Origin of the sequence: Micromonospora zhanjiangensis (assembly GCF_042650605.1) — a bacterium.
GTDB classification, from domain to species: domain Bacteria; phylum Actinomycetota; class Actinomycetes; order Mycobacteriales; family Micromonosporaceae; genus Micromonospora_J; species Micromonospora_J zhanjiangensis.
This window is the reverse complement of sequence record NZ_JBHSBN010000010.1, coordinates 169,715-219,026: the sequence shown is the minus strand read 5'-3', so window position 1 is coordinate 219,026 and position 49,312 is coordinate 169,715. Positions and strand designations below refer to the sequence as shown.

Genomic DNA, 49,312 nt, shown 5'->3' with positions numbered 1-49,312 from the left:
CCGCGTTCTTCGGCGCCCCACCGTTGTTCGGGTAGGAAACCAGACCGGTCCACATGTAGTCGAGGATGTTGCCACCACCGGTCTCAGTGGTGTTCGACGGAACCAGACCAACCTCGGGCTGCGTGCCATCGATGGTGATCGCGCCGTCCTTGGTGCTACCGGAGTCGCTGCTACCACCGCCGCTACAGCCGGACGCGACGCACACCAGCGCCACCGCGGAGAAAAACACAACCGCACGCTTCGACACCTTCATTCGAGAGGGTCCTCCCCTTCGCTGTCGGGTTGTCGCGTACACCACGCGACCCGGCCGAACTTCGTGCGCACACGGAAGGAACGCCCGAGCCGGCCGGGTCGGTTGTCACCGCTCGATCGATCGTGATCAGGCCGTTACCGAAACCTGGCAGGTGGTCGCGCCGGCCGGCGGTTCCACCAGCTCGCCCAGGTCCGTCGCGGTGACCGTGCCGTCCGCCGGGTCGGTGCCGGTGGCGCCGACCAGCAGCACCCGCCACGGTGCCGGTGCGCCGCGCCGCTCGATCCGGATGCCGGCACCGGACCGTTCGACCTCGAAGGTGGCCGCGGCCGTACCGTCCGGGGCCGGCACGGTGACGGTCCGGGTGCCGTCGGGGCCGGGATACACGCGCAGGGTGACGCCGTCGGCGTAGTCGTAGTCCGGGCGGTCCTCGCGGGCGCCCACGGCAAGCACGGCGCCCGGCCGCACCAGCAGCGGCACGCTGTCGAAGCCGTGCGTCTCGCGCACCCAGGCCGGCCCCTCGACGGTGCCGCCGTCGACGAACCGGGTCCACCGGCCGGCCGGCACGTAGTACGACGTGTCCCCGTCGGCGCTGAACACCGGCGCCACCAGCAGGTCGTCGCCGAGCAGGTACTGCCGGTCCAGGTGTACGCAGGCCGGGTCGTCCGGGAAGTCCACCGCCATCGGCCGCAGCACCGGGATTCCCTCCCGGTGGGCCCGCACCGCCGCGCCGAACAGGTACGGCATCAGCCGGCACTTGAGCCGGGTGAACGTCCGCAGCACCTCGACGGACTCCTCGTCGAACAGCCACGGCACCCGGTAGCTCTGGTTGCCGTGCAGCCGGCTGTGCGAGGAGAGCAGACCGAAGGCGATCCAACGTTTGAACACCGCCGGGTCCGGTCGGCCCTCGAAGCCGCCGATGTCGTGGCTCCAGAACCCGAAGCCGCAGGCGGCCAGGGACAACCCGCCGCGCAGGGTCTCGGCCATCGACTCGAAGGTGGCAGAGTTGTCACCGGCCCAGTGCACCGGGAACTTCTGCCCGCCGGTCGTCGCGGAGCGGGCGAAGACCACCGCGTCGTGCTCGCCGCGGTGCTCGCGCAGCACCTCGAAGACGACCTCGTTGTACAGGTACGTGTAGTAGTTGTGCATCCGCTCCGGGTCGGAGCCGTCGAAGTAGACCACGTCGTCGGCCGGTACGCGTTCCCCGAAGTCCGACTTGAAGCAGTCCACGCCCATCTCCAGCAGCCCGCGCAGCTTCCCCGCGTACCAGGCGCGGGCGTCCGGATTGGTGAAGTCGACCAGGGCCATGCCGGCCTGCCAGTGGTCCCACTGCCAGACGTCGCCGTTCGGCCGGCGCAGCAGGTAGCCGGCGGCTGCCCCCTCGGCGAACATGGCCGACCGCTGCGCGATGTACGGGTTGATCCAGACACAGGTTCGCAGTCCCCGGGCGGCCAGCCGGGCGAGCATCCCCGGCGGATCGGGGAAGGTCCGGCTGTCCCACTCGAAGTCGCACCAGTGGTACTCCCGCATCCAGAACGTGTCGAAGTGGAACACGCTCAGCGGCAGGTCCCGCTCGGCCATGCCGTCCACGAACCGGGTGACCGTCGCCTCGTCGTACGGGGTGGTGAAGGACGTGGTGAGCCACAGGCCGAACGACCACGGCGGCGGCAGCGCCGGCCGGCCGGTCAGCGCGGTGTAGCGGCGCAGCACGTCCCGCGGCGTCGGGCCGTACACCACCAGATAGGACAGGCTCTGCCCGGCGACGCTGAACTGGCTGCGGGAGACCACCTCGGAGCCGACCTCGAAGGACACCCGGCCCGGGTGGTCGACCAGCACCCCGTAGCCGCGGTTGGTCAGGTAGAATGGCACGTTCTTGTAGGCCAGTTCGCTGCTGGTGCCACCGTCGTCGTTCCAGGTGTCCACCGTCTGACCGTTCTTGACCAGTGGACCGAACCGCTCGCCCAGTCCGTAGACGGCCTCGCCGACGCCCAGGTCGAGTTGCTCGTGCACGTAGTGCCGCAGGATGTCCCGGCCGGTGGCCGGGTCGAGCCCCTCCCGGGCCTCGACCACGCCGATCCCCTTGCGTCCGCTGCCGGTGAGCACCCGCCCGTCGGCCAGGAAGTCCAGCCGCCATGCGTCGCCGCCGGTGAACCGGGCGGTGAGCGTGCCGGAGCTGAACGTCGCACCGGTGTCGTCCACCGCGGCCTTGACCGGGGTGTCCGGATCGGCCGCCAGGTCGAAGGCCGGCAGCCGGGGCCGTTCACCCTGGAAGTGGCTGATGGTGACCCGGATGACGTCCGGCATCGGTGCGGTGCAGGTGACCGTGATGAGCGGGGCGTTCAGGGTGTCCCCCCGGTCCCGGACCGGCCGGGTGGCGGCGTACACGCGCAGCGATCGGTCGTCCGCGGTGGCGTCCACGAGCTGCACCGGATGCAGCACCGTGAGACCGTCGCGCTTGCGCCAGTAGCCGTCGGTGAACTTCATCATCCGTCCCTTCGCGGTGCGACGAGCCGGCCGGTCGGCCGCGCCGCCGCCGGTACCGCTCGCCGGGGTGGGCTATTTCAGCGCGCCCGCGGCGATGCCGCGGGTCAGCGTGCGCTGGAAGATCAGGAAGAAGATCACCGCCGGCAGGATGCCGATCAGCGCGGACGCGCTGGTCGTGGTGGCGTCCATCATCCGGTCGCCCTGCAGTACGCCGAGGGCCACCGGGACGGTCTGGTTGTCCTTGGAGACCAGGAAGATCAGCGGCAGGAAGAACTCGTTCCAGGTCCAGACGAAGAAGAAGGTGAACAGCACCGCCAGGGTGGGCCGGCTGACCGGCACCACCACCCGCCACAGCGTGCGCCACCGGCCGGCGCCGTCCACCTCGGCGGCGTCGAGCAACTCGGTCGGGAACTCCAGGTAGACCGAGGAGAGCAGGTAGGTGCCGAAGGCGCTCTGGACGACGATGAAGATGATGATGACCGAGAGCGGGCTGTCGTAGAGGTAGAGGCTCTTGGCCAGGTAGTAGAGCGGGTAGACCAGCGCCTCCTGCGGCAGCAGGTTGGCCACCAGGAAGAAGACCAGGAACCACATCCGGCCGCGGACCCGCCCGATGCCCAGGGCGTACGCGTTGAGCACCGACAGCACGACCCCGCCGACCGCCACGGTCAGGCTGATCACCAGGCTGTTGAGCAGCTTGCGGGTGAAATCGACCCGGTGCCAGAAGTCGACGATGCCGTCGAAGTACAGCGACCGGGGCGCGGCGAGCGGCCCGTTGCCGGCGTAGTCGGCCGGGTTCTTGACCGCGTTCATCGCCACCACCAGCAGCGGGGCGACGGTCAGCAGCACGGCCACCAGCAGCACGGCCAGCACCACGAACCGGGTCGGCCGGCGGCGCTTGCGCCGGTCCGTCGGCGCGCCGGCGCGGGACGGCCGCGGGGCGGTGCCCACCGCCGGCGCGACGGGCTGGACGGGCGGGGCGGTCATCGACCCACCGCCCGGACCCGTTGGTCGGCGTCCTGCAGCCGCAGGAACAGGATCGCCAGCCCGACGATGAGCACCAGCAGCACTGTCGAGATCGCGGAGCCGTAGCCGACGTTGAACGTCTGGAAGAAGTTCTTGTACGCGAAGTACGACGGCACCAGGGTCGCGTTGTCGGGACCGCCCCGGGTGAGCACGAAGATCTGCCCGAAGATCTTCAACGCGGCGATGGTGGTGGTCACCAGGACCACGTACAACTCGGGCCGGATCAGCTGCACGGTGATCCGGCGGAAGCGTTGCCACCAGCCGGCGCCGTCCAGCGAGGCGGCCTCGTAGATCTCCGGGTCGATGCGCTGCAGGCCGGACATGAACATCACCACCGGGTAGCCGAGCTGGAACCACACCAGCACGCCCATCACCGACAGCAGCGCCCAGTCCGGGTCGCCGAGCCAGTTGCGGCCCAGCGACCCCAGTCCGGCGGAGTCCAGGATGCGGTTGAGCGCGCCGTACTCCGGGTGCAGGATCCAGCCCCAGACGATGCCGGTGACCGCGACCGGCAGCACCTGCGGCAGGTAGAACCCGGACCGGAAGACATTCGCCCAGCGGTTGCCGAACGCCGGCGCGACGTAGTCGAACAGCACCGCCGCGAGCACCATGCCGAACAGCGTCGGCAGCACTGCCATCGCCACGATCAGCCCGAGGATGTGCCCGAACGAGGCCCAGAACAACTCGTCGGCGAAGAGCCGGGTGTAGTTGTCCAGGCCGACCCAGCGCGGCGCGCCGATGCCGGTCCACCGGGTGAAGCTGGCCCCCACCGTCATGACCACCGGCACCACGATCACCGCGACGGCGGCCACCACCCCCGGGATCAGGAACACCGCGTAGCCGCGCTGCCGTGCGCCGCGGCGTCGCCGTCCGTGCCCGCCTGCCATCCGCTCGCCTCTCGCCGTGCCGAACCGCCTCGTGGCGGGCCGGTCCGGCCCGCCACGAGGACTCACTTACCGATGTTGCTCAGGTTCTCCTGGTACGGCTTGGCCAGCTGGTCGAGCGCCGCGGCGGGCGTCTTGGAGCCGTTGATCAGGCCCTGTACCGCGCTGACGTTGACGTCGTAGTAGCCCGGCGCCGGCCAGTCCGAGTAGAAGGCGAGCCCGTCGTTGGAGGCGATCCGGGCGAAGTTGTCGTTGAGTTCCTTGTTCCGCGGGTCGGTGATCTTCGACAGGTCGGCCGCCACCGGGATGCCGCCGTTGTTGGCCAGCAGGTTCTGGATCTCCGGCTTCATGGTGATGTCGATGAAGTCGTACGCCAGCTTCTTGGCCTTGGACTTGGTCGGCACCACCCACAGGTTGCCGCTGGAACCGGGGTGCAGCTTGTTGCCGGGGAACAGGAAGGTGCCCCACTGGAACTTGTTGATCTCCTTGGCCAGCCGGCCGAACCACCAGCTACCGGAGATCATGATCGGGTACTTGCCCTGCTCGAAGGCGACGCCCATGTCCTCGGCCTTGAGGCTGGCCGAGGTCTTCGGGATGTAGCCCTTCTTCACCCAGTCGGCGAAGGTCTGCGCGCCGAAGGTCAGCTCCGGTCCGTGGAAGTCGACCTTGCCCTTGTAGAGCTCGAACTTGTCGACGAAGCTGCGGTCGGCCTTGGCGAGCGCCAGCTCGTAGAAGATCTGGTGGGCGGGGTACTCCGCGCCGGCCGTCGCGATCGGGGTGACGCCGGCCTTGACGAAGGTGTCCATCGCCGTCTCGAACTCGGCCAGCGAGGTCGGTACGGCCACCTTGTGCTTCGCGAACAGGTCCTTGTTGTAGTAGACCATCACGTACTCGCCGTAGTTCGGCACGCCGTAGAACTTGTCGCCGCCCATGATGCCGTCCTGGCTGTACTTGGCGGTGGTCTGCAGGCTCGGGCTGAGCGCCTTCTCCCACCCGCGCGACCTGGCCTGCTCGGTGAGGTCGGTGAGCAGTCCCTGCTTCGACAGCAGGCCGGCGGTGGCGTTGCCCTTGTTGTACTCCATGATGTCCGGGGCGCTGTCCGAGTTGAGGATCATCCCGGCGTTCTGCTGGATCTGCTCGAAGCCTCTCTCCTCGAACTTGACCTCCACCCCGGGGTGGCTGGCCTTGAACTGGTTGATCGCCTCGTTCCAGGCGATGCCCATGGCGCTGTTCGCGCCCTCGTAGTGCCAGAGCGTCAGGCTCTTCGCGTCGGCACCGTCGTCGCCTTCGCCGTTACTGCCGCACGCGGTGAGCCCGAGGGATGCCGCCAGCAGCAACGCGCCGGCGGCGAGGGTCGCCCGTGATCTGACCATGCCGTCCTCCCAGCCGGTCGTGCCCGGGACGCGGAGGCCGGGCCGAGGTGGTCGTCGAAGCGCTTCGACGTTCGCTGGGCCAGACGCTAGAGAACGAGCCCCCTAGATGTCAACGGTCACATTCCCGCAACATCACCAGCGCGAACGTCGACCCGGCCCGGGCCGACCGCGCGGCGTCCGGCTCAGCGCGGAGCCGCGCAGCTGTCCCGTTCGACCAGGGTGGGCGCCAGCAGCCGGGTGGTCGGAGCGGCCCGGCCGGCCAGCAGGCCCATGGCCATCTCGACGGCCAGCGTGCCGACCTCGTGCGCCGGGATGTCCGCCGACGTCAACCGCACCGGCTGGGCGACGGCCACGTCGCGCGGGCAGACCGCCACCACCGAGACGTCCGTCGGCACCCGGCGGCCCCGGATCCGCAGCTCGTCCAGGAGTGGCAGCAGGGCCTCCTCGTTGTGCACCACCAGCGCGGTGACGTCGGGCAGCTCGGCGTCGATGCCGGCCAGGCAGGCCCGTACGCCGTCGCCACCGGGCTCGCACGACCGGGCCACCGCCCGTACGCCGAACTCCGCAGCCGCCTCAATGAAGCCGCCCAGGAACCGGTCGGCGTAGCTGGTCCCCCGCTGGTAGACCGCCGGGGTGGGGCCGACCAGGGCGACCCGCCGGTGCCCGTGCCCGGCCAGGTGGCGCAGGCACTCCCGGGCGGTGGCCGCGAAGTCCAGGTCGATGCAGGCGATCCCGTCCGGATCGTCGGGTACGCCGATCAGCACCGACGGCTGCTTCAGCCGGCGCAGCGCCGGGAGCCGGACGTCCTGCCGTTCGACGTCCATCAGGATCAGCGCGTCCACCATGGTCGAGCCCGCGACCCGTTCCAGACCGGCGGTGCCCTCGTCCATGGTCAGCAGCAGCACGTCGTGGTTGTGGGTCCGGGCCGCGGTCACCACGGCGGTCACGAACTGCATGATCACCGGGACGTTGACGTCCGCCCGCAACGGCACCACCAGGGCCAGCACGCTGGTCCGGCTGCTGGCCAGCGCCCGCGCCCCGGCGTGCGGGTGGTAACGCAGCTCGGCGATGGCGGCCTGGACCCGGGCCCGGGTCTCCGCCGAGATCGGCCGGCGCCCGCTGAGCACGTACGACACGGTGCTGGCCGAGACGCCGGCGGCCCGGGCGACATCGCTGATCGTCGCCATGGATCTCTCCCGTCCTGGTTCGTCCGGTGCGGACCGGCCGCCGGTCAGCCGATCCTACCGACGGGGCGGGACGTAGCCGGGCGACGGGACGTCCCGCACCGGTACGCCGCCGCGCTGCGTCCCGAGGGTCACCAGGCTCACCGGGGGCAGCTTCCCGCCCGGCCGGTCGGCGACGACGGCGAGCGCCAGGGTGTTGTCGCCGTGCCCGCGCAGCAGCCCGGCCGGCAGGACGAAGTCGGTCTGCGGCCCGATGTCCGCGCCGTACTGCCCGAGGTTCCAGCCGTTGAGGTAGAGCAGCACCCGGTAGCCGGCCGGCGGGGCGGCGCCGAACCGCAGCCCGACCGAGGTGTCCTGACCGGCCGGCAGGTCCAGCCGGAACGAGGTCCGCAACCAGCTCACGCCGGCGTCCAGCGGCCGGGCGCTCGGCGTGGCCACGCCGAGCCAGGCGCGGTCCGGGAAGCCGGGCAGGGTCCAGCCGGTCCGCTCGCCGTACAGGCCGCCGAGGTTGAGCGGCCCGCGTACCGGATCGGGCAGGTCCTCGCCCCCGGCGGCGCCCTGGATGCGCCAGCCGATCGGCGCGGTGGAGCCGGCGATCCGGGCGCCGACCAGGCCGCGCGGCTGCCGGAACCGGATCTCCTCGGCGGTCCAGTCGTCGTTCTGGCCCATGTTCTGCACCAGCACCGCGAGGGTGGCCGGGGCACCCGGCCGCAGCAGCCCGGCCGGGACCGCGAAGGTGCCCGGGCCGGGGTCCGGGTTGGCCGGCGGGCCGGCGTCGGCCTGGGTGCCGCCGGCCGCCGAACCGAGGTAGCGGCCGTTCAGCCAGACCAGGTAGTTGCCCCGCTTCCCGGTGACGGCGTTCAGCTTGACCTGGGTCTCGGTGCCGGTGGCGGTGAACCGGCCGCGGTACCAGACGCTGCCGCTGTGGTAGCCGTAGTCGTCGGAGTAGAGCACCGGGAGGGTCACCGGCGGGATCGGGCTGAGGGTGCTGGTGTGGTCGGCCACCGTCCAGGCCGAGTCGTCGAAGCCGGGCGCCGCCTCGGGCGCCTCGGCCCGGACGCGCCAGCCGGTCAGCGCGGGCAGCCGCACCGCGGCCGGGCCGGGCAGCCGGCCGGCCACCGAGCCGCCGGCCGTGGGCCGCACCGGCACCGTCCGGCCGTTCACGGTGAGCCGCCGGACCGGTCCGAAGACCTCGACGTCGGCCGCGGACGCGCTGTCCGCCCGCAGGTCCAGGGTGTCCCCGCGTACGGTGGCCGAGCGCACCAGCGACGTGCCGCGTACCAGGACCGGGCCGGCGGTGGTGTCCACCCGCCAGAACCCGGCGGCGGCCTCGGGGGTGCCGACCAGCAGCAGCAACGGCCGGCGACCGCCCCCGGTGACCAGCACCCGGGCCAGCCCGGCGTGCGGGTACGTCAACCGCAGGTCCCCGGTGACCGGGTCGTACGCCGAGGTCACGTCGCCGGCCAGCACGCTCACCCGGGGGCGCTGCCGGTAACGCAGCACGGTGGTGCCGGTCGAGCCCTGGTCGCCGTAGAGCAGGGCGACGTCCCGACCGTCGACGGCGGCGTGCGTCATGATCTCGGAGCTGGACAGCACCAGCCGCTGGTCGCCCAGGTCGTAGCCGGCCACCAGGATCTTCGCGTCCCGGCCGGCCAGCCGCACCGGCACCTGGTAGCGGCCGTCCGGGGTGAACCAGTCGAGCACGCCGGTGTCGGTCGTGGTGGCCGCCCGGTCGGTGTGCCGCAGCAGCACGAACTGGGTACGGGTGTCCGGGTTGGCCCGCGCGTCGGTGCGCAGCGTCGGATTCCCGGTCGCCGGTCCGGTGGCCGGGTCGGTCCTGGTCAGCGGGGTCAGCGCCCGCAGGAAGTATCCCTGCCGCTTGAACTCGTCGTACTTGTCGGTGAGTTGGCGACCCTCGGTGATCGCGGCGCCGTAGTCGTACGAGGTGTAGACGTCGTTGGGCTGGGCCAGCCAGCCCCAGTTGGTGCCGCCGAAGCCCATGTAGTAGTTGAACCCGGTGGCGCCGCTGACGATGGTGTTGTTCTTGTGGAAGTACCGCATGTACGCCGGTCCGGTCAGCTTCCGGCACGCCTCGTAGCCGACGTTCTGGGCGTCGATGGAGCCGGCCTGGTACTCGGCCGCGAAGACCGGCGCGTCGGGCCGGATCCGTTCGGTCACGCCCTCGCCCCACGGGCCCCACGTCGTGTCGAAGTTCTCGCAGTCGAACGACTGCGGGTAGTCGTCCACGCCGGGGATCTGCACCGCGCCGAGGCCGGAGCCCCACTTCGACACCCAGTCGGCGGCGTCGCAGCAGACGTTCGTCATGATCGGCACGTCGACGCCGTGCGACCGGGCGGTGTCCTGGATGTCCTGCATGTAGGCCGCGTCGGTGTTCGTCGCGTACTCGTTCTCGGCGTTGTAGAGCAGCACCGCACCGCCCCGGGTCACCTGGTGCCGGGCGATGATCGGGTCGAGGTGGCCGAGCCAGTCCCGGTAGGCGGCCGTGTAGCCCGGGTCGCTGCTGCGGGCCCGGCCGGGCACCTGCTTCAGCCAGGACGGGAACCCACCGCCGGAGGTCTCCGCGTTGATGTACGGCCCGGGTCGGGCGACCACCCAGAGCCCGACCTCCTCGGCCGTGCGCAGCAGCCGGTCGACGTCCCGGACGCCGGTGAAGTCGTACACCCCCGCCTTCGGCGAGTGGTACGCCCAGTCGAAGTAGAGCGAGACGGAGTTGAAGCCCGCCGCCTTGAGCTTCTCCAGGACGTCCCGCCACAGGTCCGGGCTGGGCAGCCGGAAGTAGTGGAACTCGGCGGACTGCAGCAGCAGCCGCCGCCCGTCCAGCATCAGCGAGTACCTGTCGTACGTGACCTGGTGCCGCCGCCCGAGGATCGGCCCCGCGGCGGGGTCGGCGGCCGGCGCCGCGAGGTTTCCGGCCTGGGCCGTGCCCGGGTCGACGGCCGCCGGGACGACGGCCGCCGGGACGGTCGGGGTCGCCTCGGCCGCCGTCGGTGGTCCGGCGAGCCCGACGGCGGTCAGCAGCGCGACGGCGACGGCCAGGGTGCGGCGGACGGTCATGGCGGAGGCTCCTCGCGGACGAGCTGACCGGGGCACCCGCCGGATCCGCCACCGAGGGGGGCGACGGACCCGGCGGGCACCGGTCAACGGATCGAGAACTCGGACAACCGGATGGCGGAGTCGAACACCAGGTACACGTCCTGGACGCCGGCCGCCCGGCTCAGCGACGCACCGGTGGTGACGTACCGGTACTGGTCGCCGGTGCTGGGCACGGCCGCCGTGCCGAGCAGCCGGCCGGTCGGCGAACCGAGCCGGATCTCGATCTTCCCGGCGCCGGCGCTGCCCTTGGCCACCTTCGCGGTGAACGTGCCGGACCCGCGGCGCAGGTCCGCCTCGCCGAAGGAGATCCACTGGCCGGCCGCGCCGGCACCGACGGCGGTGCCCCGGGCCTTGCTCTCGTCGACCAGTTTCACCCCCGGGGCGTACGCGTCGAAGTTCTCCGCCCGGGTGGTCCGGGACAGATCGCGCGGCGGGATGGTCTCGCCGTGCACCCGCACCGCGGCCCGCTGCCGGATGTCCGCCGACGAGGAGCCGACCAGCAGGTCGTACGTGGAGTCCTCGACCACCCACCGGCTGCGGGTGACGTCCCAGTGGGCCAGGTCCCGGGCCGGCAGCCGCAGCGTCACGGTCCGGGTCTGACCCGGGGCGAGCTGGACCTTCTCGAAGGCGCGCAGCTGCTGGATCGGCGTGGCGTCCCGCGAGGTCCGCTGGTGGGTGTAGAGCTGCACCACCTCGGCGCCGGCCCGCCGGCCGGTGTTGGTGACGTCCACCCGCGCGGTCACCGTGCCGTCCGCCCGCACGTCCCGGTCGGCGCGCAGGTTGGCGTACCGGAACGAGGTGTACGACAACCCGTGGCCGAACGCGTAGAGCGGGTTGGCCCGGCTGTACAGGTAGGTCTGCTTCGACGCGATGATGTCGTACTCCAGCAGGTCCGGCGGGACCTGGTCGTCGGAGCGGTACCAGGTCTGGGTGAGCCGGCCGGCCGGGTTGACGTCGCCGAACAGCACGTCGGCGACCGCGTGTCCGGTCTCCGCGCCGGCGTGCGTGGTCCACACGATGGCCGGCACGTTCTGCTGTTCCCAGGTGATGGTGTCCGGGTAGCTGGTCTGCAGCACCAGCACGGTGTGCGGGTTGGCCGCGGTCACCGCCTTGACCAGCGCCGCCTGGCTCGCGCCGAGCGCCATGGTGCTGCGGTCGTGCGCCTCCCGGCCGTTGATGGACGGGTTGCTGCCGACCACCAGGACGGCGGTGTCCGCCGCCTTGGCCGCCGCGACCGCCCGTTCGACGCCGTTGCTGAGCAGCTCGCGGCTGAAGTGCGCGGCGTCGGCCGCGGTGCTGGCGCCCAGGGTGAGCGCGCCGTCCGCGCCGACCGTGACGTACGTGTTGGGACCGAACCAGCTCTCGGTGGTCTCATAGCCGGCGTAGTGCAGCACCACGCTGCCGTCCGGCTGGTTCTCCAGCTTGAACTGCTGCTGCACGAACCAGCCGCCCGGCTGCTCGTCGCGGGTCAGGAACGGTCCCCAGTTGTAGCCGAGGTAGCGGCCGTTGGCCGCGTTGCGCAGGGTCAGCACGCCCTGCCCCCAGTCGACCACGTCGAACTGGGCGGCGGCCGTGGCCGACTCGCCGGTCGCGGTGACCTTGTCGGCGTCGGTGGTGCCGGTGGCGGTCACGTACCGGCCGGTGGCGACGTCCTTGAGCGCGATCCGGTCGGCGCCGTCGCCGCTGGTGACGGTGGCCGAGGAGCCCAGCCGCTCGCGGATGCCGTCCAGCGCGGTCACCTGGTACGGCAGCTTGCCGGCGTACCAGTCGGAGTAGAGCGTGTCGGCCAGCGGGCCGAGCACGGCGACGTTGCGGGTCTTGGCGGCGGACAGCGGCAGCGTGTCCCGCGAGTTCTTCAGCAGCACCATCGCCTCGTCGGCGGTCTGCCGGGCGAGCTTGCGGTGTGCCGGGCTGTCGATCACGTCGGGCGTGATCTTCCCGTACCGGCCGCCGCCCGGGTCGAACTCGCCGAGCCGGAACCGGACGGTGAAGGTCTGCTTGATCCGTACGTCGATGTCCCGCTCGGTGAGCAGGCCGGCGGCGAGGGCCTGGTTGACCGCGGTGACGGTCGGCACCGCGTTGGTGTCGTCGACCGTGAAGCTGTTGATGCCGGCCTTGATGACCGCCGCGTCGGCCTCCGCCTGGGTGGCGTAGTAGGCCTCCGACCCGGTCAGGTTGTTCGGCCCCCAGGCGTCGGTGACGTTCATCAGGGCCTGGTCGGTCCAGCCCCGGACCACCGTGTCGAGGCTCGGGTCCACCGTCTGGGGCCGCCCGTTGACCAGGTTGTACGACGACATCACGCCGGTCGCCGCGTCGGCCGCGATGGCCGGTTTGAAGGCGGCCCGGTCGTACTCGTTCAGCACCCGGGGCGGCAGGTTCGAGGAGGTCACGTCCCGCCGGACCTCGTTGTTGTTGGCCAGGTAGTGCTTCACTGTGGGCGCGGTCTTCAGGTGGCGCGGGTCGCCGCCGGTCATCCCCGACCCGTACGCCGTGGAGATCGCGCCGGTGAGCAGCGGGTCCTCGGAGTAGCCCTCCTCGTTGCGACCCCAGCGCGGGTCCCGGAGCAGGTTGACCACCGGTGCCCAGAGGTTGAGCCCCCAGACGCGCGGGTTCTGCGCGTGGAAGCCGCGCGCCTCGTCGCCGACCGCCGACCCGACCCGGTTGATCAGGTCCGGGTTCCAGGTGCTGGCCAGGCCGACCGCCTGCGGGAAGGAGGTGCCGTCCGCGGTGACCACGGCGCCGTTGTTGTCGATGTCCGTCGACCAGGCCACCCCGTGCAACGCCTCGGTGCCGGTCTTGAACAGGTCGATGCCCAGCCGCGGGATGGCCGGCTGGTACTGGTGCAGCAGGGAGATCTTCTCGTCCAAAGTGAGCCGCCCGACCAGGTCGTCGACCCGGACGGCCAGGGGAAGTTTCGGGTTCCGGAACGGGTAGGCCGGTTGTTCGGCCAACGCCTGACCCGGTATCGCCGGCAGGGTCAGCAACGCGAGCGCGAACGCCACCACCCCGCGCCGGAGGCGCCGGTTTCGCATGCGGGTCTCCTCAGGTTGTCCAACGGACGTCCCCGGGCGTCGAAGCGCTTCGACGAATCGACCACGAGGTCACCGTCAAGATATTCAGGGTCGGGCGCCAACTATAGACGTATCGAGATTCGTCAAGCAACATCTCGCCCGGCGCCGCCGTCGGCGGGGTGGATCGTGGTGGCGGGTTCCCCCTGGCGGGCCTGTTCCAGCAGGCGGTTGCGGGCGGCCGCGCGTTCCTCGGCGTCGTCCTCGCGGGCGGCCCGCAGGATCTCCGCCGCCTGCTCCGGCGTGAAGGTGTACGGCTCTTTCCGCTTGAACAGCCTCATCCCGGCGCTCCTTCGTCGGCGGACCGGAACGCCCGGCCCCGACGGTTTCACGATGCCGCCGGGACGTCGCCGTGCGCGACGACGCAGGATGCGGCAAAACGGCCACACGACCGGCGACATTGCAGCGACAGATATCTATCGTCGGTTCATGTCCACACCCAACACCGCGCTCCGAGCGGTCCGCACCGGGATGCGGATGAGCCAGGACGACTTCGCCCGCGCCCTGCAGTCCGCCGGTTACCGGACGGGCGAACCCAACGACGCCAACAAGCGGCTCGTCCAACGGTGGGAGTCCGGCGCCATCGCGGCTCCCAGACCGCTGTACGTCCGCGCCCTGGAGGTGGTCACCGGCCTGCCGATCGAACTGCTCGGCTTCGCCTCCGTCACCGGCGAGAGCGTGGCCGGCAACGACCGGGACGGCCACGACCTGTCCTCCAGCCTGTCCGACCTGTCCGAACTGGTCGCCCCGACCACGACGCCCCGACCGGCCGGGGCACACGGGTCGTACGGGGGCGTGTGGCGCAGCCGTTACCAGTACCACTCCAGTGGCCGGAACCAGTCGTACGCCGGTCAGCATTTCGTGGTGGTCATCCAGCACGGCGACCGGCTGACCGCCCGCAGCCTGCCCGGCTCGGCGCCGTCGGCGCTGTCCCTGGACGTGACCGTGGACGGCAGCGTCATCACCGGCACCTGGGTGGAGCAGACCGACCCGGCCGGCTACTACCGAGGGGCCCGCTACCACGGCGCGATCCAGTTGCTGGTCGAGCCGACCGGCCGGCGGATGGCCGGCAAGTGGGTCGGCTTCGGCAAGGACCTGACGGTCAACACCGGCCCGTGGGAGCTGGTGTTCCAGGAGGCCTCGACCAGCAAGGCCACACTGGACCGCTACAACGTCGTACCGGACGACGTCTGACCGGCCGGACTCAGACCGGGATCTCGGCGCTCAGCACGATGGTGTTCGCCTCGGGCAGGCGGAGGAACTCGGCCTGACTGGCGGCGTTGTGGGCCAGGCCGATGAACAGCCGCTTGCGCCAGGCGGCCAGGCCCGGCCGGTCGGCACGGCGCAGCGTGATCCGGGAGACGAAGTAGGAGACCTGCTCCGGGGTTATCCCCTCACCCAGCGGGTGGGCCGCGATCCGGCGGACGACCTCGGGGAAGTCGGTGGCGTCCTGGAAGCCGAAGACGGCGGTGACGTGGATGATGCCGTCCGCCGGGTCGCCGAGGTGGTCGACGGTGAGCCGCCGTTCCCAGTCGATGTGCGGCACGTTCGCGGTCCGGCTGGTGATGATCACGATCTGCTCGTGCCGGACGTGGTTGTGCGCGACGTTCGCGCGCAGGGCCAACGGCGTGGTGTCCCGGTTCGCGTGCGGGAACACCGCCGTCCCCGGCACCCGGGGGACGTTCTCGGCGTGCAGCCGGTCGATGAAATCGGCCAGCGGGCCCTCCAGCTCGGTCCGCCGCGGGGTGACCAGCTCGGCTCCCCGCCGCCAGGTCATCAGGCTGGTGAAGACGACGGCCGCGATGAACAGCGTCAACCAGCCGCCGTGGCTGACCTTGGCCAGGTTCGCGACAAAGAAGACCAGCTCGACGCTACCGATGACGGACCCGAACAGCGCGGCCCGGCGGACCGACCAGCCCCACAGCGCCCGCGCCACGACCAGGAACAGGGTCGTGGTGATCAGGAACGTGCCGGTCACCGCGACGCCGTACGCGGCGGCGAGTTTCGTGGACGAGCGGAACGCGAACACCACCAGCAGGATCGCGGCGAACAGGCTCCAGTTCACCCCGGGTACGTAGATCTGCCCGTACTCCTTGCTAGAGGTCTGCCGGACCCGCAGGTGCGGCAGGAAGCCCAGCCGCATGGCCTCCCGGGACACCGAGAACGCCCCGGAGATCACCGCCTGGGACGCGATCACCGTGGCCACCGTGGCCAGCACGACCATCGGCAGCCGCGCCCAGCCCGGGAGCAGCAGGAAGAACGGGTTGGCCCGGCCGTCCGGCATCCGGACGATCAGGGCGCCCTGGCCGAGGTAGTTCAGGGTCAGCGCGGGGAACACGATCGCGAACCAGGCCCGGCGGATCGGCGTACGACCGAAGTGCCCCATGTCGGCGTAGAGCGCCTCGGCGCCGGTGATCGCCAGCACCACGGCGCCCATCGCGACGAACGCGACCATCGGGTGGTGCACCACGAACAGCACCGCGTACGTCGGCGACAGCCCGGCCAGGACGTCGGGATGCCGGATCACCTCGGCGGCCCCGGCCGCGCCCAGGCAGCCGAACCAGAACAGCATGATCGGCCCGAAGACCCTGCCGACCCGCCCGGTGCCCCAGCGCTGGCCGGCGAAGAGCAGGATCAGGATGATCACGGCGATCGGCAGCACGACCACGGCCAGTTCGGGATAGCTGACCTCCAGCCCCTCCACCGCGGACAGCACCGAGATGGCCGGGGTGATCACGCTGTCGCCGTAGAAGAGGGCCGCGCCCAGCGCCCCGAGCGTCAGTACGGTGCCGGCCCGGCGGCCGGCGGCGTCCCCCAGTGCCCGCCGGGCCAGGGCCGCCAGGGCCATCATGCTGCCCTCGCCGTCGTTGTCGGCGCGCAGGATGAAGAGGACGTACTTGATCGAGACGATCAGGGTGATCGACCAGAAGACGAGGGAGATCACGCCGTACACGTCGGGGACGGCGGGGGTGAGGCCGCGGTCGAGGGTGAAGACGGTCTTCAGGGCGTACAGCGGGCTGGTGCCGATGTCGCCGTACACCACGCCGAGCGCGGCCACGAGCAGCACCATGCCGGCCGCCCGGGCCGGCGGCCGGCGCCCGGCGCGGATTTCCGGGGCCCCCAGGGCGTCCTCCACCGGCCCGGCACCACCCGGCTGGTCGTTCCCCCGTGCGGACACCTCTCAGGCATACCAACCGGCGTGCCGCCCGTTGACCGGAACCCGGAAACGAACCCGCCGGCGGCGGCGTACCCGGGGACCGGGTCAGGCGGCGGACGCCAGCTCGGCCCGGAGCGCGCGCACCACGTCGTCGACCGGGACGGGCACCAGGGGCCGACCGTCCGGTCCCTGCACAGCACCGCCACCCTCGCGTAACAGGACCATCGGCAACTCCTCCGGCCCGCACCGCAGGTAGCCACGCTTGTTGTCGTTCAGCAGGGTCCGGCGGAGCGACTCGTCGGACGGCAGCACGGCACGCGCACGCTCGGCCGAGAGCATGAGCCCCGCCAGCAGCCGCCGGTGTCGTTCGCGTTCCCGGTCGCCGCAGTAACCGAGGTCGCGGCTGATCCGGGCGGCCACGAGCATGCCCCAGGCCACCGCCTCGCCATGGCTGAGGCGTCCCCCGGAGAGGAACTCGACGGCGTGGCCCGCGGTGTGTCCGTACTCGAAGACCAGCGCCGTGCCGCGCTCTCGCGGATCTTGCGCCAGAAAGGGCAGCTTGGCGTTGATGCCGATGGCGCACAGGCCCTCGAAGGCAGCCGTCGGGTCCTCGGGCAGGATCCGCATGGCCGCCAGGAACGCGGCTTCCGCGTGCGGCGACACCGTCAGCACGTTCTTGGCCATCTCGGCCAGGCCGGTAGCCAGTTCGTGCCGGGGGATGGTGGTCAGCCACCGAAGGTCGACGGCTATCAGCGTGGGAGTGTGGAAGGCGCCGCACAGGTTCTTGCCACCGGCGAGGTTCACCGCCTGCTTGAGCGACAGCACGGAGTCGAACGCGGCGACCGGGGTGGTCGGCAGGTGGATCAGCCGGGTACCGCGGAAGAGCAGGGCGGAGGCGAGCCCGGCCACGTTGCCGACCAGACCACCGCCCATCGCGACGACGGGAGTTCGCCGGTCGGCGCCACGGGCGACGGCGAAGTCGAGCACCGACTGGACGACTGCCAGCGTCTTGCGGTCCTCGGACGAATCGAGGACGAACGGTTCGACGCGGATCCGGGTCGACAGCCGGTCGCGTACCGGCGTGAAATGGTCCGTCACCCGGCGGTCGACGACGCAGATCGCCGATTCGGCGTCGGGGCACGCCCGCAGCATCTCCGCGGCCACCGCCTCGGCACAGTCGATGCCGTACCGGTAGGGAACATCGGTGTCGGCGAACCGGATCGTTCTCTGCCGCAGGGGCGCGGCCGAGAGTCGTCTCATCGGCGCGTCATCCGACGTGGGCCCGTCTCGGGTTGTCGGGCACGATGTCGGCCGGGGCGAAGCCGGCCAGCAGCAGGTCCGGCCGGCGGAGGCGGACGGCGCCGGAGACCGCGCCGGCGTCGAAGGCCCATTCCACGAGAGTCCTCGCCACCAGCGGTGGCGTGAGGCCGCCGCGGCGGTGCGCGTCGCGCACGAGCAGCGCGGCGGCGGTCGCGGGCCCCAGCCACAGCGCCCGCCGCGACGAGTGGGCGCCGAGCAGCGCGACCAGCGAGGCCACCACGGTCGCCGTGACCGGGTTCAGCCGGGTCCGCCGCCCCAGCGGATGGCGCGTGACGAGCCACTGCTCGGAGCGTCCGTACGTCCAGAGCCGGCGCAGCACCGTCGGCAGGGAGCCCGTGCTCCCGCTGGCGTGGGTGACGACGGCCTGCGGATCGCAGGCGATGACGAATCCCCGGCCGGTGAGCCGCAGGCCGAAGTCGACGTCCTCGCCGCCGACCAGATCGAGCGTATCGGTGCGGAACCCGCCGACCTCTTCGAAGGCGCTTCGGCGTACCGCCAGGTTGCAGGTCGTCGCCCAGGGGACCCGGTGCAGTCGGGCCGGCCGCTCCAGATCGTCGTTGAGCAGGGCGGAGCCGCGCATGAGCCGGAAAACCGGTCCGGTGCCGGGCTCGGGGAACGTCGGCCCGGCGATCGCGGCCACGTCGGCGTCCGCCCGGTCGATCCCGGCGGCGTAACGACCGAGCAGGTCGGCCGTCGCCCGACAGTCGGAGTCGAGGAAGACGACCACGTCGTACCTGCTGTCCCGGACCCCGATGTTGCGCTTGGCGCCGACGTTCCGAGGGCCGCGCAGGTAGCGCGCGCCGTACCGTCGGCACGAGTCACGATGTTGCCGGGCCTGGTGTGGTTCGGAATCGTCCACGACGATGACCTCGACCGGCACCGGGCACCGGGCCGCGGCCACCCGCACGCTCGCCAGCATCGCACGCAGTTCGGGCACCCGTCCCCGGACCGGCGTCACCACGGAAATGCCGTGAGCGGACGTCAACACGTTCCCCCCGTGCCGTCGGAATCGACCCTGCCCCGTCGGTCACCGACGGGGCAGCGCATCGACGAGCATCGTGTCTCGCGGGTCGCCGTCGCGTCAAGGGCGCCATGGTCCACATCGACCTTGACGGGCATTTTGCCGTCGGCAATGATTGCTGTCGGTCGATGCAATCGCGCTGCGGGGGAGCCTGTGCATGAGACGCCCGGTGGCGGCTTTCCAGCCACCTATCCATCAATGCCCGCCGACGTTCTCGGGTGGATCGAGGCATCGGATCCGAACCACGTGACGGGCCCGGGCTTCGTCGGGCTCGGGGCGTACCGGTCGTCCGCCCCGACCGAACCGACGATCCTGCGCCGGGCGTTGCGAGAACTGGTCGAACACCACGAGATCCTACGGACGGTTCTGCTGCCCACGTCGGACGGTTTCCGGCACCGGCCCGGTCCCCCGGGCGAGGTGCCGCTGCACGTCCTGGACGTGTCGGCACCGGCAGGCCGGGATCTCGAGCCCGAACTCCTCGCCGGGGTGGCGCGGGCACCGGACGCGCCGCTGCGGGCCGTGCTCGGGCGGCACCCGGCGGGGTGCACGCTTGTCCTGGTGGCGAACCACGCGTGCGCCGACCACTGGTCCATGGAACTGCTGGTACGCGATCTCGCGGCGATCGTGGACGGGCTGACCCACGACCGGCCGGTACGGCTGGAGGTGCATCCCTTCGCGGCCGCGGCAGGTGATGCCTACCACCGGCCGGCCACCCGCGTCGAACTCGCCGTACGCCATTGGCGGGACCTGCTGCGCGAGCTGCCGCCGCTGGTGCCACCGGTCGCCGCTCCCGGCCCGATGGACGCCGAGAGTCGATTCGTCCTGCCGGTGGACCGTACGGCGCTGGCGGCCGCGGCCAGGACGGCGCGCACGACGCCCTTCGTCTGCCTGCTGACGGCCTACGCGATGGCGTTGTCGGCCACCGCCGGCGTGGACGAGGTCGCCGTCCCGTTGTTCACCAGCGGACGCGAACGGCCCGACTGGGAATCGGTGGGCCCGTTCATGAACCTCGTCGCGATTCGCGTCCGGATCGGCGGACTGGCGGCGCCCGAGGCACTCTCGCGGGTGCACGACGCGTTCGTCCGGGCGCTCGCCTGTGAACAAACGTTGGCCCGCGTGCTGCCGCACGTGCCGGAGATCGGCGCGCTGTGCCGACCCGACGGCGTCCCGGCCGCCGGGTTCGAGCTGGTGCAGTTTCCGCCACCTGTCCCGTACCCGGCGTCGATGCCGCTCGACCGGCTGCCGATCGGCCCCCGGTACGGGGCCACCGTGCTGCCGCTGAGCGCGTTGCTCTGCTGGTTGCAGGCCGACGGTGTGGACGACTACGTCGGCACGATCCGTTACCGCTCGGGACTGGTGGACGCGGGATGGGTCGCCGACCTGGTCCGGTCCTTCGCCCGCAGCGTCAGCGACGTCACAAGCCCGAGGAGGCATCTTGTCGGTCCTGCCTGAGAGCCGCACGGAACTGGAAGCCGAGCTGATCGCGCTGTGGAGCGCCAAACTCGGCAACGTCCCGGTGACCCGCGACGACAACTTCTTCGAGCTGGGCGGCGACTCGCTGACCGCCGCGGACCTGCTCATGGACCTGTACGTGAAACTTCGGGTGGAGGTCAGCTCCTGGGTGCTCTTCATGCGCCCGACCGTTGCCGAACTGGCCGACGCGATCCTGCGGCCGGAACGTCTCGCGCAACCGGACTGACCGTGCGGCTGTCGTATGCCGCCGCCGCGGTGCCCGATGACCTGTCGACCGTGGATCTCGCCGATCCGCGGCTCTACGAGCAGGGTGAGCCGCATGCGGTGTGGCGCGCCCTCCGCGAACGCGACCCGGTCCACCGGCAACCGGTGCCGGGCCGGGGCAGCTTCTGGGCGATCACCCGGTACGCCGACGCCCAGCAGGTGATGCTCGACCACGACACGTTCAGCTCCACCAGCGGCGTTTTCCTCAACCTCCTCGGCCGCGCCGAACCGGCCCGCGGCCAGCAGTTCGCCTCCTCCGACCCGCCCCGGCACACGCAACTGCGCGCACCGATGCAGCACCGGGTCAGCGCCGCCGGGGCGGCCCGTCACCTGGCGGACATGCGCGGCGAGATCCGGGCCATGCTCGACGTCGGCCTGGGCGGCGGAACGTTCGACCTGATCGAGGCCTTCGCACCGCTGCCGATGGTGGCGCTGGGGCCCCTGCTCGGCATCCCACCCGCCGACTGGCCCGCGCTGCTGCGGCTGGCCATGATGTCGGTCGCCGAGGAGGATCCCGACTACATGCTGCCCGCCGGACCCGAAGCCACCCTCGAACGGGCGCACCGCGAGCTCTTCGGTTACCTGACCGACCTGGTCGTGCGCCGTCTTCGCCAGCCACGCGACGACCTCATCGGCATCATGTCGGGCCTGCGCACCGACGACGGTCCGCTGCGGCCCGGTGCGATCGTGGCCAACGCGTACAGCATCGTGCTGGGCGCCGCGGCGGCGATCCCGCACGTCCCGGCGGCCGCCATGCGGGAACTGGCCCGGGCGGACCTCTACGGTCGGCTAGCGGACCGGCCGGACGCGCTGGAGACCCTGGTCGAGGAGGCCCTGCGGTGGGCCACTCCGGCTCAGCACTTCATGCGCGTCGCGACCCGCGCCGTCCGCGTCGGTGGGGTGCTCGTCGAACCGGGCGATGCGGTGGTCGTCTGGCTGGGCTCGGCCAACCGCGACGTCGCCGCCTTCGAGTCCCCGGACGAGTTCGACCCGTGGCGCTCACCCAACAGACACCTGGCGTTCGGCGCCGGCCGACACTACTGTTTCGGCAACCACTTCGCCCGGCTCGCGCTCCGGATCCTGTTCGCGGAGATGTTCGCCCGCTACGCGGCGATCGAGCCGTCCGGGGCGCCGACGCACGTGCGATCGACGTGGCTGGCGGGTTTCAAGCGGTTCCCCGTGACGGTAACGCCGCGGTGAGTTCGTCGATGCGCCGGCGATCCAGCTTGCCGTTCGGCAGGCACGGTAACCGCTCGACGACCACGACGACGGACGGCACGGCAGCCAGCGGCAGGTAGCGCCGGGCGTGTCGGCGCAGAGCCTCGGGGTCGGGATCCACCTCCCCGTGGGCGACGACGTAGGCGGCCAGCTGCGGCCGCTGACCGTGCCGCCCCGCCACACCGACCGCCGCCGCGCCGACGTGCTCGTGCCGGGCCAACACGTGCTCGATCTCGCCGAGCTCGACGCGTGCGCCACCGAGCTTCAACTGGCCGTCGGCCCGGCCCCGGAACTCCAGCGCCCCGTCGGCCCGTACCCGGGCGCGGTCGCCGGTGCGGTATGCGGTGCCGTGGTTGGGCGCGGCGACGTGCGGTCCCTCGATCCACATCTCACCCACCGCGCCGGGCTCCACCGGTCGTCCGGCGTCGTCGCGTACCTGAACCGAGGTGTTCGCGAGGGGCCGGCCGATCGGCACCGAATCGCCCGCGGCGTCCGTCGGGACACACCGGTGGACGGTGCTCCACACCGTGCATTCCGTCGGCCCGTACTCGTTGTGCAGTTCGGTCCCGGGAAGCTTGTCGAAATGGGCCGCGACCAGCCGCGGCGGGCACGGCTCCCCGGCCACGACGACGACGCGCAGGCTGGCCAGCAGGTCGGACAGGCCGCCGGAGACGAGCAGCTGGTACAGCGAGGGAATCATCAGCAGGTGGCTGGCCCGGTGGTACGCCGCCGATCTGGCGACGGCGACCAGGTCCGCCGGCCGGTCGCTGGGCACGATCAGCGTGCCTCCGCTCACCAGGGTCCAGTAGATGCCCGCCACGGAGCTGTCGAAGGAGATCGACGAGCAGAGCAGGAACCCGGACACCGGCTCACGGTAGTAACCCAGCCGGGTGAAGGTGGAGAAGGCCAGGCACGACAGCGGTACGTCGACGCGCCCGGGAGTCCCGGTCGACCCGCTGGTGAAGCAGGTGTACGCCATCCCCGACCCGGTCGGCGTCTCGCCCTCGCCGATGGACAGGGGAACCGGGTCCGGCTCCCGCAGGGCCAGCCGCGCGCCCGAGAGTTCGGTCATGAGTCGCTGACGGTCGGCCGGGAAGCCGCTGTCCACGGGCACGTACCGGCCGCCCGCGCGGAGGGTGCCGAGCATCGCCACCACGGCCCACGGCGACAGCCGCGAGTGAAGCACGACGCCGTCTCCGGCCCGCAGCCCCGCGGCGCGCAGCCGCTCGGCGACGGCCGCCGACTCCCGGTCCAGCTCCCGGTACGTCAGCGTGCCCTGCGGCCCGACGAGCGCCGGCCGGTCCGGTACGCGCGAAAACTGTCCGTCGATAGTGGACAGCAGATCGTCGCTGGAGAATGCCCCGCCGGTCACCTCAGTCTCCCGTCATTCCTAGCCAGCCGCGTCCCGTTGCCGTACTATTCGATGCTAATCGATGCAGAGCGTGGGTGCGGTTTCGTCTTCTCGCCACGGGGGTTCAGTTCGTGACGTCATCCGCTTCTCCCGTCCGACCGTTGGCTCCCGGCCAGGAGATGCTGTGGGAATTCGCCCGGTCACTGTTTCCCGACCGGCCGGGCGCGCTGGGCATCAACGCGGCCGAGGCGGTCAGTCTGCGCGGCCCCCTCGACGTGCCGCGCCTGCGAGCGGCCATGGCGGACCTCATCGCTCGTCACGACGCGCTCCGCCTGGTCTTCGTCTCCGGCGGCGACGACCCGTCGATCCGCTTCCTGGACGACGTTCCCGTTCCCCTGTCCGTCACGGACCTCTCCGGCCTGCCGGCCGAGCTGCGGACCGTACGCCTCGACGAACTGCTGCGCGGGGCCGAGGACCGTCCCTTCGACGTGTACACGGCCCCGCTGTGGCAGGTGCGGCTCATCCGGCTCGGCGACTCGCACCACGTGCTGGCCGTGACGCTGTGCCATCTCATCGCCGACGGCCGGTCGGCGCAGTTGGTGCTGCGTGACCTCGGGGTGGCGTACGGCTGCCGCGGCGGCGCCGTCGCACCACCGGCACCGGTCTCCGGCTACTCGACGACGATGGACACCGGCCGCCTCGACGGCGAACGGGCCCGGGCGGCCGCGGAGTACTGGCGTGACCGGTTACGGCCGCTGCCCCGCGAGGAGGTCTTTCCGTCCGTGGACCGCTCGGCCAGCGTGGACACCGGCATCGAGCTTCGGGTCCGGGTCGACTTTCCGGACCGGGTCACCGCCGGCCTGCGGCACGCCGCCGCGGCGCACCGGACCACACCCTTCCTCGTCATGCTGGGCGCCTACCGGGCCCTCCTCGCGGCGTCAACCGGCCGGCCGCGGACCGTCATCGGCACCACGACGTCGGGCCGGGGGCCGCGCACCGCCGAGGTCGTCGGTCAGTTCACCACCAACACCTACGTCGCCACGACGGTACCGGCCGATGCGACACTGGCCGACGTCGTTCGTCTCGTTCATGGCGAGTCGGCACTGGCCATCCGCCACGCGGCACCGTACAAACTGGTCGCCTCGGCCGCCAATGACGACTTCTCCCGGCAGCGCCCCTGGCCGCAGATGAACCTGTACGACGTGTGGTTCCAGTCCGACCTACCGCCCCGCCCACCGGTCTTCGCCGGCCTGACGGTGTCCCCGGCGCCGGTCGGGCCACCCGCCGACGCGCCGTCCGCGGAGGCGGTCCCCGTACCGTTGCGGCCGGACCAACCCGGATGGCTCGCGATGACCCGCAAGAGGGTGACCCCGTGGGTGCTCGCCGACACCGGCGGGACGGGAATCACCGTGGCCTACGGTCCGGCCTTCTTCGACCGGCGGCAGGTGACCGACTGGACCCGCGACTACGTGGCCGTGCTGACCGCGTTGTTCGAGGAGCCCGACCGGAGGCTGACGGACATCCGGCTGAGCGCCGAACGGCGCCCGGTGGGTACGTCCGGCGCGACGGCTCCGGCATGACGGACACGTCGAACGCGCCTGGTCGGTCACCGGCCCGGGCGGTGGGCGCGCTGCTCGCCATGGCCGTCGGCGCGTTCTGCTTCGTCGCGATGGAGACCCTGCCCGTCGGCCTGTTGCCGCTGATCGCCGGGGAGTTCCAGGTTTCCCTGCCGAACGCGGGTCTCCTGGTGACCGGGTACGGCCTGACCGTGGCGATCATGTCGGTACCGCTCGCCTACGCCACCGGGCGGGTTCCGCGCCGGCTGCTGCTGTCCGTACTGCTCGGGGTGTTCGTCGTCGCCACCCTCGCCTCGGCGGCGGCGGCCAGCTTCACCGTCCTGCTGGCGGCTCGGGTGGCGGTGGCCCTGAGCCAGTCCGTCTTCTGGGCGATCGTCGGTCCGGCCGCGGCGAGCCTGTTCTCGGTCGAGGTCCGGGGACGCGCCGCGGCCACCGTGTTCTCCGGCTCGGCCCTCGCCCCGATGCTCGGCGTCCCCGCCGGCACCTGGCTGGGACAGCAGGCCGGCTGGCGGGCGGCCTTCTTCGGGCTCGCCGCGGTGGGGTTACTGGCCTTCGTGCTGGTGGCCACGCTGATGCCGACCTCCCCGGTCGGGCAGGGACACGCGGCCTCCGGCACCGCACCGAGCACGCGGCGCTATTTGCTGCTGGTCGCGCTGACCATCCTCGTGATCGCGGGCATGTTCGCCTGCTTCACGTACACGACTCCGTTCATCACCGACGTCGCCGGGATTCCCGCCGCCGGGGTGAGCCTCGTGCTGCTGCTGCGCGGCGTGGTGGACCTGGTCGGGGTGATCCTGGGCGGAATGCTCGTCGATCGACGGCCGCACCTCGTCATGATCGGTTCTGTCGCCCTGACCCTGGTGTCCCTGCTGGGCCTGTGGGCGTTCGGGCCGTCGCCGGCCGCCACGATCGCCATGCTGGCGGTGTCCGGCTTCGCGCTCGGAGCGATGAGCCCGGCGTTGACCAGCCGGGTGTTGGAGGTGGCGCCCGGCAACTCCGACCTGGCCTCCGCCGGCAATTCCGCCGCCTTCAATCTCGGTATCGCGGGCGGCTCAGCGGTCGGCGGCCTTGCGCTCGGCCTCAGCGGGCTGCGTGCCACGGCGTTGGTGGGGGGCCTGCTCGTGGTCGCGTCGCTGGTGCTGGCGGTCGTCGATCCGGCGCTGGCCCGGGCCGACCGGAGGCGGGAGTCGGACCCGGCTCCGGCTCCGGCGGCTGCCCTGACCGCCGACACCCGCTAGGAGAGCGATGGACTTCAGCCTGTTCTACTTCGCCGACGACGCGGACGCGAAGGAGGATCGCTACCGGCTGCTGCTCGAGGGAGCGCGCTTCGCCGACGACCGCGGCTTCGCCGCCGTCTGGACCCCGGAACGGCATTTCCACCGCTTCGGGGGTCTGTTCCCGAACCCGGCGGTGACCGCGGCCGCGGTCGCCGCGGTGACCACCCGGATCGGGGTACGCGCCGGCAGTGTCGTGGCACCGCTGCACCATCCGGTGCGCATCGCCGAGGAGTGGGCGATGGTGGACAACCTGTCCGGCGGCCGGTCCGGCATCTCCCTGGCCTCCGGTTGGAATCCGCAGGACTTCCTGTTCGCTCCGGAAGCCTACGAACGGCGCCGGGAACTCACCGTCGAGGCCATCGAGACGCTGCGCGCGCTGTGGCGCGGCGAGCCGTGCGACGCGGGTCCTCCGGGCGGGATCTACCCCCGTCCGGTACAGCGGGAACCGCGGATCTGGCTGACCAGCGGCGGCAGCGTGACGACCTTCGCGGCCGCCGGCCGGGCGGGGGTGGGCGTGCTGACCAACCTGCTGACCTACGGATTGGACGATCTTCCCGAACGGGTCCGCGCGTACCGGCAGGCCTACGCCGAGTCCGGCCATGACGGTTCCGGGCACGTCGTGCTCATGCTGCACACGTACCTCGGCGAGCGGCGTACCGCGACGTTGGAGACGGCGTCCGCTCCGCTGCACCGCTACCTGATGACGGCCCTGGACCTGAACCTGCGCGCCGCCGGGTTGCCCGTGGGTGACGGCCCGGCGCCGTCGGATGACACCTTCGTGCCGGTCGTCGTGGTCCGGGCCGCGGACCGGTACTTCCACCGGGACGGGCTCTTCGGCACGGTTGCCGACGCCCGCGTCGTGGTGGAGCGGGCCCGTGCGGCGGGGGTCGACGAGATCGCCTGCCTGATCGACTTCGGGGTGCCGGTGGAGGCCGCACTGGCCGGCCTGCAGTACATCGACGAACTCCGCCGGGTCTGCGCGCCCGGTTAGCCGCGCGGGGAACGCCCCGCGGCGATGACCCCGGCCACCTTCCCCACGGCCGCCGTGATGTCGGCCATGTCCTGCTCGGTGCCGAGGAAAGCACTGTGGTGGAACAACACCGAGTGTGCCGCGAGGTACTCGGCACCCGGAAAGGCGCGGTCGCGGTGCAGGGCGACGAAGCGGTCGCTGAGCGCGGCCAGTGCCGGCCTGGTCCACGGCCGCAGCAATGCGCTGCGGTGCAACGGCGTACGCGGGGTATAGACCCGCAGGCCGAGCTCGGCGCTCAGCGCGTCGGCGACCCACGCGTTGCCGGTTTCACGCGGCAACGGGTCGAAGACGATCGGGACCTCGTAGAGCGACAGCCGGTCCTGTTCCGGCGCCGGTCGCAGCAGCCGGACCCCGGGCACGTCCGCCAACAGCCGGGACAGCACCTGGTAGTTGCGATTGCGCACGTCGTGCTGCGCCTCAAGGAGGTCGAGCTGGGCACAGAGCAGCGCCGCGCCGAACTCGTCCAGGCAGTGATTGGCGCCCATGACCGTGGCGGTCTCCGCCAGGTCCAGCTCGCCGTCGCGAGCGGCACCGTGATAGCGGCGGGAGTCGGCGCGCAGTTCCTCCAGCCGCGGCGCCAGCGCGTCGTCGTTCGTGACGACGGCCCCACCCTCGCCGCAGGTGAGCACCTTCGAGTGCTGCATGCTGAAGCACCCGAGCAGGGCGAGCGATCCGGCCGCACGACCCTGCCACCTCGCACCGTGTGCCTGTGCGGCGTCCTCGATGACCACCGCGCCGTGCGACGACGCGGCCCGGCTGATCGTCGGCACGTCCGCCATGCGGCAGGCCCAGTGCACCACCAGCACCGCCGCCGGCGTGGACGAGAAGTCGAGCGCCTCGGCGTCCATGGTGCCGGTGGCCGGATCCGCGTCGACCAGCAGCGGCACCAGGCCGGCCCGGAACACCGCCGTCGCGGACGCGGTCCAGGTCAAGGCCGGTACGAGGACGATGCCTCCGTATTCGAGGCCGAGCGACTCCAGAGCGATGAGCAACGCGCTGGAGCCGTGATCGGTCGGCACACAGTGCCGGGTGCCGACGTAGCCGGCGAACCGGCGCGCGAATCGTTGCTCGGCCAGCTCCCGCCGGTGCGGGCTGCTGATCGCCCAGCGGCCGCTGTACAACACCGATCGAAGCTCCTCCTCGGCCCCGGCCGCCACCTGCGGCCAGTCCGGCCAGGGCCGTCCCGACCGCACCGGCGTCCCGCCGTCGACGGCAAGCGTGTCCCGACGATCCCGGCTGCCCCGCATGACGCTCCTCCCGACGGCGTCCCGCCTATTAGGAATAGACCGGCTTGATCTTATTAAGCCAGCCCACCTAGCGCTTCGACTGTCCAAGTGGCGATCGTCGCATGGACATTCTATTGACTTTCCGCACGTCAATGTGCGTCATATCGGAATCACGCCTGCACCTCCAACCCGTGACCACCATCCGGGCGGTTGGCCTGCCCCGCTGGACAAGTCCAGCTATGACTGTTATCAATAGGTGGAACGCTGGATGCCAATTCGTTACTCTCGTCAAGGTTGCGGCGGAAAGCTCCTGGTCAAGCCTTCAAAAAAGGGGTTGCACCGGTTGACGGGATGTCGCAGTCCATGCACACCGGATCGAAGCGAAAGGTCGATGTAACGGCCGCGTGGTAACCGATGCGCTTCGCATAAACGGACCCGGCCGGCGAATCTCTGGTACGGGGGGACAAGGACGATGAGATATCAGATCCTCGGCTCGTTGCAGATCAGAAGCGGTGGCCACTGGGTGTCGCCCGGTCCACGCAAGCAGAGCGTGGTCCTCGCCGTGCTCCTGTGCCACCGGGGTGAAGCGGTATCCATCGACCGGCTCATCGATGTCGTCTGGGACGGCCGGCCGCCGCGCACCGCCCGGGACAACCTGCAGGTGTACGTCTATCACCTGCGCCGGGCGCTGGGCGGCCGAGACCGGATCCAGCGTCGTGACGACGGTTACCTGCTGCGGGTGGCATCGGGCGAGGTCGACGAGGACGAGTTCGAGCGGCTGATCGCGGAAGCCCGGCAGGCCGTCGCGGCGAATGACATGCGGGCCGCGGCGAGCGTCTACCAGGAGGCCCTGGCGATGTGGCGCGGTCCCGCCTTCGGCGCGATCGCCGACGTCGCGGCGCTGCGCGTGGAGGTCGCCCGCCTTCAGGAACGGCGGCTCACCGCGATCGAGGAATGCGTCGAGGCGAACCTCGCGCTTGACCGGCACGGCCAGTGGACTGCCGAACTCACCCGCCTGGTCGCGGAGCACCCGCTCCGGGAATCGTTCCGGGCCCAGCTGATGACCGCGCTGTACCGCAGCGGTCGCCAGGCGGAGGCGCTCGGCTATTTCCACGAGGGCCGACGCATCTCGATCGAGGAGCTGGGCCTGGACCCGGGTCCGCGGCTGCGGGCGCTACACCAGTCCATCCTGGACGGCACGCTGGACGACGAGCATCAGCCCGTCGTGGCGCGGCGGCAGGCGACGCCACCACCCGCGCAACTGGCCGCCGACATCGCCGACTTCACCGGCCGCGACGACGTGCTGCGTCGCATCCGCGAGTGGATCGACTCCAGGCGGGCCCAGGCCGCCGCGGTACCGGTGGTCTCCCTGTCCGGAATGGCGGGCATCGGCAAGTCGGCACTGGCCGTACGCGCCGCCAACCTGCTGCGTCCGACCTTTCCCGACGGCCAGCTCCATCTCTGTATGCGGGCCGGGGACGGAACCGCGATAACTCCCGCGGGCGCCCTCGGCTACTTCCTGCGCGCGCTCGGAGTTCCGGATTCCCGGATTCCCGACGACGTCCCGGGGCTGGTCGCGCTCTACCGCAGCACGCTCGCCGAGTCGCGTGTCCTGATCGTGCTCGACGACGCGGTCGGCGAGTGGCAGGTTCGTCCGTTGCTACCCGGGCGGGCCAGTTGCGCGGTGCTGGTCACGAGCCGCGGTCGGCTCGCCGGCCTCGAGGGTGCGCTGCACCTCGGACTCGACGTGCTGACCGGAACCGAGGGCCTGGACCTGCTGCGACACGCCGTAGGCCACGCGCGGGTGGTCGCCGAACCGGACATGGCGGAGGACATCGTCCGGCTCTGCGCCGGCCTGCCGTTGGCCCTGCGGGTGACCGCCGCCCGCCTGTCCGCGCGTCCGCAGTGGAGTCTACGCCGGATCCGCGACCTGCTGGCGAAGGACCACCGGCGCCTGGACCTGCTGACCGCGGGCGACCTCTCGGTGCGCGCCAGCCTGACCCGTAGCTACGAGCACGTCGGCGAGGCCGAACGCCGGTTGTTGCGGCTGCTGGGGCTGATCGAGTCCGAGGAGTTCCCGGCCGCTCTCGCCGCCGCGGTCGCCGACCTGCCGGTCGACGTGGTCCTGCCGCAGTTGGAGACGTTGGTGGACGGTCAGCTGCTGACCGCGGTGACGACCGAAGAGGCCGCCTCCCCGCAGTACCGCATGCACGGTCTCGTCCGGCTCTTCGTGCGGGAACGGTGCCGTCTGGAGGAGAGCGAGGCCGTCCGGCACGCCGCGGTGGCCCGGGCCGCGGCCGCCACCCTGGCGCCCGCCGACGACCCGGGACCTCGCCACGAGGCGGCACGACGGTGGCTGCACCGGATCGGTGACCGACTCGCCGCGCCGCGATGGAACGACGCGGCGGAACTCCTGCATCTGGTGGTCAGCTGCACGGCGCCGGAAGCCGGTGCGACGCGGTGGTCGTGGTGCCCGCCGACGCCCGTCGGCAGCATGCCCCGGAAGTATCTCGACGACCTGCGTCTGGTTCACCTGCGGGCGCTGGACGACGCGCGGGCGGCCGGTGAGCACGCCGGCGAGGCCGGGACGCTCTACGCGCTCGCGGCGGTCGAGATCGCCGCTCGGGACCTCGGGTCCGCCGGCCCGCGGATCGCCAAGGGCGGGGAGACCTTCTCGGCGCTCGGTGAGGAGCGGGCAGCCGGCATCGGAGAGTTCGCGCTCGCCTTTCTCGACGAGTCGGCCGGCCGGCTGGAGGAGGCTCGACGGCGGTACGTGTCCGCCTGCGCCGCGTCCCATCGCGCGGGCGATGCGTACACCGAGGCGACCGCGCTGTCCGGCCTCGCGCGGGCGGTGTCACAACTGCACGATCCAGGGACGGCCGACGTCTCGCTCAGACGGGCGGCGATGCTGTGGGAGAACCTCGACCAGCCCGTGGAGCTGGCGCGGGTGGAACTCGTGCGGGGCGGCCTGCATCTCGACACGGGGCAGGCCGCCGAGGCGGAGAAGGCGTTCGCGGCGGCCCTGCGGGCGCTGCGCGGGCGGGACGACACGGTCGAGTCACTGGCTCGGTACGGACTCGGCGAGGCCCACATGCGCCAGGGACGCCCGGGGCTCGCCCTGGCCGGCTGGCACGAGGCGCTGCGGCTGGCCCGCAGCCGCGATCAGCTGCCCGTGCGAGCCCGCACCCTGCTCACCATGGCGCAGCTCTACCTGGACAGCGGGCTCGGCATGCGAGCGATCGTGCCCGCCGGCCACGCGTTGACCGCCTTTCAACAGTTGGGTGACGAGGTCGGACAACGGCACGCCCTGACCGCACTCGCGGACGCGCACTCCACCGGCGAGCAACTGCCGGCGGACCCACCTGGCCTCGATCCGGGCGTCGATCGGAGTGCTGCCGTCGTCGGTGACCGGCCGGGCCCGCCAACGGGTGAGGACGCTGACGGACCCGACCGGCACAGGTGGCATCAGGACAGCGAGACCCAGATCCGCTGCGCCTGATGGTCGGACATGCCCTGCGAGTCGCTGAACTCGTACCGTTCGACGCGCACGCCCTGGTTCGTGAACACCCAGTCCAGGCGCCAGAGGGGCAGCCCGTGCAGCTCCCAGCTGACCGGGTAGACCGAACGCAGGGCGGGCGTGGCGTCGGTCAGCAAACGCCGTAGCGGCCGCAGGTCGCCCATCGCCGGGCTGGTGTTGAAGTCGCCGGCCAGGAACACCGGCCCGGGGTTGTCGGCGATGTCCTGTTCCAGCCCGGCGAACTGCCCGGCCCGGGCCGTGGCGCGTTGCCGCGTGTCCGACACGAAGTCGGATCGCGGCTCCACCGAGACCTGAACCGGGATGTGCGTGTTGTAGAAGCTGACCACGGAGTCCCCGATCCGCAGGTCGGTCCGGAGTACCTTCGCCGAGGCGTACAGCGCCGCGAAACTCGCGTCCGCACCCGGCGCCCGGTCCGGGCCGACCCGGGGGTTGCCCACGATCGGGAAGCGCGACACCGTGACAAGCTCACCGCGGTTGACGACCTGGTAGCCCGGGAACTCCCGGTGCAACCGGTCGAGGTCGTCGACCTCGCGTGCCTCGTTGCCCCGGTCCGCCGGATCCCAGTCCAGGTATTCCTGCAGGAGATAGACGTCGGCGTGCAGGCCGGTGAGGTAGGCGTAGAACCGGTCCGGATCGTCGGTCCGATCCCAGTACTGGGTGTTCCAGGACACGACCGAGATCGCACCCGGTGGAACGGCCGGCCGGCTCCCCAACGCCGCCGGGTTGAGGCCGCTCCGTGGCGCGCCGGCCACCAGCGCGGCCAGCGTGGCACACAGCACCAGATACCGCGGGAGCCGCGGCAATGGGCGTGACATCAGGGCCGCCGTACCGGTCGCCGCCGCGAGCAGTGCCGGCACCACGACGAAGGCCAGCGGAGGTATCGCGGCGGGTAGCACCCACAGCCACCAGCGCCCGCTCAGCAACAGGTGCGACCCGACGTACGCGCACCACAGGGCCGTGGCGGCGACCAACAGCCTGGTGCCGAGGCACCATCGCGGGCCCGACGCGGGGACCGGGTCCCGGGCGACCGGGGCGGTCCCCGCCGTCAGCAGCTCCGTCGCCCCGTCCGTCACGACAGGTCCCCGATCGGTGCGGGCTGGCGCGTCTGCTGCTCGTCGTAGAGGGTTCGGAACGCGGGCGACACCAGCGCCTGCAGCACTCCGGCGGCGCCGCCCGCCGCGATCGCCATGTTCACCAACAGCGAGACGCCCGTGTACGGAAGCAGGAAGGCCGTGCCCCGGCGCCGGCGGACGAAGGCGTAGGTGTCCCGGTCACCGTAGATCGACAGCGCGACCAGCGCAACCGGCAGTGCGAGGCCGGCCGGTCCCACGACGGCCACGAGCGGCAGGGACAGCGCCGCCGCCAGAGCCGCGACGCTGGAACCGGCCCGGGACGCCGTCTCGAAACCGCGGGGAAAGCGCCGCATCCGGCTGTACAACGGGATGCGTAGCCGGCCCCGATGGAACAGCTTGCGCAGCAACGGCCCCAGCCGGTCGTCCTCGTCGTGGCGTCCCCTGATCTGGGCGGTCAACACGACCCGGTACCGCTGCGAGAGCCGGAATCCGTAGTCGACCTCCTCGGTCTGGCGCAGCCGAGGGTTGAACGGACCGACGTCGCGGAACACCTCCGTACGCATCGCGCAGATGGCGCTGAACAGGAAGCTGACGGTTCCCTCGGCGCTCATCCGCCAGTGGTACGCCTGCAGCGCACGACACTCCTGGACCAGACCGCCACCCATCAACGGCTCCGGCTCGTACATGCCGCAGGCCGCGCCCACGGTGGGGTCCTCGGCGAGCAGTCGCACCGACCGGCTCACCGTGTGCGGCGGTATCGCGACGTCCGAGTCGACGAAGAGCAGCACCTCGCCGCGGGCCGCCGCCGCGCCGGTGTTGCGGGCGACGGCGACACCGCCGTTCACGCCGGTCGACAACACCCGTACGCCGAGATCTCGGGCGATCTGCGCGGACCCGTCGGTGCTGCAGTCGTCCACCACGATGATCTCGATAGGCTCGTAGTCCTGTGCCTGGATGGCCCGGATACAGGCCGGCAGCGACCGCGAATAGTTGTAGTTCGGCACGACGACCGAGACGAGTGGATTCCGCGACAGCATCAGGCACCCGCCCGCTGGAAGAACTTGTCCCGCACGAAGCGCGTCAGCAGCTGGGGAAGGCCCTTGCCCAGCGTCTGGTCGAGCGCGTCGAGGAAGTACTCCACCTCGTGCGGTTCGGTGACGAGCATGGGAGAGACCACCAGCGGATTCTCCACGTTGGGACTGTAATAGGTGAGGATCCGGTGCTCCCGGTAGAGCTCGGCGATCACCGACAGGGTGATCAGCTTGGTGCGGAACTGCGGATCGTTCTGGAAACCGGCCGGCGCGAGCTTGGCCGCCAGGTCCAGGATCCGTGGCCCGCCGTTGATGAAGACACCCCAGAGCGCCCCCGCGCCCTTGACCTCGGTCACCAGCGACTGGTGGCGCTGCCGGATCTTGTCCAGCCCGGGCCCGAGCAGGTCGCCGATCGCCCGCGCCCGGGCCGGGAAGTCGTCCTCCACGGCGACATTGACCGCCTCGATCGCCGTCGCGGTCTCCTCGCCGAACCCGTAGTACGTGGTGCTGTGCAGGATCACGTCCGACAGCCGGTCGTACGCCCGCCGGAAGATCGGCTCGCGGGCCGTGTACCCGGAGATGGATGCCTTACCCCCGCCGAACGACTTCGAATAGGTCAGGATGTCGGGGACCAGGCCCGGGTGGCGATCGAAGTAGAAGAGGCTGCCGGTCTTGCCCCAACCGGTGTAGACCTCGTCGAAGATCATGACGATGTCCTCCGCGCGGCACAGGGCCTGCAGCTCGTACAGGGCCTGGGCCGTCCAACTGCGCATGCTGGACGCGCTGAACGGCTCCACCATGATCGCGTACACGTCGCAGGTACCGCGCGCGGTGCGGGCGGCCCGCACCGCGGCGCGCACCGCCTCCACATCGCCGTACGGGTACGTGACGATGTTGGGCAGGCCCGGGAAGCGGAAGGCGTTCTCGGTCGAGCCGGTCAGGCTGCCGGCGCCCAGCGTCTTGCCGTGGAAGCTGATGTCGGCGCGCAGGATCGTGTTGCGTTCGCCGCCGTGATACTTGTACGCCATCTTGATGGCGCCCTCGTTGGCCTCGGCGCCGGAATTGGGGAAGTAGGAGATGTTCAGGTCACCCGGCAGCAGCTGGGCGATGTTGTGGCTGAGCGCCGCCACGTAGGGCGAGAAGAACGCCTTGTGCACCTCCATCCGGTGCTTCTCGGCGAAGCGGCGGCGGGCCGCCAGAATGCGTGGATGGTTGTGCCCGTGACTGAGTACGCCCACCGCGCCGGTGAAGTCGAGGATCCGGCGGCCGTCCCGGGTGGTGATCCAGACGCCCTCCGCGTGGTCGGCCAGCACCCGGCCGAAGCCGAAGGAGGTGATCAGCGAGACCTGGCTGCGGCTGACGTACTTGCGGTACAGGTCCTGCACATCGCTCATCGGTAGGGTGTCGCAGTCCTCAACGGTGATCAGATCCGACATGGCAGTGCCCTTCTGACGAGATCTTCGATGGACGGGTGTTCATCGGTTGCCGACGGCGACCGTCTCCGGGCCGGTCGGCGACCGCGGTGCCGGGGCGATACCGCGGGGTTCGGCGTCCCGGCGCGCCAGCAGCACGAGCAACAGCGGCGCGAGGATCAGATAGAGGTTGCTCCAGACCAGTACGTGCCAGGAGCGGAAGTCCAGGCCCGGCAGGGCGCCGGCCAGCTCGACCACCACCCATGCGCCGGAACCGGTGAAGACCAGCCACACCAACGCCGTCAGGACGGCCGCACCCCGGCTGCCGGTCCGCCACGCCCGGTGTCCCAGCAGCATCACGACCGGTACGCACCAGACCCAGTGGGTGTGCCATGAGATCGGCGAGACGAGCAGTGCGGCCACCGCACAGGCCAGCCCTCCGGCCAGGTGATCGCCACGGCGACCGGCCACCACCGCGATCGCCAACGCGCAGGCACCGGCGACCACCGCCAGGGCCGGCCACACCCAGCCGGGCACCTCGGCACCGGAACTGGACAGCCGGACCAGCGCGCCCCGCAGCGACTGGTTGTAGATCTCCGTGTCCGGCGGACTCAGCCGACCGCTGTCGGTCACTCCGCCGCGGAACCAGTAGGCGATCGTCGGCCCGGGCAGGACGGCCGATCCCAGCGCCACGGTGCCGGCGAAGGCGGCGACCGCGGTCAGCGCCGCCCGTACCCGACCGGTCAGCAGGAGATAGGGCACGAAGATCAACGGGGTCAGCTTGATGCCGGCCGCGATGCCCAACGCGACGCCCTGCCACCGACCGTCACCGGCGCCGGGGCGGCGAAGCAGATCGACGAGTACGAGCAGCATCAGCATGATGTTGATCTGGCCAAGTTCGAGGCTGTGCAGGATCGGGAGCATCGGAACGGACACCGCGGTCAGCACGAGCGTGCGGCGGGCCAGATTCCGGGGCGCGGTGCCGAGATACCTCAGCACGATCCAGACGCTCGCCTCCAGGGCCAGCATCGACGCGACGGTCCACCACAGGATGTCGACGGTGACGCCGGCGAGCCCGAGCGGACTCAGCAGCAGGGCGGCGAACGGCGTGTAGTTGTACATCAGTCCGTTGTGGTTGACGAACTCGTACGGCGACCGGCCGTGCAGGACGGCCACCGCCGCGTCGCGGTAGACCTCCAGGTCGATCCAGAAGCTCCCGGTCGCCGCCCTGATGCCGGCGGCGCAGAGTCCGACGAGCAGCGCCAGGCAGACGGCCGCGAGCAGCATCCGACGGTCCGCCTCGACGGGCGTCGACCCGGGCGTGGCGGGGTCGGGGCGACGCGTTGCCGGCGACGCCGTACGTTCCGTCGTCATCGCGACCACCCCGGCCAGGCGGGCCCGGCGACCAGGTGACCGCCGGAGAGGTGCAGCTGCCACAGGTCGGCGGCGATCAGTACGGCCCAGAGCAGGAAGCAGGCCACCAACGCCCGGTCGCGGAACAGGGTCCGGACGGGATCCGCGCCGCCCCGGTGCATCAGCACCGCCTGCAGGTAGCGGCACAGGGCGAAGAGCGCGATCGGCAGCGACAGCAGCATGATCCGCACGCCGCCGTGCTCCTGCGGGGCCTCCGCCAGGTACAGCGCGTACGACATGAAGGTGAGTGCCGCGTTGAGCAGGAGCAACTGGTCGACGAACGAGACGGAGTAGCCCGCCAGCGCCGGCCGGTGCGCAGCACTGGTCGTCAGCAGTTCGCTGCGACGTTTGCCGAGACTCAACATCAGGCAGAGCGCGAGGACCGCGACCAGCAGCCAGCGTGACACCAGGTCGCCGAGCGCGACGTAGCCGGCGGCCAGCCGCAGCAGGAAGCCGGTACTGACGATGAACACGTCGAGCAGCGGCACGTGTTTGAGTCCGCGACTGTAGGCCAGGTTCAACGCCAGGTACAGCAGGACGGGCCAGCTCCGGTCCAGCGGCCAGCCGGCGATCAGAGCGGCCAGCACGGCCGCGAGCACGACCGCGTATGCCCACGCCAGGCCGACGGGCACCCGACCACTGGCGATCGGCCGCCCACGCTTACCGGGGTGCTGACGATCACGGTGCCGGTCGGTGATGTCGTTGACGACGTACACCAGGCCGGAGGCGATCAGGAACGCGACGACCGCGGCGACGACCCGCCCGACCCCGGCGAGGGTCCACCCCGCCGCCCCGATGAGGGGAAGCGGGACGACGAGCAACGTCTTGGGCCACTGCCCGGGTCGCAGCAGTGTCCCCAGATCGACGACGAGGTCCCGGGCGCGCCGCGCGCTCGGCGCCGTGGCCGTCGTTCCGGCGGAACGATCATTCGTGGCGAGGTCAGGGAGCGCGGAATCGACCGCGGTGGTTTCGGCTTGCATGTCCCTCTCCTACGGTACGACGTCAGAACAGGGCCTTGGCCAGGGCGAGAACTCCCTGCCGCCACGGTTCGCCGGAGGTACGCCCGCCCGCCGGAACGCGGACTCCCCGCTTCTGCTCCCGCCACCATCGATAGGTGCGCAGAATGGTGTCCTGGCCGGAGAAGCGGGGCTGGAATCCGAGGATCTTCTGGGCGCGTTCGATGCTGACGTACGAGTCGGCCAGCAGCTTGTACAGCAGCCGGTCGTACACCGGCGAGACACCCAGACGCGCCATCGCCCGCAGCGCGGCCACGGCGGGCCGGCCGGGGATCGACACCACCCGCTTGCCGTGCCCGGCCGCGTCCAACACACACTGCAGGTTCTCCCGCATCGTCGAGACCCGCTCCGCCGCGATGTTGAAGGTGCCGTCGGCGATCTCCGGCGGCGCGTCCAGGACGAGTTCGACGGCGTCCAGCAGATCCTCGATGTCCAGCATCTGGATACGGACGTCACCCCGCCCCAGCACCGGGAAGTTGCGCCCTTCGTCCGCCCACTCGCACAACATGGCGAACAGGCCGAGCCGGCCCGGACCGAGGAACGTCTTCGGCCTCAGGACGGTCAGCGGCAGACCGCGCTGTCGGTACTCCTCGCAGATCCGTTCGGCGTTACCCTTGGCGGCGCTGTACTCGTCCACCGGGCGGAACGGATACTCCTCGGGCGTGGGAACCAGGTCCGGCAGCCCGTACACCGCCGTCGACGAGATGTGCACGACACGCGGCACGGCGCTTCGGTGGGCCGCCTCCAGCACGCTGCGAGTGCCCTCCACCACGATCGCGCGAATCTGTTCGGCGGGGTAGCTGGGGAGCGCCCCGGCGCAGTGGACCACGGCGTCCACTTTGGCCGTCAGGCCGGTCAGCAGCGCGGTGTCCCGGATATCGCCGGAGACCTGCCGGACCGGACCGTTCGCCTCCGTCCCGGGACGAACGTCCAGGCCCAGCACCTCGTGGCCTTCTCGCGTCAGGCGACGGACCAGGTGGCTGCCGAGCATTCCGGCGCTCCCGGTCACCAGGACCCGCCTGGTTCTCAGCGCGTCCACGCCTCCACCTCCTCCTCAGATCGACTCATGTCAGGTCGGCTCGTGTCCGGTACGGCGGCGCGGCGACGCGCCCGGTGGGTGATGTACATGGCGCCGGCGCCGGCCAGCTCGCTGACGACGATCACCGCACGGCTGGCCAGGGCTATCGCGATCGCCGTCGGCACCGGCAGCAGGGTGGCCAGCGGAACGGTCAGGACCAGTTCCCGGATGCCCCAACCGTCCGGCACGACGATCGCCACGCTGCCCAGCACCATCGCCAGCGCGAAGCCGCCGACGCAGACAGCCAACGACCGCGCCGCCGGCGCGCCGAACAGCAGCGCCAAGAACCACAGGTGCAGGCCGGAGACGAGCCAGGACGCCGTCGAGAGAGCCAGCGACCGCCGGTAGCCGCCGGCGGACACAGTGGCCGGCTGTCCCGGGCTACGTAGCACCCTGGTCGCCAGGAGGGCCAGCCGGTTGACGCCCTGCGGCCAGATGAACCAGGCGAGGCAGAGCAACGCCGGCACCAGCAACCAGTGGCCCTGCCGATGCAGCACGGCGGGCGCCGCGAGCAGCCCGACCGTGGTTCCGGCAAGCAGCGAGACGGCGAGACTGGCCACGTAGCAACTTCCGATCCGGGCCGGGCTCAGGCCCGCGACGCGGCCGAGCTGGATCTGTGCCAGCACCCCCCAGACCCGACCCGGGATGTACTTGCCGAGAAGCCCGGCGGCGAACATCGTGCCGCTCAACGGCAGTTCGACGCGATCACCGTCATCGGTGATCAACACATGCCAGGAGGCAAGCGCCAGCCCGAGCCCGGCGAGGTTGGCCAGGAACGCCGCGACGACCCAGGGCACGGCCGCGCCGTGCAGGAGGGTGGCCCCGACCGTCTCCCAGTCCTCGGATCTGAGCGCCACGACGACGCCCACGAGCATCGCGACGGTGAATGTCACGCCGAGCGCCTGCCGAACCACCTGTCTTCGGGTAACCGTCACGCCCCACCTCCACCTCGGTGCGGCGGCCGCCTGCCGCCGGAAAGCCGAGACGAGCTTGGCGGGCATCGCTTTACGGCTGGTATGTCGGCGCTTTCGACGCTGCTCACGGTGCGGTTTCCGGGCGGGCAGGTCGCTCGACCCGCTCCACCCCGATCCGATGTCGCGCCACGGCGGCAACTGACCGCCAACGCCGTGAAAGTCCGGCCATAGTTCCGCGCAACCGGCGCTACGCATGGTCGATGCGGCCAGCTCAGTGCGGCTCGCACCGTGCCGGACGGTGTCCTGGCGGTATCGGGTCGTCTCGGGAGAGGAGAACCGCATGCGTCAGCCTGCGGGCGGCGGCCTCGGCCCGCCGCCCACGCTGGAGATCGTGGTACCGGCCCACAACGAGGAACGGCGGCTGCCCGGTGGGCTCGCTACGTTGCGCGCTCACCTGGCGCGGATGTCGGTCGACGCGAGGGTCATCGTCGTGGACAACGCCAGCACCGACGGGACCGCCGAGGTGGTCGCCCGGTGCCCGTCCGGTCCGGTGCCCGTACGGCTGTTGCGTTGCCCGGTCAAGGGCAAGGGCGCCGCGGTACGGGCGGGCCTGCTGGACACCTCGGCGCCGATGGTGGGCTTCTGCGACACGGACATGGCCACCGGCCTCGACGTTCTCGGTTACGTCGTCTACCTGTTGGGCAGGGGCGAGCAAGTGGTGGTCGGCTCGCGAAACCTGCCCGCGTCGGTGCTCGAGGTACGACACGGGCTGGTGCGGTCGTTCGGGTCGCAGGTGTTTCGCCGGCTCGCGCGGATCATGGTGCCCGGCGCCACCGACACGCAGTGCGGATTCAAGTTCTTCGACGGAGACCTCGCTCGGCGGGTCGCCCGGGATCTCACCTCCACCGGTTTCGCCTTCGACGTGGAACTGCTGGCCCGGTGCCTCGCGCTGGGCGCCAGCATCCGCGAGATCCCGGTCATCTGGCGGGACGTTCCCGGGTCGACGTTCTCGGTCGGCCGTTCGTCCGCCGGTGTCGCGCGCGAGCTGTACCGCACCTGGCTGACGCTACGGGCGATGCCGGTCGCCGAACCGGACCGGATGGGCGCGGACGGCCCGGAGCGGGTGGGCGCGGACGGCCCGGAGCGGGTGGGCGCGGGCGGCCCGGAGCGGGTGGGCGCGGGCGGCCCGGAGCCGGCGGCGGCCCTCTCCGGACCGTCCACCGGGGCGCGCGGCTAGAGCGGGTTTCACCAGGGCGGTCGAGCCGAGGTGGAGCCCGGAGGAGCTGGGTCGCGGCGGCCGGTGGGGCGGGCCGGGACCGCCGCACCGGCCGCCGCACGGTCAGCCGCGACCGAGCAGTCGCTCCACCTCGGCCAGCTCCGTCGGCGACAGGGGACCGGTGCGCAGCGCGCCGGCGTTCTCCTCCACCTGTGCCGGGGTGCGGCAGCCGGGAATGGGCGTGATCCTCGGGCTGCGGGCCCACAACCAGCCCAGCGCTCCCTGCGCGAGGGTGCGGCCGTTCGCGGTCAGCACCGCACGGACGGCGGCCACCCGGTCGAGCCACTCCGGCACCGGCTTGCCGTCCTGGAAGAAGGTCATCCAGTCGGGGGTCAGCCCTCGGATGTCGTCCTCGGCGAGGTGGGACGATCCGGTGTACTTGCCGGTCAGCAGGCCCATGGCCAGCGGACCCCGGCTGATGGCCGCCAGGTCGTGCTTCTCGCAGACGTCCAGAATCTCGGCGTTTCCGCGCAGGACCGAGAAGTCGAACTGGATGGCGGTGCAGTGCTCGCCCGCCTCCGCGAACGCGCGGGCCCGCTCGGGAAAGTCGGTGCTCCATCCGTACGACCGGATCAAGCCGGCGGTGACGAGGTCCTCCAGCGCCGGGATCAGGTCGAGGGCCCGCGGCACCGGCAGATCGTTGAGGTGGAGCAGGTAGAGGTCGATGTATTCGGTGCCGAGCCGCCGGAGGGATTCGCGTACCGCCCGGCCGACGTACTCCGGCGAGCCGTCCTCCGCCCCCATCTGGCGACTCTGCTCGTCGAAGGTGTTGCCCCACTTGGTGGAGATGACGACCTGATCGCGACGGGAACCGAGCGCCGCTCCGAGCACCCGCTCGCCGTGCCCGGCGCCGTAGACATCCGCGGTGTCGAAGTAATTGACCCCCAGGTCGATCGCCCGGTGGACGGCCCGCGTGGATTCCGCGTCGTCCACCTCTCCCCAGCCGAGCGGCTGCTCACCAGCCCAGAACGGACCGCCGATGGCCCAGCAGCCCACGCCGAGAGCACTCACATCGATGCCACTTTTACCGAGACTCTTCCGGTTCTCCATGGCCACCATTATGCATTGAGATTTGTCCACCGGGTCTGGTGGTCCACTGTGGTCCGGCGGGTCAGATTGCTCACGGCAGCGGGGCCATCGGCTTACCGGTGAGGAAATTCGACGCGAATGATTTTCCAAATATCGGGAGAGGTGCCCCGCGCCACCGCCGAGAATGCAAGACCCTGAACCGCCGGGCCGCACCCTCACCGGCAGGTGAGGGTCGTCGGCGGGGCGTCGCTGCGCCGCCAGTTGCCGTAGAGGCCGTACGTGACGCTGCCGCCGGGCGGGATGGTGGCGTTCCACGACGCGTTGGTGGCGGTGACCACCTGGCCGTCCTGCTGGACGACCGCGTTCCAGGACGCGGTGATCCGCTGGTCGCCGGGATACGTGAAGACGACCGACCAGCCGTTGACCGGCGCGGCGGTCGGGTTGGCCACCGTCACCTCGGCCACGAACCCCGTCGGCGCCTCGTTCAGGGTTCGGTAGCTCGCCACGCACGACCGAGGACCACCGGCGCCGGTGACCGGGATGTCCGCGCTCCGGGTCACCGAGGGGGCGTACAGGACGACGCTCGCCCGGATCGCGGTGGCCGCGCACTGCGGGTTGGCGATGTCCCACCGCATGCTGGTGACGTACGTGCCGCCGGGCGCGAGCTGCGCGTTCAGCGGGAACGGGTCGTTGCCGGTGCAGAAGGTGTACGGGGCGCCGGGCGGCATGACGGACTGGGCCCGCCAGTAGCCGGACACCTGCTGCGGCTGGTCGGTGCAGTTGGTGATGGCCGCGGTGGCGGTGAAGCTCTGCCCGGGAGCCACCGACTGCCGGTCGAACGTCGGCGCGGTCACCTCGACGGTGCCGGCGCAGTCGGCGGTCGCCGCTCGGGCGGTGCCACCGTCGATCACGGCTGGTGCGGCGGCACACAGACACGCCAGGGCCGCCAGGAGAATCCTACGCATGATCCAAGTAGACGCAGATCAATAGAAGTGTGTCAATGCCGAGGATGTTGGCCCAGCCCTTGCGGTAGCCCGCCATGCGCCACCGAGAACACCTACCGTGTCATGCACACGCCAGACGGATGCGCAGGGCAGATGTGACGGTGTCAGTTCGTCTGCCCGGTTGGCAAGTGGCGGCCGAGGTAGCCGACGTAGATCCGGCCACTCTTGGTTGTGTCGTCGTAGTAATGAAGCCGAGGACTAATCATCGCGAAGGTAGCGATCTTGAAATGTGCGCCCATGAAGATGCATCCAGCAGGATCGACCGAAGCGGGTACGGGTAGCACGCGGGCACGCCGGAAGACCGGATTGGTTCGCACCTCCTCGCTCTCGTCACGGGCGTGTCGTCTCGCCGGCCACCCATGGGCTCCATCGGGAGTGTTCTGAAGAAAGCCCTGTACGTCACGATCACAGCGCCCCTCGGCTTTCATGCTCGCGTAATCCTGCAACACCAGCAAGGCATTCCACGCCTTCGACGCCCAAGCTCCCAGGGTGTCTCTGCTGTCCAGATCCACCGCATGGTCAGGGTCACCAGTAAATTCGACATGCGCGAGTCTGGGCAGCCAACGGAGCAACTCGCCGAAGCTGTCCGGACGGGAAACATCCTCCTCGGCAGGTTGGGTCGTCCAGGCCACCGCCGGCTGCCCTGTCGAAGCGAGGCGGCTGCGCAGCGCCCGTACGGTTTCCTCGGATTGCGTGAGCCGGTCGAACGTCTCGCGGTTGTCGAGCTGCTCGTCCTCCAGCTGCTGGATGGCTTCTCTGTGGGCCTTCTGCGTGTCATCCAGCTCTGCCTGAAGTTGCGCCAGGCGAGATGCGATGTCTTCCTGAGTCTCCTGGGATACCTTTCCAATCTCCGCCCAGCGGGCGAGCTCGTCGATCCTATCGGCGGTCAGATCGTTGATTCCGACCTTGATTTTTAGGTATTCAAGCAGCATTCCCTGCTGCGATGCCGCATCCTGTTGGTGCTGTCCACTCCGCCGCGCCTCGACCGCCAGCGCCTGGCGGGGCGTCGGGACCACCGATACCGCTTGACGGGTGGAGTCACCAAGACGATGTACTAACATGTCGTCGGCGATGCGCTCCAGCATTCGGTGCACCCTCGCCACCTGCGCCTGCAAGGGCTGTTCGAGGGACTGGAGTTGGGCGTTGGCGGCGAGAACCCGGGCCAGCCGATCGTGTTCGGCATCATCGAGGATCCGTTCGGTACTCAGCACCCGGTGGCGCAGGCCATCGACGACCGAATCCGGCTGAACCTGCGAGCGGTAGGTCCGCAGCCGACCCGGTAGAACAGCGTGGGTATTACCGAGTCGGTCGTTCAGCAGCCGGGTGGCTTCACCGTCAAGCACGTAACACGAGCCCATACCCTTGGTGAACCGGGTCAGCTTCGCGATGAGGTCAACCCACGGGCCCATCGGCAATGAGTCGTCACTGCCGGCGACGAAGACGACACCTCGCCGCTCAACGTCAAGTAATGCCTGGTAGACCTCGTCGACCTCGCCCCCGCGGATAATCAGCGGACGGGTGGTCAGGCGCGCGGATCCGTCCCAGGCGTCGATGACATCGAGAATCGGTGCGAGAAAGCGGGGAGTACCGGCGAGGCGTGGTCGGCCACCTGACGCCTCGTCTTCCGGGTCAGGAGACTCGATGTCGACCCAGGCCCACGCCTTACGCTCCTTGACTCTGGGCACGTGCGTGGTCAACTGCGTAATCCACTGGCCGTCTGGCTTGGTCTCGACGATGCGCACCCGGGTCGACATCGAGCCGTCCTGACCTTCGTGCCGCAGCAGCAGTGCCCGAGCGCTGTCACCAATGGCCACCCAGCGGTTCTCGCGTAGTGCAGTGGGGTCCCATGCCTTGGGCCCCGCGATCCATCGATCGAACTGTTCCCGGACCAGCGGCAGTAGATGGTTCCGTTCGTAGTGCGTGGCAAAAATCGATCTGAAGCCCAGCATCGTCCGTCCCGAGGGTCCTGCGCGAGGCGCTCAGCTCAGCGCCTCGCGTTCCAGCCAGGTAAATAGGAGTTGATCTGCGCTCAGGACGCGGATTCCAGGTCGTTGAGGAGGGCGTGGACCGGCGCCCAGCACATCCGAACAGTGTCCAGGTCGGGTACGAGCCCGTGCCTGATCTGGTGCCTCGGATGAACGAAATTGCGGTAGTCCCGGACCTTGTCCATGAAGTCCTTGGCATCGGTCTGGACCCACTTTCGCCGATGTGCGTGGACCAGGAGGAGGTCCAACCCGGCGCGGTCGGCAGTGACCCTACGACCGTTGCGGCCGACAATGCCGTTGTTTCGCACGTCCTCGTCGCGCTGAGTGACGAAGGTATGCAGCAGCCCTTCAACGAAGCTGCCAATGCCGATGATCGCCAAGGCGTATGCGCCGTTGCGTTGACAGATCGATGCCTCGTCGGCGCGGGCCATCAGGATGTTCACGGTATCGGTGTCTGCGGCGAGCCGGCGAACCCGCTCGTGCAGATCCGGTGGGGGCCCGTATGAGGGAGCGTCGCCGGGCTGATCGAGTTGACCCAGCACTGGCCGACCGCCGACGTAGGCGACAGTGAGCCGCTCGGGTGCCAGGATGCGATTCAGCTCCTGCGCGATGGGGTCCGCCGTCTCGATGCCGCCGTCGTACTCGAGCGGGTCGCAGATGCGGCACAGCAGCCGGTCGACCGCGGCGGCGTCATCGGCGTGCGCGCACAGCGTCTCGGTGAGCCACGGCACTCTCGGGGATCCGTCGTACTGCGGGTCGCCGGGCCACCGGACCCGGTGCAGGAACCGCTCGACCTGGTTTCCGGTCCGCTCGTACGGTCCGTCGACGTCGCAGATCAGGCGCGCCACCCGCTCCAGGGTGAGTGAATCGAGGGAAACCATCAGGACACCTCCCGGTCGACGCGCTGCTGCGCGATGTCGAGTGCTTCGTTCAGACGCTGGACGATGACCGATCCCCGCTTGCGGAACCCGAGTTCGGTCATGGCTTCCTGCAGGCGCTCGTCCCGATCACGCTGGAGTTGGTCGCTTACCAGCCAGGTACAGAACCGCACCAGTTGGTCCCGGCTGTACTCGGTGATGCGCAGCCCGAGCGGTATGCGCGGCCGCGGACCACGGCGGTCGGTCGGCGCCGGTTCCGGGGGAGCTGCCTGCCGCGGTGCCGCTGGTGCGGACCGGCTCTCGGCAGCAGCATGGTTCGCGCGGTCAACCGCCTGCTGCCAGCGGGTGACGAGCCTGGCCGTCTCGCCCGCCGGATCCACATACCAGTCGGTCGACCAGATCCGGTGGAACTGCCAGCCGAGCCGTTCCAGGTGCTCCTGACGCAGCCGGTCTCGATCCCGGGCACTGTGCGCCTGGTGGTACGAGTGGCCGTCCGTCTCGACGGCGAGCACCATGCGTCCGGGCTGGTCCGGGTGGGCGAGCGCCAGATCGATCCGGTAGCCCGACACTCCCCACTGTGGCACCGCCTTGATGCCTTGCCGCTCTACGGCGGCCAGCACGCTGCGCTCGAGGCCGTTGAGCTCGATGCTGGCATGCTGCCGGTCGCCGAGGTCGCCGCCCAGCGCGACGAACTCGAGATAGCGGCGTAGCAGCTCGGGGCCACGGTTCCGCAACACCGCCGTCTGGCTCGGGTCCATGTCGTGGTGCGAGAACGCGCTGACCACGGTCATGCGGCTACGCGCCCGGGTGACCGCGACGTTGAGCCGTCGTTCACCGCCCTCCTGGTTCAGCGGCCCGAACCGCATCGGTAGCCGCCCGTCCCGAGTCTTGGCGTAACCGATGCTCAGAATGATGGCGTCACGCTCGTCACCCTGAACGTTCTCCAGGCTCTTGATGAAGAAGCGCTGGCTGGCGGCACTCTTCTGCGAGAAGAAGTCGTCGAGGTTTGGGTGTTCCCGACGCCGGCTGCGCAGGACAGCTTCGATCCGCAGGGCGTGCTTCTGTCCCATGGTGATGACGCCCAAGCTCTCGGTCGGCCGCTGTTCGGCGTGTTCGAGGATGAGGTCGACGGCCCGATTGACCTCCTCGATCGCGGAACCGCTCTGCCCAGGGGTGACGCGGCCGTCCACCGCCTCCAGGCGGAGCGGGCTGTCCACCTGCACACCGGGGAATGTGACCAGCGACCGGTCGTAGATCTCGACGTTCGAGAAGGCGATCAGACGTTCGTCCCGGCTTCGGTAGTGCCAAGTGAGCCGATGCCGATCGGAGATCAGGCCGCCGAGGACGTCGAGGATGGACTCGTAGTCCTCCAGATTCTCGTCGCCGAGGTCGTCGTCCTCGGCGGAGGCGGTTTGTTGGACCAGCCGTCGGAAGAACGGTGTGGGCGGAAGCTGCTTCGGGTCGCCCGCCACGACGAGCTGCGTTCCACGCATGATCGACGTGACCGCGTCGTGCGGCTCAATCTGGCTTGCCTCGTCGAAGACGACCATGTCGAAGTGCCGCTCGGCTGGAAGGATGCGGCTGACGACGAGCGGCGACATGGCCCAGCACGGAAACGCGGCGAGCAGGACCTCCGGCGCACCACTGACCAGCTTGCGCAACGGCATGTGGCGGGTCTTCTTGGCGGCCTGCGTCCGGACGAGGGAGTTCTGCTCGGGATGGGCGTCCCGGACCTTGCGCAGGTTGACCGCAACGTTGCGACGTACGCGTCGAGCCGCCGCCTGGATGTGCGCGGTATCAGCAGCGCGGAACTCATCGACCACAGCGGCGTGCTGCTGCCCCACGAACTGACCGAGGTGCGGCACTCTCATGCGCATCTCGTCGAGCACGACCTGGAGCCAGGCACACAGTAGGACCGCCGCGGCCTCCTCACCCGAGACGTGTCGCGCAGCCAGGTCGTCGAGCATCGGGCCCAGCCCCAGCGCACGGAAGCGTTCCTGCTGCTGATTCAGGTCCGGCATCCGAAACACGGTGTGACGGTCGGCCTGCAGCTCGGCAAGGGTATTGGCCGCCGTGGCGGCCGATCCCCGATCGAGGCCGTCGATGCGGGCGCAGGCCGCCACCGCGGCGAGGTGGTTACGCACCCTGACGAAGGACGACATGCAGAGATCCGCCTCGGCTATGGCGGTGGGTGTACTGTCCTGGCGGCTGAGCTTGTGCCACCGTTCACGTTGGTTCGCCGCCGCGGCGAGGCCCTGGTGCATCTCGGCCCGCTTTCGCGGGGCGGCCGGACAGGTGCGTCGCAGATCCCGGCGTATCCGCAGCCGGCGGACCAGCCCGATCGAATCCGGCCGGCGCGGCCGTTGGCGCCGAGTCGCGGTCGCGTAGACGAAGTCGTCCAGCTCCGGGCCGAAGACCTGCTCACCATAGGTAGCGATGCTCCGCTCCACCTCGCCGAGCAGGTCGAAGAGATCCGTCCATGCGGTGAGATCGTCGGGTACGTCCAGGCCTGCCCGGTCGACCAGTTCGCGGATCTGACGCTGCGCGCCCTGCAACGCGTCGGCGGCCAGGCCATCGAGGTGAACGAGGACCTTGTCCACGTCGTCCGGGCTGTGGATCGCGGCCCTGGACCACGGCGACTCGCCCCGCCAGATCCGTAGACCGTCGCGGTCCACGAATGATCGGAGGTCCTCCCGGGCGGCTTCGACAGCGGTCCGGTCCAGGTTCCGCAGACTCGAAGCGCGAAGACTATAGGCGCTGACGTCGTAGGAGGGGAGGCCGAGCAGTCTCTCGATCACCTGGAACGCGCTCAGATCCCAGGGCCGCCGAATCTCGTGCAGCTCGGCGGGGTGCCGCCGTGCCGTGCCACGTCGGTTCTGCAGACGCCGGTGCAGATCTCCGACGTCCACCGGCGGTTCGGCGCCGGCCTGGGTCAGGACCTCGGCGATGCGCTGGGCGACCTGGCGCTTATTGATCTTGCGATCGTGCAGGTCGAACACGAGGTTGTCGAGCCCGACATCCCCGAGCCGATTCATCACCGCCTCGATGGCCGCGCGCTTCTCGGAGACGAACAGTACGCTGCGACCCATCGCCGCCATGTACGCGATGATGTTCGCGATGGTCTGGCTCTTGCCGGTGCCGGGTGGTCCCTCGATGACCACGTGCCGACCGGACAACACCGCGTCGATGGCGCACTGCTGGGACGAGTCGGCGTCGTGGACCAGGAACTCCTTGACCGGGTCGACCCGGTCAGCGCTGGAGCTGGCCCCCGAGACGGGCTCGACGCGCAACTGCTGTCTGGCGGCCGCGTCGCCGGCCATCGCACCGACCACCGGATGGGACGCCAGCAACTCGGCAGAGTCACGCAGATC

General features: G+C 70.6%; 34 protein-coding genes and 1 pseudogene (1 of these 35 only partly in view). 9 read left to right on the top strand and 26 right to left on the bottom strand.

Annotated features, from left to right (window positions below):
* From ACFOX0_RS17105 to ACFOX0_RS17065, 9 genes and pseudogenes are all read right to left on the bottom strand, one after another.
* Positions 1-253, bottom strand: a pseudogene (locus ACFOX0_RS17105) (ABC transporter substrate-binding protein); the annotation flags it as partial.
* A 126-nt stretch (positions 254-379) separates the two neighbouring features.
* Positions 380-2,734, bottom strand: coding sequence for an alpha-xylosidase (yicI, locus tag ACFOX0_RS17100; RefSeq protein WP_377546801.1), 2,355 nt, complete (start codon positions 2,732-2,734; stop codon positions 380-382).
* Positions 2,735-2,806: 72 nt separating this feature from the next.
* On the bottom strand, positions 2,807-3,718 hold the full coding sequence (locus tag ACFOX0_RS17095) for a carbohydrate ABC transporter permease (protein WP_377546798.1): 912 nt from the start codon (positions 3,716-3,718) through the stop codon (positions 2,807-2,809).
* Positions 3,715-4,644, bottom strand: a complete 930-nt coding sequence (locus ACFOX0_RS17090) for a carbohydrate ABC transporter permease (RefSeq protein WP_377546795.1) — start codon at positions 4,642-4,644, stop codon at positions 3,715-3,717. The genes ACFOX0_RS17095 and ACFOX0_RS17090 overlap by 4 nt, the downstream gene beginning before the upstream one ends.
* A 62-nt stretch (positions 4,645-4,706) precedes the next feature.
* Positions 4,707-6,014: an ABC transporter substrate-binding protein gene (locus ACFOX0_RS17085; RefSeq protein ID WP_377546792.1), complete on the bottom strand. Its 1,308-nt coding sequence runs from the start codon at positions 6,012-6,014 to the stop codon at positions 4,707-4,709.
* A gap of 182 nt (positions 6,015-6,196) precedes the next feature.
* Positions 6,197-7,201 (bottom strand): LacI family DNA-binding transcriptional regulator, encoded by a 1,005-nt coding sequence (locus ACFOX0_RS17080; protein WP_377546789.1) that lies wholly within the window; start codon positions 7,199-7,201, stop codon positions 6,197-6,199.
* Positions 7,202-7,255: 54 nt separating this feature from the next.
* Entirely contained in the window at positions 7,256-10,273 is a 3,018-nt protein-coding gene (locus ACFOX0_RS17075; RefSeq protein WP_377546787.1) for a beta-galactosidase, read from the bottom strand.
* 83 nt (positions 10,274-10,356) lie between these two features.
* Positions 10,357-13,344: a glycoside hydrolase family 3 protein gene (locus ACFOX0_RS17070; protein WP_377546785.1), complete on the bottom strand. Its 2,988-nt coding sequence runs from the start codon at positions 13,342-13,344 to the stop codon at positions 10,357-10,359.
* Between the two features lie 122 nt (positions 13,345-13,466).
* Positions 13,467-13,661 (bottom strand): hypothetical protein, encoded by a 195-nt coding sequence (locus ACFOX0_RS17065; protein ID WP_377546783.1) that lies wholly within the window; start codon positions 13,659-13,661, stop codon positions 13,467-13,469.
* Between the two features lie 148 nt (positions 13,662-13,809).
* Here ACFOX0_RS17065 and ACFOX0_RS17060 point away from each other — a divergent pair, with 148 nt between their 5' ends.
* Positions 13,810-14,574 (top strand): helix-turn-helix domain-containing protein, encoded by a 765-nt coding sequence (locus ACFOX0_RS17060; protein WP_377546780.1) that lies wholly within the window; start codon positions 13,810-13,812, stop codon positions 14,572-14,574.
* A gap of 10 nt (positions 14,575-14,584) precedes the next feature.
* Here ACFOX0_RS17060 and ACFOX0_RS17055 read toward each other — a convergent pair whose 3' ends face one another.
* The 3 genes from ACFOX0_RS17055 to ACFOX0_RS17045 all read right to left on the bottom strand — a co-directional run bounded on the left by ACFOX0_RS17055 (position 14,585) and on the right by ACFOX0_RS17045 (position 18,845).
* On the bottom strand, positions 14,585-16,558 hold the full coding sequence (locus ACFOX0_RS17055; protein WP_377546778.1) for a potassium transporter Kup: 1,974 nt from the start codon (positions 16,556-16,558) through the stop codon (positions 14,585-14,587).
* Positions 16,559-16,642: 84 nt separating this feature from the next.
* A complete protein-coding gene (locus ACFOX0_RS17050) occupies positions 16,643-17,797 on the bottom strand; it encodes a 3-dehydroquinate synthase family protein (protein ID WP_377546777.1) in 1,155 nt (384 codons plus the stop codon).
* A 7-nt stretch (positions 17,798-17,804) separates the two neighbouring features.
* Entirely contained in the window at positions 17,805-18,845 is a 1,041-nt protein-coding gene (locus ACFOX0_RS17045; protein ID WP_377546774.1) for a glycosyltransferase family 2 protein, read from the bottom strand.
* A 231-nt stretch (positions 18,846-19,076) separates the two neighbouring features.
* Here ACFOX0_RS17045 and ACFOX0_RS17040 point away from each other — a divergent pair, with 231 nt between their 5' ends.
* From ACFOX0_RS17040 to ACFOX0_RS17030, 3 genes are read left to right on the top strand one after another with little or no spacing between them, the layout of a single operon-like run.
* A complete protein-coding gene (locus ACFOX0_RS17040; RefSeq protein ID WP_377546771.1) occupies positions 19,077-20,330 on the top strand; it encodes a condensation domain-containing protein in 1,254 nt (417 codons plus the stop codon).
* Positions 20,314-20,577, top strand: a complete 264-nt coding sequence (locus ACFOX0_RS17035) for an acyl carrier protein (RefSeq protein WP_377546769.1) — start codon at positions 20,314-20,316, stop codon at positions 20,575-20,577. Before ACFOX0_RS17040 ends, ACFOX0_RS17035 begins: the two co-directional genes overlap by 17 nt.
* Before the next feature lie 2 nt (positions 20,578-20,579).
* The gene (locus ACFOX0_RS17030; protein WP_377546767.1) at positions 20,580-21,815 is read left to right on the top strand and encodes a cytochrome P450; all 1,236 of its coding nucleotides are present in this window, start codon (positions 20,580-20,582) and stop codon (positions 21,813-21,815) included.
* On the opposite strand, the gene ACFOX0_RS17025 is transcribed toward ACFOX0_RS17030, so the two are convergent.
* Positions 21,781-23,205, bottom strand: coding sequence for an amino acid adenylation domain-containing protein (locus ACFOX0_RS17025; RefSeq protein WP_377546764.1), 1,425 nt, complete (start codon positions 23,203-23,205; stop codon positions 21,781-21,783). The two genes, ACFOX0_RS17030 and ACFOX0_RS17025, sit on opposite strands and share 35 nt — an antisense overlap.
* A gap of 140 nt (positions 23,206-23,345) precedes the next feature.
* Between ACFOX0_RS17025 and ACFOX0_RS17020 the strand changes: the two genes are divergently transcribed.
* The 3 genes from ACFOX0_RS17020 to ACFOX0_RS17010 are packed head-to-tail and all read left to right on the top strand — an operon-like array spanning position 23,346 to position 27,029.
* Positions 23,346-24,764, top strand: coding sequence for a condensation domain-containing protein (locus ACFOX0_RS17020; protein WP_377546762.1), 1,419 nt, complete (start codon positions 23,346-23,348; stop codon positions 24,762-24,764).
* On the top strand, positions 24,761-25,999 hold the full coding sequence (locus ACFOX0_RS17015) for an MFS transporter (RefSeq protein ID WP_377546759.1): 1,239 nt from the start codon (positions 24,761-24,763) through the stop codon (positions 25,997-25,999). The genes ACFOX0_RS17020 and ACFOX0_RS17015 overlap by 4 nt, the downstream gene beginning before the upstream one ends.
* A gap of 7 nt (positions 26,000-26,006) precedes the next feature.
* Positions 26,007-27,029: a MupA/Atu3671 family FMN-dependent luciferase-like monooxygenase gene (locus ACFOX0_RS17010; protein WP_377546756.1), complete on the top strand. Its 1,023-nt coding sequence runs from the start codon at positions 26,007-26,009 to the stop codon at positions 27,027-27,029.
* Here the strand turns inward: ACFOX0_RS17010 and ACFOX0_RS17005 are convergent.
* Positions 27,026-28,315: a DegT/DnrJ/EryC1/StrS family aminotransferase gene (locus ACFOX0_RS17005; protein WP_377546754.1), complete on the bottom strand. Its 1,290-nt coding sequence runs from the start codon at positions 28,313-28,315 to the stop codon at positions 27,026-27,028. The two genes, ACFOX0_RS17010 and ACFOX0_RS17005, sit on opposite strands and share 4 nt — an antisense overlap.
* Positions 28,316-28,766: 451 nt before the next feature.
* Here ACFOX0_RS17005 and ACFOX0_RS17000 point away from each other — a divergent pair, with 451 nt between their 5' ends.
* Positions 28,767-31,793, top strand: coding sequence for an AfsR/SARP family transcriptional regulator (locus ACFOX0_RS17000; protein WP_377546751.1), 3,027 nt, complete (start codon positions 28,767-28,769; stop codon positions 31,791-31,793).
* Here ACFOX0_RS17000 and ACFOX0_RS16995 read toward each other — a convergent pair.
* From ACFOX0_RS16995 to ACFOX0_RS16965, 7 genes are all read right to left on the bottom strand, one after another.
* Positions 31,760-32,905 (bottom strand): endonuclease/exonuclease/phosphatase family protein, encoded by a 1,146-nt coding sequence (locus ACFOX0_RS16995; RefSeq protein WP_377546748.1) that lies wholly within the window; start codon positions 32,903-32,905, stop codon positions 31,760-31,762. The genes ACFOX0_RS17000 and ACFOX0_RS16995 overlap by 34 nt on opposite strands.
* Positions 32,902-33,942, bottom strand: a complete 1,041-nt coding sequence (locus ACFOX0_RS16990) for a glycosyltransferase family 2 protein (protein WP_377546746.1) — start codon at positions 33,940-33,942, stop codon at positions 32,902-32,904. Before ACFOX0_RS16990 ends, ACFOX0_RS16995 begins: the two co-directional genes overlap by 4 nt.
* Positions 33,942-35,330, bottom strand: coding sequence for an aspartate aminotransferase family protein (locus ACFOX0_RS16985; protein ID WP_377546743.1), 1,389 nt, complete (start codon positions 35,328-35,330; stop codon positions 33,942-33,944). The genes ACFOX0_RS16990 and ACFOX0_RS16985 overlap by 1 nt, the downstream gene beginning before the upstream one ends.
* An 81-nt stretch (positions 35,331-35,411) precedes the next feature.
* Positions 35,412-36,722 (bottom strand): glycosyltransferase 87 family protein, encoded by a 1,311-nt coding sequence (locus tag ACFOX0_RS16980; RefSeq protein ID WP_377546741.1) that lies wholly within the window; start codon positions 36,720-36,722, stop codon positions 35,412-35,414.
* Positions 36,719-37,741, bottom strand: a complete 1,023-nt coding sequence (locus tag ACFOX0_RS16975) for a UbiA prenyltransferase family protein (protein WP_377546738.1) — start codon at positions 37,739-37,741, stop codon at positions 36,719-36,721. The genes ACFOX0_RS16980 and ACFOX0_RS16975 overlap by 4 nt, the downstream gene beginning before the upstream one ends.
* A gap of 22 nt (positions 37,742-37,763) precedes the next feature.
* Positions 37,764-38,816 (bottom strand): NAD-dependent epimerase/dehydratase family protein, encoded by a 1,053-nt coding sequence (locus ACFOX0_RS16970; protein WP_377546735.1) that lies wholly within the window; start codon positions 38,814-38,816, stop codon positions 37,764-37,766.
* Positions 38,804-39,748 (bottom strand): lysylphosphatidylglycerol synthase domain-containing protein, encoded by a 945-nt coding sequence (locus ACFOX0_RS16965; RefSeq protein ID WP_377546732.1) that lies wholly within the window; start codon positions 39,746-39,748, stop codon positions 38,804-38,806. The genes ACFOX0_RS16970 and ACFOX0_RS16965 overlap by 13 nt, the downstream gene beginning before the upstream one ends.
* A gap of 361 nt (positions 39,749-40,109) precedes the next feature.
* On the opposite strand from ACFOX0_RS16965, the gene ACFOX0_RS16960 reads away from it, so the two are divergent.
* Positions 40,110-41,006, top strand: a complete 897-nt coding sequence (locus tag ACFOX0_RS16960; RefSeq protein ID WP_377546729.1) for a glycosyltransferase — start codon at positions 40,110-40,112, stop codon at positions 41,004-41,006.
* A 102-nt stretch (positions 41,007-41,108) separates the two neighbouring features.
* Here ACFOX0_RS16960 and ACFOX0_RS16955 read toward each other — a convergent pair whose 3' ends face one another.
* The 5 genes from ACFOX0_RS16955 to ACFOX0_RS16935 form a co-directional block, all read right to left on the bottom strand.
* Positions 41,109-42,095: an aldo/keto reductase gene (locus ACFOX0_RS16955; protein ID WP_377546726.1), complete on the bottom strand. Its 987-nt coding sequence runs from the start codon at positions 42,093-42,095 to the stop codon at positions 41,109-41,111.
* 194 nt (positions 42,096-42,289) lie between these two features.
* The gene (locus tag ACFOX0_RS16950; protein ID WP_377546724.1) at positions 42,290-43,039 is read right to left on the bottom strand and encodes a cellulose binding domain-containing protein; all 750 of its coding nucleotides are present in this window, start codon (positions 43,037-43,039) and stop codon (positions 42,290-42,292) included.
* A gap of 143 nt (positions 43,040-43,182) precedes the next feature.
* Entirely contained in the window at positions 43,183-45,027 is a 1,845-nt protein-coding gene (locus ACFOX0_RS16945) for a hypothetical protein (RefSeq protein WP_377546722.1), read from the bottom strand.
* Between the two features lie 80 nt (positions 45,028-45,107).
* Positions 45,108-45,944, bottom strand: coding sequence for a hypothetical protein (locus tag ACFOX0_RS16940; RefSeq protein WP_377546720.1), 837 nt, complete (start codon positions 45,942-45,944; stop codon positions 45,108-45,110).
* Positions 45,944-49,312 carry the 3' portion of an AAA domain-containing protein gene (locus tag ACFOX0_RS16935; RefSeq protein ID WP_377546718.1) on the bottom strand. It continues 693 nt past the right edge of the window, so only the last 3,369 of its 4,062 coding nucleotides appear in the window; the start codon falls outside the window, past its right edge; its stop codon occupies positions 45,944-45,946. The genes ACFOX0_RS16940 and ACFOX0_RS16935 overlap by 1 nt, the downstream gene beginning before the upstream one ends.

What these genes read in the sequence shown, in the direction of transcription:
- yicI (WP_377546801.1), bottom strand. Translation starts at nt 2,734, where the DNA reads ATGAAGTTCACCGACGGCTACTGGCGCAAGCGCGACGGTCTCACGGTG.
- ACFOX0_RS17095 (WP_377546798.1), bottom strand. Translation starts at nt 3,718, where the DNA reads ATGACCGCCCCGCCCGTCCAGCCCGTCGCGCCGGCGGTGGGCACCGCC.
- ACFOX0_RS17090 (WP_377546795.1), bottom strand. Translation starts at nt 4,644, where the DNA reads ATGGCAGGCGGGCACGGACGGCGACGCCGCGGCGCACGGCAGCGCGGC.
- ACFOX0_RS17085 (WP_377546792.1), bottom strand. Translation starts at nt 6,014, where the DNA reads ATGGTCAGATCACGGGCGACCCTCGCCGCCGGCGCGTTGCTGCTGGCG.
- ACFOX0_RS17080 (WP_377546789.1), bottom strand. Translation starts at nt 7,201, where the DNA reads ATGGCGACGATCAGCGATGTCGCCCGGGCCGCCGGCGTCTCGGCCAGC.
- ACFOX0_RS17075 (WP_377546787.1), bottom strand. Translation starts at nt 10,273, where the DNA reads ATGACCGTCCGCCGCACCCTGGCCGTCGCCGTCGCGCTGCTGACCGCC.
- ACFOX0_RS17070 (WP_377546785.1), bottom strand. Translation starts at nt 13,344, where the DNA reads ATGCGAAACCGGCGCCTCCGGCGCGGGGTGGTGGCGTTCGCGCTCGCG.
- ACFOX0_RS17065 (WP_377546783.1), bottom strand. Translation starts at nt 13,661, where the DNA reads ATGAGGCTGTTCAAGCGGAAAGAGCCGTACACCTTCACGCCGGAGCAG.
- ACFOX0_RS17060 (WP_377546780.1), top strand. Translation starts at nt 13,810, where the DNA reads ATGTCCACACCCAACACCGCGCTCCGAGCGGTCCGCACCGGGATGCGG.
- ACFOX0_RS17050 (WP_377546777.1), bottom strand. Translation starts at nt 17,797, where the DNA reads ATGAGACGACTCTCGGCCGCGCCCCTGCGGCAGAGAACGATCCGGTTC.
- ACFOX0_RS17040 (WP_377546771.1), top strand. Translation starts at nt 19,077, where the DNA reads ATGCCCGCCGACGTTCTCGGGTGGATCGAGGCATCGGATCCGAACCAC.
- ACFOX0_RS17015 (WP_377546759.1), top strand. Translation starts at nt 24,761, where the DNA reads ATGACGGACACGTCGAACGCGCCTGGTCGGTCACCGGCCCGGGCGGTG.
- ACFOX0_RS17010 (WP_377546756.1), top strand. Translation starts at nt 26,007, where the DNA reads ATGGACTTCAGCCTGTTCTACTTCGCCGACGACGCGGACGCGAAGGAG.
- ACFOX0_RS17005 (WP_377546754.1), bottom strand. Translation starts at nt 28,315, where the DNA reads ATGCGGGGCAGCCGGGATCGTCGGGACACGCTTGCCGTCGACGGCGGG.
- ACFOX0_RS17000 (WP_377546751.1), top strand. Translation starts at nt 28,767, where the DNA reads ATGAGATATCAGATCCTCGGCTCGTTGCAGATCAGAAGCGGTGGCCAC.
- ACFOX0_RS16990 (WP_377546746.1), bottom strand. Translation starts at nt 33,942, where the DNA reads ATGCTGTCGCGGAATCCACTCGTCTCGGTCGTCGTGCCGAACTACAAC.
- ACFOX0_RS16985 (WP_377546743.1), bottom strand. Translation starts at nt 35,330, where the DNA reads ATGAGCGATGTGCAGGACCTGTACCGCAAGTACGTCAGCCGCAGCCAG.
- ACFOX0_RS16980 (WP_377546741.1), bottom strand. Translation starts at nt 36,722, where the DNA reads ATGACGACGGAACGTACGGCGTCGCCGGCAACGCGTCGCCCCGACCCC.
- ACFOX0_RS16975 (WP_377546738.1), bottom strand. Translation starts at nt 37,741, where the DNA reads ATGCAAGCCGAAACCACCGCGGTCGATTCCGCGCTCCCTGACCTCGCC.
- ACFOX0_RS16960 (WP_377546729.1), top strand. Translation starts at nt 40,110, where the DNA reads ATGCGTCAGCCTGCGGGCGGCGGCCTCGGCCCGCCGCCCACGCTGGAG.
- ACFOX0_RS16955 (WP_377546726.1), bottom strand. Translation starts at nt 42,095, where the DNA reads ATGGAGAACCGGAAGAGTCTCGGTAAAAGTGGCATCGATGTGAGTGCT.
- ACFOX0_RS16950 (WP_377546724.1), bottom strand. Translation starts at nt 43,039, where the DNA reads ATGCGTAGGATTCTCCTGGCGGCCCTGGCGTGTCTGTGTGCCGCCGCA.
- ACFOX0_RS16945 (WP_377546722.1), bottom strand. Translation starts at nt 45,027, where the DNA reads ATGCTGGGCTTCAGATCGATTTTTGCCACGCACTACGAACGGAACCAT.
- ACFOX0_RS16940 (WP_377546720.1), bottom strand. Translation starts at nt 45,944, where the DNA reads ATGGTTTCCCTCGATTCACTCACCCTGGAGCGGGTGGCGCGCCTGATC.